Below are 56,509 nucleotides of genomic sequence, written 5' to 3' on the forward strand. Positions count from 1 at the left end.
ACCATGACTTTTACAGCAAATACCCCGACGAAGAAATCCGCACACAAATCAGCAAAGCCCACACCATTTTAACGGAGCTGACCGGAAAGAAACCTACACTTATCCGACTTCCAAACGGCGATTTTGACAAACGGGTTCTCCAAATCGCAAGTGAGATGGGCTATACGGTCATCCAGTGGGATACGGATTCCAAAGACTGGACGAACCCTGGCGTAGACGTCATCGTAAATAACGTACTGTCAAAGGCTCACCCAGGCGACATCGTCCTATTGCACGCCAGCGACACGAGCAAAGAGACCCATCTGGCCTTGCCCAAAATCATCGATAAGCTTCGTGCGGACGGGTACGAATTCGTCACTGTGTCGGATCTCATTGCCGGCTCCCAGGTAAAAAGCCAGGAGGTTAATTGAAAAAGCTGACCAGATCCGGTCAGCTTTTCCTATTTTACCACTCGATGAAGTTGCATGACTTGCCAGACATTGCAGAACAATAAGGGAACCAGCATCGACATCGTGGCATAAAAATTATGCTGTTTGAGAGCTGGAATCCACTCGATGGCAGAAAAAACAAACATAAAGAACAATGTCGGCACCCACGCGCTATGATTCGTCAGCTTCGCCTTTGCATATGCCGTTACAATGGCAATCACGAGCAAGAGAATGGGCTCAACGAAAAATTCCGATATCCCTTTTCCTTCTCCCAGCATCGTATACCGCAAGTAAACCATATCGAAAAACGCGAACAGCACCAGGAAAATCTGTATATTTTTCCACAAGCCTGGGTTCTTGAAAAGTCCTCTGGCAAAGTAACTGATCGTCATATAAGCAAAGAGGCCCATTTGAGCCACAATGCTGATCGTCATCCCATACAGCATTTGCATAAAGGTTCCCATAAAAAAGTTGGCCATTGTGCCTTCCAGCAATTTATCGGAAGCAAAGATAAGACCTACCACAATGCCGCCCAATCCACCAAGCAGCAACGTAGTAAAAAACAGCCAGCCGTACTTGCGCAAGCTCACCGAACGTCCCTCCAATCTGCATCGCTTATGATTGTACCAACCCATGCAAGAAAATACTAGCGTAAGAACAAAACAAAATGCGCACGTTACTCATTAGACAGGGTAAAGGAGGGTAACCGCCTCATGTGGAAGAAAAGTGTTTCTTTGTGGCTGTTGCTGGCGGTCAGCCTGATCATGACAAGCTGCGGCAACGGAGGGCAAGCCCAGGGCCCGGCACAGCCTGATTATAAGAGTGTAAAGGATATGGTGCTCGACATCCTGCAAACGGAAGAGGCCAAAAACTCCGTTGCGAAAATGATGAAGGACGACAAATTTACACAGAACCTCATCATGGACGAGTCAACCGTGAAGACAACGCTGATCCAAAGCATTACCAACCCGGAAAACCGGCATATCAAAGAAGCCTTCAAAGACCCGAAGTTTGCCAGCACCCTGGCTAAGTCGATGAAAAATGAGCATAAAACATTGATGAAAGACCTGATGAAGGATCCCGAGTATCAAAAAATGCTGATCAGCGTAATGAAAGACCCGGAATTTGAAAAAAATCTGATGGAAATGATGAGAAGCTCCGCCTATCGCAAGCAGACCATGCAAATTATGAAGGAATCCCTGCAGAGCCCGCTGTTCCAGGAAGAGCTCATGAAATTGATGACAAAAGCCACCGAAGACATGATGCAGCCGAAAGAAGCGAAAAAAGGACAGAAAAAAGGCGGTCAGGGCGAAGGCGGCGGTGGTGGCGGTGGAAGTGGCGGCGAAAGCGGCGGCGGCGGTCAATCGTAATAAAAAAGGTGAGCTCCAATAAGAGCCCACCTTTTTCCATAGTTGCGTTTATTGATTGACAGTGGCTTCACATTTCTCGGCCACAAGCTTTGCCATATCCATATAAATGCTTCCAATCGCCGAATCCTGCCGGTAAACGGATGGAGAATAGTCAGCCTCGGCTGGATGATTTTCCGGCTGACCGAGCGGAATTTGCGCCAGCAATTCCGTAGCAAGCGTCTCGGCGAGCTTGGCTCCTCCGCCTCTGCCGAATACGTATTCCTTGGAACCGTCTTTCGCCTCATACCATGCCATGTTTTCGACGACACCGAGAATTTCATGCCCCGTCTTCTTCGCCATGGCGCCGGCACGGGCGGCCACGAAGGCAGCGGTAGCATGCGGAGTCGTCACAACGATTTCCTTGCTTTGCGGGATCATGGTATGGACGTCGAGGGCCATATCGCCCGTACCCGGAGGCAAATCAAGCAAGAGATAATCGAGGTCTTCGCCCCAATGGACTTCTGTAAAGAAGTTCCGCAACATTTTGCCCAGCATCGGTCCACGCCAGATGATCGGGGAATTGTCCTCCACGAAGAATCCCATCGACATGACCTTTACCCCAAACTTGTCGACGGGCAGGATCGTCTCGCCAATAACAGTTGGGCGTTGCTCAATGTTCATCATGTCAGGCACGCTGAACCCGTAAATATCGGCGTCAATAATCCCGACTTTTTTGCCTAAACGCGCCAGCGAGACGGCCAGGTTGACGGTGACCGTCGATTTGCCCACTCCCCCTTTTCCGGAGGTGATGGCAATAAACGTGGTCATCGAGTCTTTTGCCAAAATCGGATTGAGAACGGGCGCTTGTCCTGCCGGTGACGGAGATGACGCCTGTCCTCCGCGCAACTGTGCGCTTAACGCTGCACGTTCTTCATCGGTCATGGAACCGAATTGCAGACGGACTTCTTTGGCACCCAACTCTTTGACGGCAGCAATCACGTCTTGTTCGATTTTGGCTTTCAACGGACAGCCGGAAATCGTGAGAACAACGGTCAAACTGACAGTTTCTCCCTCGATCTGGATGTCCCGAATCATATTTAATTCGACCAGGCTGCGGTTGATTTCCGGGTCTTTTACATCACGAAGCGCTTCCAGCACGCTTTCTTTGGTCAACATCGCGTCCACCTCTATCTTATATGATACAAACGTAAACAGAAGCTCTTTAGGGTATGCGCGTCCATTATAGCATATCCGACGGGACCATACACGGCTGCGGGTGTTTCGAAATTGCAACAGTCAGACCGTCAGCAAGGAAACGCTGATCACGGTGCAGTCGGCGGCTTTTCCCCGGCGTAATGCCGCAGTATCCCTTGATAAATCGCATTGGCCATAGCCTTTTGGTAATCAACCGAGCGCAGGCGTTTAGCTTCCGCCTCATTGCTGACAAAACCAACCTCCACCAATACAGCGGGACAATCTACCTCGCGTATCAAAAATACGTCGTCCGTTTTGCTCGGCACCCGGTCCGTATTCTCCAGTACCCGCTTGATCTCATCCTGAATGAGGTAGGAAATTTCCTCGCTCTTTTTGAAAGCAGGATAGTAAAACGTCTGGGCCCCCTTCCACTTTGGCGATGGAATCGAGTTTACATGAACGCTTACCAAAAAGTCAGGGGAATTGTCGTTGACAAACTTGACCCTGTTTCGGATATCCTCTGATTTTCGTTTCCGCAGCCGTTCTGCCTCAGGGGAAGCCAGATCCTTGTCCTCTTCCCGCGTCATAATGACGTGCGCCCCTGACTGCAGGAGAAAATCACGCAAGTACAGACTGATTGCCAATGTCACTTCTTTCTCGATGACACTGCCATCTGACGAAACAGCTCCGCCGTCTTTTCCTCCATGTCCAGGATCGATGGCGATGACTGTCCCTGCCAAGGGCAATGACCAGGTCGTCCAGGAGGAACGATCTGGTGCTTCATAGGTGAGCAACAGCACGAGCAGAAGAAATGATAAGATGTATCCCGTTACTTTTCGAGCCACCTTGCACCGTCCCCTTTGTCCATTCTCGTTTCATCTTATGGACAAAGGGCCGCAAATATGACGGCTTGTTCGAGTTCGCTTACCCAATAAACCAAACCTTGATCCGTCCCTACAATAGATCCGTTGGCGAAAAAACAAAAACCCCCTGCCTTTGCATACACAAAGAACAAGGGGTTTTGCATAAAGCCTCTCTTAGCGCTTGGAGAATTGAGGAGCGCGACGAGCAGCTTTGAGACCGTATTTTTTACGTTCTTAAATGAATGCTTAGGATACGCTAGGACTACCTAGTATTATATAGGAAGTTTCGTGTTTTATATCCGGTATCTTAGGATGTGTTCAGATAAGAATATGGTCAAAATATGGTCACGAAAACCCGGCTCCGTTATTTCATGGTGCCGGGTCTTCTTTACATCATGTCAGCTGCTTCATTACGTCATTGCCCTTTTTCCACTTTTGTACTAAAGAAGCCTAAACCGGTCAATATCACCAATCACTTATGAATTGAGAATATTTCGCTCTAACAAATATTAAATAAGAATGACCGGCTCAAAATCCCATTCTTCATCAGTAAATCCGCTTTCAATTAATAACTCTTTTACTTTTCTGCTTATAAGCATATTCCGCTTTACTCTTTTTTCACTCACTGCTTGAAATTCTAACGAATAATTAAAATCCGCGATAACCTCTGAAACATTTTTACTATAATGATACGGGAAGATCAAATGCCCCCCTGTTCCACAAGCTAGGCACTTCAATTTTCGGGCAATAGGATCATTTTTAATTTCATCGGGTATTTTTTGTGATGGAAGAATATTTGTTGGTATTACTTCATAGGCATTTCGTTTCTTCGCTCTTTCTCCATAATGTTCAACTTGCTCCAGTTGATATCCCGTAAGTTCCCATTCATTAAATAGTGAAGCTATTTTTTCAGATATAACCAACCTCGAATCAACGTATACGAAATTTTGTTTTTCTACATTTGCTGTATTGATTTTCAATGCCCCCACCTTTTCATAGATGGCTCTTCCACATGTATCACAAAAAGGTTTAATTTGATACCTGCCTTTGTTAGTGGTATAACGTTGCTCAATGTTTCCAATAGAAGGTACTCGGAAGAGTGGGGAAGTGGTCAATTCGTGTTCCGTATATTGAAATACTAATCTAAAATCTAGTTCCCCATCTTCTACAAAAGAAAGCTTTGTCATTAGGCTTTCTAAAATAGCAGGTTCATATGGTATACGTAAATCGTAATCAATAACAACATATCCACCCTTGATTATAAACGGCTCTGGCGGAGAATAGGAAATTCCAAAATCTTTTAATACTCTATCCACTCGTGGCTTTAGTTCTAAACTTTCAACTGTAAACTTCATAACGGCTGTTTTCTTCACTCTGTTCCCCCCTATCAAACTTATATAACGAATAACTGACACTTTATATATGAAATACAAAGTGTCAGTTATGCAATCATTTATTATTTATTAATTGTGTGTTGGCGAGTTTGAGCAAATTTCCACAGAAACTCATATACGGTGGCCTCTAGCGGAAACTCAATTGCCTTTCCAAAAGTTTTTAAACAGTGTTGTTTGTCAATACCGGAACAAGAGACCATTTAGTATCATCAGAGAATGTCTTATTATGGGCAATTCCATGTTCAACTAATAACGTGATTACCTTCTTACTAACTAACATGTGCCGAATAACTGTTTCTTCATTGATAGGATAATATTCATAAGTTAAATTAAAATCCTGCATCAATTGACTTACTTTCCTATCATAGCTATAGGGTAACTGTAAATGCTCTACAACACCACATTCAGGACATGTTCGCATCTTGACTTGAGGATCACTACTTAGTTGGCCGATCAAATTTTGTGGTGGCAAGATATTAGTGGGAATAACCTGAAAGGCATTTTGTCCTGTTGTTGATCCTTTATGCCTTACCTCTCGTAATATATATCCTGATAGATTCCACTCACTAAACTTATCCGCAAGATCCTGGGAAATAACCATATGTTCGTCGACAAATATTAGCGGATTTTTTTTAATGACTGATGTATTAAACATTAGTTCGTTTTTTGTAACTTTCTTATTTCTTAAGCAACTTGGGCAAAATGTTATTAATTCATCTTTCGATTTACTGGAGAGATATAATTCCGACTTGTTACCTATTGAGGTGATTCTATATAATTCGGCGTTTCTTCTCTCATCATCAGTATACTCATATATATAGCGAAAATAACGAAAAGTAGATGACATACTTTTACTTCCTAATGATTCCTCATAAATCGAGTTCAGATTCTCTAATATCGTTGTGATTAACTTGATATCGTACGCTACCTCAAATTTATACCGGACATAAACATCATCATTTTTTATATCTGATTCTGGTATTACAAAATCTTGTATTAAAGTATTAAGAATTTGATCAATTTTATACTTGATTTTGAGATCATACACTTGAAACGAAAAATGAACTTTTATCTTCATTAACTCACCTCATTATTTAGATAATAATACTATAACTCCACACCAAAGGTGTGGAGTCAGCCTGTAGACAAAGTTCCGTAAGGAACAGGGTCTGCAGGCTTTTTTGTTGAATATAGAACATGTTACGTTTTCAAAAGTTATTTTTTAGAGGTGGCATTATGCTTAATAAGCAAGAGGCCGAAGGGCGTTATCAGATATCTGCATTCTCGCTAGATGAGTTGGTGCCAGAAGATCATCTCGTAAGAAAAATTGAAAATGCAATCGACTTTTCGTTCATCTATGACTTGGTGGAAAGCCTTTACTGTCATGACAATGGCAGACCCAGTGTTGACCCTGTAGTCTTAGTTAAAATTGCTTTCATCCAATATATTTTTGGAATTCGTTCCATGCGACAAACGATTAAAGAGATCGAAACCAATGTTGCCTATCGGTGGTTTATTGGCTATGATTTCAGTCAGCCCATTCCCCATTTCACGACCCTAGGCAAGAACTATGTTCGCCGTTTTCGGGATACTCAACTCTTCGAGTCGATCTTCCTTCGAATATTGGAGGAGGCGGTTCATCATGGATTCGTGAAGCCTGATGTGCTTTTCATTGATGCTACGCATGTAAAAGCCAGTGCGAATAAGCATAAATACGTGAAAGAAATCGTTGAAGAACAAGCGAAGAAATATCAAGAGCTGCTGGACGAAGAAATCAATCAGGATCGTATTGCACATGGAAAGAAGCCCCTTGAAAAAAAGACAGAAACTTCGAAGAAGGAGGTGAAAGTCAGCACAACTGACCCGGATTGCGGATTGTTTGTAAAAGGGGAAAAGGAACGTGTATTTGCTTATAGTTTTCATACAGCATGTGATCGAAATGGATTTGTGCTTGGTGCCAAGGTAACGCCAGGCAATGTGCATGACAGTCAGGTTTTTGAGGATGTTTTGAATCAAGTGCGAAAGACGTTTGCACAGCCTCAAGCTGTGGCAGTGGACTCGGGATACAAGACGCCTTACATCAGTAAAACACTCCTTGATGACCAGATTCGCCCCGTTATGCCCTACACAAGACCACGCACCAAAGAAGGTTTTTTTAAAAAGCACGAATATGTGTATGATGAATATTTCGACTGCTACATCTGCCCGAACGAGCAAATCTTAACATATGAGACAACAAACAAGGATGGGTACCGTATCTATCGATCAAATTCTCAAGTTTGCCGAAGTTGTCCGTTCTTGAAACAATGCACGGAAAGTAAAGACTACACAAAGAGAGTGAGTCGCCACATCTGGGCTGATTACCTCGAAGAGGTAGACCACCTCCGGCATACCGAGGAAAACAAACAAATCTATAGCAAACGGAAAGAAACGATTGAACGTGTATTCGCTGATATGAAGGAAAAGCATGGCATGCGTTGGACGACCTTACGAGGACTGGAGAAGGTCACGATGCAGGCGATGCTTGTTTTCGCTGCCATGAACTTGAAAAAAATGGCGACCTGGCTATGGAAATCAGGTCGCCAAAAGGTGAACGATCAAAACACCTTCGGTATTTTCATCAAATTATTAAACAAACTCCCTCTGCTGTTCGTTCAGCGAGGGAGTTTGTCTGCAACCTGACTCCACACCAAAGGTGTGGAGTTCTTTAAATCCTTAACGGATACTATGTTGCTTTTCCCTCGCAAATTTATACAAAAATTCGTAAACTTCATCATCAGTTGTCACCGCCGGGATATAATTGACCCAGGTTCGCCGGAAAGAAAATGACCCACCCATAGCGAATATATCCCCTTCGTAATTAACGGCCAAGTTAATCTTCGGAGGGAGACACATGCTAAGGAGTGGGATAGTGATATCGTTACATACCATGAGGGCAGAAGGCAAGAGTATTCGTGAAATTGCCCGTCTAACGGGGCATTCTCGAAATACAGTTCGCCGATATCTCCGGGGTGAATTCTCCCCCGAAAAGGGAACCCGTAAATCTCGTGGTTCCAAGCTTGATCCGTATAAACCGTTCCTGCAGGAACGTCTTCAAGAAGGTATCTATAACTGCGAGGTTTTATTCGATCTTCTACGAGAAAAGGGGTATACCGGGGGACGTACCATCTTGAAAGACTATGTGAAGGACTTCCGTCCTCCCAAACAAGTTCCCGCTGTTCTTCGTTACGAGACGAAACCTGGTGAATATGCACAGGTCGACTGGGGACTGTGTGATTACGTAGATTTGGACGGTACAGTCCGAAAAGTGCCGGTATTTGTCATGGTATTGGGGTACTCTCGTTCCACCTATATAGAGTTCACTAAGCGTTGTGACATTCACAGCTTTCTTCGTTGCTTGATTCATGCTTTTGAATATTTTGGGGGCATCCCAAAGGTAATGCTGACCGACCAGATGAAAACCGTCGTACTGGGCATGGGAGATGATCGAAAACCTCGCTGGCATCCGCTTTTTGCCGACTTTGCTGCAGCGATTGGGCTTGTTCCAAAAGTATGCAAAGTTCGACGCCCCGAAACAAAGGGAAAAGTGGAACGAGGCGTTCAATACGTAAAAAACAACTTTCTTCCTGGCAAACGCTTCGTTGATTTACAGGATCTCAATCAACAAGCCCTACACTGGTGCGAGCGGATTAACCGCCGTATTCATGGAACAACCGGCGAACGTCCCATCGACCGACTCCGTGAGGAAAATCTGTCGCCTATCCCTTCAGCTGAACGATGGGAAAAATACTTGCATGAACCGAGACAGGTCAGCCGAGACGGATTTGTTAGCTACGATGGTGTACGATATGGGGTTCCATGGAGGTACAGTGGACGTGAGGGTACCGTGCGAGAAGTGAATGGGTGGGTGGAAATCTGGGCCGACGGCACATGTATTGCTCGACACCAAAAGGTCTATCGATCCCGTGCAACTGTTTTTTGTGAAAACCAGTATGCAGGTCTTACGACTGCTCAAGGATATGCCTATCCACGTCCGCAAGCCCGACAGATTTCATCGCAGCAAGTGGAAGTGCGTTCGCTGGATGTCTATGAGCAGCTGACGGGGGTGGGAGCATGATTGAACTGGAACAGGCACGGCTACGTCTTGAGGAACTTGGGCTTCAGCAAGCGGCTCTACTCTTGGATGCCCATTTGGAAGCGGCAAGTCATGGACAGCCCACCTATCTGTCCTTTCTCAACATGCTTCTAGATGCAGAGATAGCGGAACGTCAAAAACGGAATATGGAGGTACGCACCAAACTCGCACACTTGCCTTACCGAAAAACGCTGGAGGAGTTCGATTTTGCTTTCCAACCCAGCATTGACGAACGGTTGATTCGAGAGCTGGCCACGATGACTTTTGTAACCCGACACGAGAATGTCTTGTTCTTAGGGCCTCCCGGAGTAGGAAAAAGTCATCTGGCGGTGGCGTTGGCTGTAGAAGCCATCTCGCAAGGGATATCCGTTTACTTTGTCAGTCTCTCGCAACTCATCGAAGATCTGCGAAAAGCTTACACGGAAAACAGGCTGGATAAACGCCTACGCATCTATATTCGACCAAAGCTCCTGATTATTGACGAAATTGGTTACTTACCGTTTGACAGTTTGGCAGCTAACCTCTTTTTCCAGGTAGTAAGTGCAAGATACGAGAGAGGGAGTATTCTGTTGACCAGCAACAAGAGTTTCGGTGAATGGGGGGAACTGATGGGCGATCCGATACTTGCTACGGCTATCCTGGATCGGCTCTTACACCATTCCCACATCGTCAATATTAGGGGGAATAGTTACCGACTTCGTGAGAAGATGAGGACTGGAGCCTACGGCTCCCCCTCTACCACCTAACCAACAAAAAATCGCCGGGTGGGTCAATTCTAAACCGGCGATGGTGGGTCAAAATAAAGTCGGCGTTGACATCAGTGTCTCTCCATAGTTTACGATATACGTCAATATGAGTCTCCAATATTTCAGCGCGAGAATACTGATTATAATCAATGCCGTAGGGAATCTCTTTTCTCATCGCTTTAGTGATTGGATCGTGGTACTCCTTAGGTATTGCAATACAAAACATATCATCTTCATGGGTTCCCAATCTTTTTGCAAAGCGTTTCTCGAATATGTGATGTCTATGCCAACCAGAAGGTATGTGTTTATGGCAGACTAAAAATGTAGGTTATGGCAGTTAATTTATGCAGACCCGTAGGGGCTGCATAAATTAAAAAACCACTTGCCAACATCCCCTTATCAAAATACACTCCTGTTGGGCATTACAGACGACGGGAGGTATAAAGTTAGGAGATGTTAGCAGTGGCAGAAATTAATTATATCAGGCATGAGGCAAACAAAAAAGGGCGAGCTTATAGCAAGATTGCCAAACAAATGAATCGTGATTCAAGGACGGTTCAGAAGTATGCAGAAATGGATGATTTCAATCTACAAGAAAAGCCCAAGCAAATTCGAAAAGCTAGAGTCATGGAGCCCGTTAAACCTATTCTTGATCAATGGATCAAAGAGGACTTGAACAAGAAAAAGAAGTTCCGAAGAACAGCACAACGCTTGTTCACGCAATTAGTGGAGGAATACCAATTTACAGGATCATCTCGCTCTGTCAGACAATATGTTTCCCAACGTAAGCACCAGTTAGCGGAGACAAGTGATGCTGCGGCATTGCCATTGGAAACGAGACCTGGATCAGCTCAAGTTGATTTTGGAGAAGCACCATTCAAATATCAGGGAGAAAGTGTTACCTTGCCATTCCTCGTTCTCTCGTTTCCTTATAGCAACACGTTCTACTTTCAAGTTTTCCAGTCTCAGAATCGAGAATGCTTTCTGGAGGGATTAAAGCGTATCTTTCACTATATAGGTGGAGTTCCAAAGGTCATTCGATTTGATAATTTATCACCAGCGGTGAAAAAGATCATGCCAAATGGTCAGCGTGAACTGACGGAGGAATTTCAAAACTTCGTTTTTCATTATGACTTTGAATACGAGTTTTGCAATCCCGGTAGTGGCAATGAAAAAGGGCACGTAGAGGCGATGGTCAAGTACGTTCGCAACAACTTCCTGCTTCCTGAGTTGCAGATACACAATCTTGATCAGCTAAACGAAACCCTTTGGAAAAAAGCCGAGAAAGATCGGGAGAGACCTCATTATGTGAAAGAAACCATGCTTTCCGAACTATATTTGGCAGACAAGGAACACCTTCTTCAATTACCTGCCAAAGAGTTTGATTGTATCCGATATGAACGAGTAAAAGCGGATAAATACGGATATATCCGAGTCGAAAATAAACTCTACTCAACGTCTCCCCGTTTTGCCAAATGTATGGTTTTGGCAAAGATCTCATTTGACCGAGTCGATATTTTAACTGAAGAATATGAGCTGATCGTACAGCATCCCAGGCTGTATGGCAAAGAGCCAAAATCAGTGATTTGGCAGCCATATTTGATATTGATGGCAAAACGGCCAACTGCTATTAAATACACAAGTTTTTATGAACAATTGCCAATCGAATGGCAAGTCTATCTCTCGAATTGCACGGTCCCAGAGAAGCAAGAAGCTCTCCAGCTACTATCCGTCATTTTAAAAAACGATGATATGAAAATACCCACGCAAGCTTTGCAGCTTGCCTCTGAGAATGGTCACCCAGCCGTTGATTCTATTAAGCAGATCTATTATCAACTCATGAATGGCCGTGGACAAAGGGATACCATCCAACCGAAAGGTTTTGTTCCTGCCGTTCCAACAGCCACTAGAGGATTAGCCCATTACAATGAATTTTTTAAGGGAACGGGAGGTCATCACTAGTGGATGCATTGATAAAAGAATATTCAAAGCGTCTCAAGTTGAGTTGGGTTCGGCAACATTTCCATGAGGTTGAAGCTACTACAAATGAAGAGTACTTACTCAAAATACTAGAAAACGAGATACAACAACGAGAAGTACGGAAAATCAATCTGCTCTTTAAACAATCTTCCTTGCCAAGAATAACAGGAAAGCCATTTGAATGGGGTCATATTCAGATGGGACAAGGTCTCACGCAGGATCATATCCTTCATGGTGGATTTATAGAGGAGAAAGAAAATCTGATCTTTTATGGCGGTGTGGGAACGGGGAAAACGTACTTATCCACTCTGATTGGCTTAAATGCCATTCAGCAGCAAGGGAAAAAGATAAAGTTCTTTACTGTCGCTGGATTAGTCAATCGGCTGCTAGACGCTCACGAGACTGGCTCGTTGAGCCGATTCTTTAACCATATTGAGAAGCTAGATCTGTTAATACTCGACGAACTGGGGTATATTCCTCTGCATAAACAAGGTGCAGAACTGCTATTTCAGATTATCTCCATGTGCTACGAAAGAAAAAGTATTATTATCACGACCAATCTACAGTTTGGCCAATGGAATCATATATTTGGTGATCCAATTTTAACAGAGGCAGTTATTGATCGCTTGATTCATCACTCTCATTTGATCGTCTTCAATGGCGAAAGCCATCGATACAAAGAATCGCTATTACACGGTAAATAATTTAGGGGTTGGCAAGTGGTACATTTTTAATTGCCATTTGCTACATTTCTTACTTGCCAAAAACAAGGTATGTTTTTTAGATTATCGTAGACATCAATCCCAATCTCAAGTGCCTTCTTTAATGTCTTATTGGCTCTAATCATCCGCTCAACGCCAGAAATTGCTGGAACACCCGGAAAGACAACTGACGCACCATCAAATACTACTTTAAATCCATTCCAAAGCGTAGGTTCAGCCCTGTAGTCAGCCAAAGACAACATAAAGTTGCCTACATCAAAAGCTGTTTCAACCCATTGAGGTTTAATTACACCATCTTTTTTATCAGCGGCTAGAGTGGATAGGTTTGATTCGGCAACTTCCTGAAAATCGAATTCATTAGGATCTAAGTCTCTAATTTTTAGTTCTTTTAACTGATAACCTTCGCCCAAGGACTCGAAATCAGATTCATCTAACTCTGTTCCGTTCGTCAAGAACATAGTTGTAGAGATTTGATCCCCTTCAGGTGACTCAAGGATTACTTCCGCAACTCTATCTACGTCAAACTCTGGCTGTGCTACATTTTTGGAATTTGCAGCAAAGGCATAGTTGTTTATCGGACTAACTAGCAATACTACCACGAGGAAAAAAGTGAGTAATCTACTAATCACATTCATACGCATTTGCAACCTCCTAATAAAAATTGGTCGTGAAAATGGTAATGGTGTGATATAAATTGATAATCCTCCAAATCACCTCATTTCCCTAAATATTTACAAATTTATTTGTATATTCCCATGATATATAAAGAAGTTTTGCATTTCTACCAAATTCGATTTACATATTTCGACATTTTTCTCAGATAAATATACAAAGTCCCTTACTTACTGATTTTTACGAAATCCATGCTTCAACGCTTTTGATTTTACCCTTTGGTAGTTTTATGATTTTTACGATCCCCGTCCCGCTTACCCTGCAGGTAAAGCGCTGCAGCAGTTTCTCGGACAGGATCAAACACTACCCCTGTGTATATTGCATAGTAAAAGTGCTTAATTTTGTAGCAATTACTTATGCAGATTAAAGTGACTGGGTTTGACATGGAGAGGTGGGTGTGATAGGCTTGTCAGCCGTTACGAAGCCATTGGCTTCGCCCCTTCGCAATGATTCATACCCATAGAGGTTCCATGTCAAACCTATGCATAAAAGTTACTTCTGCATATTGATAAAAAATCATCGCAGCAAAATTCGGCACTTTTCGATTGCCAAACACACCCCCTGGATTGTTTCTATAATAAGGTCTTTCCCTTTCACCCGGACGTATCGTCTCCGCTATCCATTCCGGCAAATGCCGAATTCCACTGTCTTGACTGTTCTTTTAAATGTCTCAGATTAATCATCTCGTTTTTTACCTGCACGCCAGTATTAAAGAGTCAGATACTGATGTGCTCTGACCCCTTGTCGTTGTTGGCGAAGTAGGAACGCTCTTCAGAATTTTATTGCTGTCGCCTGAATAGTCATTATAAGAATTTGTACGTGGTACGTTTGTCTGGTACGCCTGAAGTTATCTCTTCTCAAAAAAATGCTGTAAAATCAAGAATATCCCTTACCATCTCTATCCCGTTTCGATAAATTGTAGCTTCTATACTAGAAGCCCCTCTCTGATGAGAAGGGCTCTTTCATGTCGGTTCAGTTATTTCCCGTTTAAACAGTCGGGCACATCATTCTTTGGGTATCCCACCATTGTTGATGGATTCGCTCGCAACTGATCAGCATCCTAGTGTGAATGTCAACCAAAATGTTGACCACAGTGCTCATCAAAAAATTGACCACCATGGCAAAAATCAATCCACCCGTCGGGTGGGTAACTTTTTCATGATCACGATCTTTGAATGCTCTGTTTAAAGCGATAACTGTCCCCATTCATTGCAAAGATGTGGGCACGATGGGTAAGCCGATCAACCAGGGCTGACGTCATTTGCTCATCTTTGAAAATCTGTGTCCATTCCGTAAATTCCAGATTACTGGTAATGATCATGCTTCCTTTCTCATAGCGGGCCGCACAAAATTGGAATAATAACTCCGCCCCGGTCCGACTGAGAGGGACAAACCCGACTTCATCCAAAATAATCAAATCTGTTTTCAACCATTGCCTCTCTAGCTGGAGAATTCGCTTTTGGGACTGAGCTTCCATAAGCTCATTGCATATTTTAGCGGCAGTCCAAAACTGGACGGAATAGCCATGATGGCAAGCTTCCTTCCCGAGTGCAATGGAGAGATGAGTTTTGCCAGTGCCAGAGTTTCCGATAAACATGATGTTCTCTGTCTTTTCGATGTACTCACAGCGAGCCAGTTGAAGCAATTTGGGCTTGTTGAGAGACGGAATGGCTGAGAATTCAAATTGATCGATCGTTTTCATAGAAGGGAATTTGGCATGCTTGATGCGACTGGCGATTTGGTTAGCATCCCTTTGCTGAACTTCTTGCTCTAGTAGGGCTAAGAGGAACTCCTCGTAGGGAATTTGCCGTTCAGCAGCATCATGGGCAATTTCCTTATAGACACGTTTAATCGCAGGTAAGCGAAGGCGTTTCGCATAGGTTTCAAGCAAGAAACTCGTACTCAATGAACCACACTCCTTTTCTGTAACAAACGATTGTACTGGCTAAGATCTGGGGCCTTTACCTGAATACGTGGAACAGAGCTATCCTCCACCAACGAGAGTTGGGGTAGACGGTGTTCCGGCAATGTTCGCTGAAACAATAATTGCCTTACGGCATCATATTGGAACATCCCTTTTTGGCAGGCCTCCTCCAGTGCTTCTTCGACAAGAGAAGTATCGAATTCACGGTGCAAAAGCAAGAGTCGAACGAACTCCTTCATCCCTCCTGGTCGGTTGCGGCACTTGTCCAAGAACTTTTGGTAAATGGCGGGTAATCCTGCCTGATGCAATGGTCTAGCATAAAGAACTGCTCCTGGACGAATAAGAAGTAAATCCAGATAATGATCGTATTGCAAAATCTCCTTTCCCTTTTCCAAACACCGCTCATGCGTCGCAATCAGGCTTTTTCCGTGATACACCTCAACTTTTTCAGCAAACACTCGGCAAGTAAGCTGGGTCGATGCATAGGAAACGGGGACGGAATAGGCATTTTTCTCAATGTGGATCATGGATAGCGTATTGCTTTTCACGGGTACAACACGGAAACAATCCAATGGCCGTGGAGGCAATGGAAGCATGATAGGCAACTCTTGAGCAAATGCTTCTCCAACCGTTAGTGAAGACCTTGGAACGGTTGTATTCTCGTAAGAGATACATTTTTCGAGGAGGATTTGATTGAGCTCCTCCAGAGAAGAAACACTGGGTACAGGGGTAAAAAATTGCCTCTGAGCAAACTGTACGAGGTTTTCCACCTGGCCTTTTTGATGCCCTTTTCCGGGATCACAGAAATAGCTTTCAAACAGGTAGTGGGCACGTAGCTGAGTAAATCGCTCTTGTTCCTCGCGATTTTTACCCTCCAATACCTTCTTAACGGCTGTTGTCAGGTTGTCGTATGTGATGACTTGGGGAACAGCACCGAAAAATTCAAAAGCATCTACATGACCTTGGAGAAGAGCCTCTTGCTTCTGATGAGCAAATGTTTTGATAAAAATCTTTCTGCTGTATGTGCAACGCATACAAAAGACTTGAACCTTTACTTGTTTCCCTTGTAAATGAACCGTAACCTCACCCCAGTCAAATTGAGCAAAGCGCCCTGGCGGGAAATCGAGAGGGACAAATGCTTTAGGGGGAGAAACCCGCAACTCTCTGACGTAGCGTCGTACAGTAGATTCACCGCCGGTGAATCCATGTTCGTCAACGAGTCTCTGGTAAATGCGTTTGGCAGTATGACGCTGCTTCGGGGGAGCTTGTTCATCTTGATGCAGCCACTCCAAGATGATGGGCTTGACAGAATCAATGACTGGCTTTGGCTTCGGTTTTGAAAGCTGATACACAGGAATCTCAGAGGATTTCAAAGCCTTTCGTATCACTTGACGGGAATAGCCGGTCTCTCGAGAAATTTGGCGAATCGACTTTCCTAGCAGAATGTGTTGTTTCCTGATAAACTCGTAATTAGCCATCTGAAGCATTTCCTTTCCTCCTATATCTTGTGGTCCGACAACTTCAAGATACAGGAAAGAGGTGCTCAGGTGGTCAACTTTTTTATGAGCAATGTACCACTAGGTGGTCAATTATTAGATTAGCATTCACATCCTAGGGAACAAGAAGGAATTGTAGCTCAGCAGTAATCATATCTTAAATCCAAAACTGAATCCCATTTTTTCAAAAACTTTTATGCCATTCTGTCACCGATTGGATAATTGCAAGTCATATAGCGATCAAAGGTAATAGCAGCAATTAACGGCAGTTGTCACGTATTTTTTTATCGGATGTCGTTCCGGTGGTGACTAGAAAATCAAATGGAGTCTAATCTGGTTCGGATTTAGCACCAAAACCTTCTTCCTATCTGATGAATAACCCGTTTCCATGAAAGATCTCTCGCTCCCCTCAACCACTAGATCATCTGGATGTTGCCGATAGGCTACTCATCATAATTCGAAAGAGACATCAAGAAATGAAAATGCAAATAAAATGTCCTCCGGTATGGAAAACCCTATGTATCTTTAAACTCTCGTAAAGAAAACATTAAATTTCTTCCAAGCTTTTGAACATGGACCCGTTCGGAAAGAGCTAAAGCCTTGTGTAAGATAATGTATGGGTTTGACCAGTCGACTTGTAGTCGTTTTTGTAATTCCTGATACAATTCCGACATCGTCACTGGAGACGACTCTTCCAGAATGCTCTCGACCTCTTGGGAAATCCGAGGATAATCATAATACTGGTATGTCCTCCTTGTTTTCTGTGATTTCTTAGCAAATTTCTTGTTGGAAACTTCTGATTCGATCGGCTTTGTCTCTGTTTTCTCCAATCTGCTTTGGGAACCGTGTAACTCGTGCAACTCGTCCAATTCACGAATACGGTTCAGTACCTCTTTAATCTCCGCTGCAAACTGACTATCCCGTTCCACATAATCACTTCGCCAAGATGCTCTCTGTTCCAAAAGAGCATTCAATGTCTTTTCTAAAGCGACTCGCTCATTGAAAAATCCACCCATTTGACTACTCCTTACTTAGGTTATTTCAAAAAATTATACCCAATTATAGCTGTTCAAAAGAGCATATTACAAAAACTCTCCGATATAAGAGAAAATACAGCGGTAAAATCAACCTACGAATGGATTGCCAAAGTCACTACAACTGGGTATCTCACAATTGAGGTCAAAATGGAAGGCGTAAGTTTACATGCCTCCGAATACATGCCTCCGAATACATGCCTCCGAAGTTCGACAAGGTATGGTATAATTAGCAAGAGTTGACAATCCTTTTAGAAAAGTGGAGGATGAAAACATGGGGAATTATGTTCTTTGCTCTGTTTGTGATCACGATTACACTCATATCATGGGAACAATTCAAGTCAAAGATGATGACAACTATCAAGCAACCGAATTCATTATCAATCATCAATATCGAATCCCCGCAAAGGTAGAATACAAATTCCGTTCACAAGGTAACCTTCACATCATATTCAGGTGTGAATCCGGGCATTTCTTTATCAAAAGCTTTGATGGCCATAAAGGAAACGTGCACATTGATAGCAATCCACTTATGGATGAACTAGCTAATTATTTGAATAAAATCTCACTAGCGTTGCATTAATCTTTTCCCATCATTCAAAATACACATAATCTTTGGTATTTGGTTGTCTAGGGAACAAAAAAATCCTTTACACTGGAAAGGTCAGGTAGTTCCTGTCCAAATCCAACGCAAAGGATAGCTCATGGACAAGAATACCCTATTTTCTTCATTTGGTAAATGGGTTGCACCCATCAATATTATGAAACTTCAACAACGAATTGACGAAACGGATCAAGACAAGTACGTGAAGAAGCTGACGACAAAAGCGTATCTTCTCCTATTTTTACATGCCCAACTTCAGCAACGCGAAGGGCTTCGAGCCATTGCTGACGATGTTCTATCAAAGAAATTTCAGCAAGAATTAGGACTGTCATCGATCAGCCCCGCACAGCTTAGTCGAAAAAACAATCGGGTAGAACCTGCTTTGCTTGAAGAAGTTTTTGTCGACCTTGTCCAGCAAATTCAACGCGTTTCTGGAAAAGCCTGCTCTCTTCGAAAACACATAAAGATCATTGATTCCACTACAATTGGATTATGTTTGCAAAAGTATAAGTGGGCAACCTTTCGCGAAACAAAGGCAGGAATCAAAATTCATCTTCGTCTCGTTTTCGCAAGCCAGGAGGATGTCTATCCTGAAAAGATTTCCCTAACTTGTGCCAAATCCAATGACCGCACCCAAATGGAGTCGCTGATTGATGAGATCGGAGCCATGTACGTCTTTGATCGAGGGTACGTGGATTATGAAAAGTTCGATGAGTATACCGATCAGGGCATCTTTTTTGCTTCACGTCTCAAGGATAACGCGGAAACTCGTCATTTGTATACTTTCAAAGTACCACCAGAAAGCTCCGTTTTATCCGACTCCATGATCCTTCTTGGAACGCCACAAAAACGGGTGGATAATGTGTTACGACTGATTGAAACGCATGATTCGAAAGGAAATCGTATTCGAATCATCACCAATCGGTTCGACTTAGAAGCAGAAGAATTGAGCGACATCTACCGTTGGCGCTGGCAAATAGAACTGTTTTTCAAATGGATGAAACAACACGCAAAGATCAAGACGTTCTATGGAACAAGTGAAAATGCGGTCTGGAATCAAGTTTTTCTCGCTCTCATTGCTTACTGCTTGTTGCTTCTTGTAAAGCTGGAAAGAAACAGTCAGCACAGTCTGCTGCAAATCAGTAGATGGCTCAAAGTGTTTCTCTGGCAGACCTTTGAACAATGGATAGGCAGAATGGATTACCAATCCAAACGAACATCCAGAGGGCGACAGAAAAGGAAGTAAGTGTTGTTTGTTGTTGTCGATGTTGTAATAAATGTATAAAACTACCAAATGGATAGTGGCTACCTTTTGCTTGGCTGTTCTCGTTTTTGGTTGTAAAGTTGAAAATGTCATTCAGAATAATTTGACAATAGATGGATTCATTTTTTATGCAACGCTAATGATAAAATCTACAAAAAACAAAAAGAATCATCGCTTTCGTTTGACTATGAATTACTTGGCAATATTGAAAAATTTATTAAACAGCAAGAATAATTCTCTTTCTTTGAGATTGAATTTTTATAGCAAAAAGCCCTCCCCGGAACAAATCCACAGGAGGGCTTCGCACGTTCTTACACCTTCTTAATTCTTCTGCGTAAATAACGATACATCAACGTCACCAGCCATACCCATGCTATTTTTCCGCCGAATAGTTTAAATCCATATTGGATACGAGCAGCCAGAAATTCATATCGATCGATGAGTTCTTGTTCCTTGGTCAGCACGTACAACTCGAATCCTGAATAGAGGCTCTCGATTTGGGCGATAAACCCGAAGATGCGAGGGAAAAGGTCATCTGCCATAAAGAGCAAAATAAATAGGAGCAAAGCGATCAGCGCGCCCCTCTCCTGCACAAATCCTTTTATTTGATCGACTATCGTTTGCGGACACATCTTTTCAAGAATTTCACTGTTTTTGAAATACCATCCCACTCCACCTGCAAGTCTAGGGCTGCGGCGAGCTCCCGGGCAGGAGCATAGGCAACGCCAGCTTCGATTGTCTCCGTCAGGTCTTGGCTGTTCACTCGAATTTGATTTGTGTCTGTTTGCCGTAGGCGAATACCCGGATGCCACCCACCGGCTTCTTTTTTTTGCGGATCGATGCGACCAGAATCTCCTTGTTTTATTTAATTTGACTCGGTCTAAAAAAAGGCCTCTTAACGAGAACGCAAATTCCCGTCGAAGGAGTGCCTTATTTTGGTTGTTTTAAACTTACTGAACTAAAGTATAAGTTTTTCTTTGTATCTTCTTGAATAGATGGTTTCAATTCCTTAAACCAGTCTTCTTCCAAATCCTCTTCTTTAAGAACATCTGGTCTCCAAAGTATCAAACCTAGTCCCGGAAAAGTAAAACAAGTATCTAATTCCGTATCACTCCTATCATAAGGGGATATTTCATCAATTAGTCGGATCAACTCATCGGCCTTAGTATTGAAAATGTCAATGTTCATAAATAAGCATTGAAAATCATCCTTTAATTCTGAAGGAATTTCTATAAACTCTACCTTTCCTTCCGAATCATATTTGATATTAAATGCAGTTTTAAAGTAATTTTTCATATAATTTGGCTTTTGATACTTAGTTGTATATTTTTCGATACATTCGTTAACTTCATCTTTGGTCATACCAAGCTTTATGTCCCCAATTCCCTTGCCTGATTCAATTAATAACACGTCCATATTATCCCCCTCGTTATATGTAACGGTTTCACCTATAGAATCCATGGAGCAATCGAGTAATCTTAGAAGAGAGATAATACCGATTGCTCCATTATTTTGTTCAATATTTTAGTTGTCCATACCAAAGTATCCCTCATATTGATAAACTGCTTCAACAACTGCACTACGGTACTTGTGAAGTAGACTGCTATAGTACCCCTCTGGATCATTGGTTTTCCTAAATCCTTCAACGTTAAAATCAAGCACTGCTTGATAACGCTGCTCTTTTAAATATTCTTCTTCTTGATCTCTATGACTTTCTCCTCCACCGCCATAACTTGGTGTTTTGTGGTGGTCTCTTGCTAACATCCTAATGCAAGGTGCATAGTTGGAATCGAACCCAGCTCTCCTTAAAGGTGTTGCCGATACAAAATGATGTCTTTGACCACCCAAAGCGTCTAAATCTCTGTACCGGTCTACCTCAAAATTGTAGCGTTGCCACTTCTTATCTTTACCTCCACCACTAAAGTACCAAGATACACCATTATCTATTATCGTCAGCTCGTATTCAAAATAATCCGAAACAGCATTAATATCTTCTGACCACGTAACCAGGGTACCGCTTCGTACATTAGTCTTATTAATTCGTTTTGTGTCATCAAGTACCCACTTAGTTCCACTCGCATTATACTTCATTATTTCACCTTTTACGACGTCAACTGGATCAACCCCTGTTTGTAAATGAACCATAGTTAACTTAGCTCCACTATCAGAAACAAGAAGGTTAAACGCAATTACTCCATCGATTGAGTTAGTTTTTACGTTTCGCTTAACCAAGAGAACTTGACTATCCTCTGTTACAAGGATTTCAGGTTCAGGAATGTTGTATTGCTTTATTATTCTTTCAACCTCTTTTGCCGGAACGCCTTCAATTTCTATCGGGTCATCCGATTTCAGATCGTCCAATTCATAAAGTTCTGATAATTCTTTGTACGATTTCTCTTCTTTGATGTAATCTTCGAAGCCCTCTTCTACGATTTTTTCTTTTACATCAGGATGCTCATCAAGATCTTTAATGTCAATTGTCTCAAATACGAACTCTTCGTTATTTGTCGCGTTAACATTTGAAGAGATTCCAAAAAAACTCGTGATTAATACTAATGACGTCAATATTAGTGAGAGTAGTCGCTTCTTAATCATCTAACCTTCCTCCATTAATTTTTAATTGCTTGGATAGCAGCAACCAAATCCTTATTACTCCCCTCCCTTTTGAACCCCTGTTATTACATATAATCCCAATGTACCCAAGCATAACTAAATATAACATCAGATATTAACTATGTAAATATATCCCTTTATGTAGATATACAAAAGACCGATTCTGACCTACTCCTCCAGTTGCCTTAGCTGCAGGCTACTACCTAGTTACCTCTCGCCTGCTCTAACATTTACGTTGAAAACTCGGGGCCGACTATAATTGGAAGAGGATTTGCCACATTTATTTGATTTTGGTACTCCAAAGAAGAAGGCGGCGGCGTTGGCTACCCGGTGGTAAAAAGCGTTGTGAAGAAATATAGGATCGTTCTTTAGTTTTTTCAAACATGATGCCACTCGTTCTGAAAACGCCTCAGGAAGGCTTACAGAAGCCTTTTGAACAAGATACCACCTAAAGTCGGAATACCGTAGGTGTTTTTTTCTGTAAAAAAAGGAAAGTGCCCACTTTTGAGTGGGGCCTTGGTTCATATACTTCAAATCAGTTGTTTTCACCCGGGCCAGCAATTCAAGATGGAGACTTGAATTGACCGCGCAAGCATGTGTTCATTTAACCTTTCACTTTACCTTTCTTTTCCACTATCATACAACTTGCCTAGAAACAAAAGTAGCCCCTCCAACGGCTTTTTTGCCGTCAGAGGGACATTGTCATTTTCAGACACACCTTTTTGAGAATTTGACGGTTTTTGAAATACCGTCCCACTCCACCTGCAAGTCGAAGGCTGCTGCGAGCTCTCGGGCGGGAGCATATGCCACGCCAACTTCGATTGTCTCTGTCAGGTCTTTGCCATTCACACGGACCTGCTTCGTCTCCAGCACCCATTTGGGCGTAACGCCGATTTCAAAAACATTCGGAGATTCTTTTATTTCCCTGCAGCATAACTTGATTGGCCGCTCTCCTATTCTAGAATCCCATCAATAACCATATATTTACTTTTGTTGCGTATTGTGGTAATATGAGGAATAGTTTAAGGATATAAAGTTTTCTATGGAGCAAAGAATCTGCCAGGAGGAATTTAGTAATTCGTGTATTAGAGGGGGGTTTCTTATGGGGGTAATGGTCCAGCCGTCATTGCGATCAGAGATCGAAAGGAATTTAAGGCTGAAAGGGTTTACAATTAGTAGGCTCAGCGAATTAACCGGCATTAATTCAGGGACTCTCAGCACGATTCTCAATGGTAATCCTCCTCGTCCCATGACAGTATACCAACTGGATCAACTGGCCATCGCGTTTGGCCACGAGCCGGGATGGTTATACGAACTGTATCCGGAAGAGTGTGTAACAGAAGATAAATTTTCGCGTCCACGTGTTATCCCGTATCTGGCTCGCTGTGCTGAAATTGGCCGACAGGATTGTATTAACGAGACTGTCTCAAAGCTGCTGGAGAATCCCAAAAATATAAGAATCCTATTTTCAGTAGCCGAGCAGCTCTTTGAAAATGGGAAACTGAAGGAATCAATGCCTTTTTATCAGTTCGTGGTCGACAACGAAAAGGATAGCTACTCCCATCATTTTATCATGGCTCAATACCGTTTATTTCGGGCGGTGTTGGGGTCAAATTCCGAAGAAAACTGGAAGGCCGTCATACGCTTTGAACCTTATCGGAAAAGGCTCCTAGAACATTATCAATTAGATGCATTGCTTCATTTAGCTAACACCTGTTTCTCTTTACACCAGTGGAGAGACGTGGAGAAGTATGCTGATGAGTTGCGCGAAATGGCTGTAATCTTATACGAGGATGAGCTGCGCAAAAAGAAAACCCAAAAAACTTTTGATCCGATAAACACAGAAAGACATCTTGTTGTATACTATGGACAAGGATACCTGCTAAAAGCAGCAGCTTTAGAAAAACAGGGGCTTTACGAACAGGCCAAACGATATGTCGAAGGGTATGCTGACCTCAGTTGGTTTGAACTTTTAGATGAAGTTGGCCATTATGAAGTTCAGAAGTTTCAGTTATGGGCAAAAGCGAATATGTACACCTTGGAAATTCTCCTGGGGAATGTTGAGGTTTTGCCCGAATATCTCGACTTCCTGAAACATAATCCCCCTGAAATATTACCTGCTCTGATAACTATTATTGAATCGGCTAACAAGCATGGATTTACGGTCGATCGCATTATCGATGACTTCTCTGAGGAGATCAAACTTTTTACTCATTATCGGGATCCACTCAATATAGACCGTAATTTTCGTTTCAGATATGGATTGGCTATTTACCGATTCAATAATGGTCAACATCTAATTGGAATTGACGAAACACTACAGGCTTTGACTTTATCCATAGTCAAGAACAATGAAAAGGATTTCTTACACTGTGTCACAACCTTTGAAGCATATAGAAACTATGCAACAGACGAGCAGAAACAAGAGTATCACCAAATTTTAGAGGAGGTACGAAATGATGAAAAAAGGATTGCTGCTTTCTCTGGCTTTGATCTTGGGACTGTTTAGTAATGTAGTGGCGGCAGAGGCTGGCCAAACAGCCAAAATTAAACCAAAGCCTGGCATTATTCAATATGAGCATGGTGTAGGCGGCTGATAAATTCTCCAAATCAGCAATTAGGGATTTTGAAAGTCGCAAAACAGGGAGGTTTCTTAGCCTCCCTGTTTTTTTGTCTTGAGGTTGGGTAGTAAAACGCAAGCCCCCAGGAGCGCCTTGTAAGCGACTTTTCCCTGGGGGCTCCTCCTTTTATATTCTCGCCTAATACGAAAGTGTCAAATTAATACCTTCCATTCCTGTGTCAACTGCAAATGAAAATTCCCCATTATCTGCACTCGAATTTTCCCCATTATAGGCAATAGGTTTGTCTGAATGATGCCCCCTCTGAGGGGGGCGGGTGGCGACCAAAATTCCGTTTATTCTGTTTTATCTTCGGTTGACTCGGGTCGAAAGAAACCTGCTTTTTTCTTCTCCTTTATGCGATAACTTTCCCCTTTAATGTTGATCGTGTGGGAGTGATGCAATAATCGATCAAGGATGGCTGTAGCAAGTACTGTATCCCCAAATATCTCTCCCCACGAACCATAGGATTTGTTCGAAGTAAGGATAATTGAGCCGGATTCATAACGTTCTGATACAATTTGAAAGAAAAAGTGAGCTGCGGTTTCATCCATTTTGCGATATCTAATTTCATCAATGATGAGTACATTCGGTTTTATAAATGCTCGCATTTTTTGTTTGATGCTATTGTTTTGATGAGCAATCTGGAGCGTCTGAACCAAATCATGAGCAGTTGTAAAGTAAACCGTCAACCCTTGTTTGATAGCTTCGAGAGCCAAAGCAACAGACAAGTGAGTCTTGCCGACCCCTGGCGGACCAAGTAAAATGAGATTCTCTTGTTGTTGTACAAACCGGAGGGTTGCCAAATCACGAATCCGTCTTTCATCAATGGAGGGCTGGAAACTGAAATCGAATTGCTCCAACGTTTTATGGTAGGGTAAATGAGCCAATCGCGTTTTCATGCGGATAAACCGATCCCTCTTGGCCATGATTTCTTCTTGCAAAAGCTTGTCCAAGAACTCCAAATACGATATATTCTGAGCAGCAGCTTCTTCTGCGTGGTGGTGAATAATTTCCGGGATTCGTACCCATCCCATCTGTACAAAGGCTTCTTCTAAACGGGCCTGGAGTATCATTGTACGATTACCTCCTCGTCAGCAAACTGCTCATAGACAGACAAATCACGTTCCACCACTTCGGGGCTTGGATTGGGAACCAAACGCGGCATAGGTTGGGGAGCCTTCGCGCCAATTTGGTTTTGAATCCCCTCGAAGTGTTTTTTATTGGTTATGACTTGCTTGGTACGAGTAGCTTTAGGATGTTCAGCGATGATCATGTTGCCCTGATAGATCCGGATATGGCCATTCTGGAGATCTTGTACTTCTACCGTATGACCTACATAAACATAGGGGACTGAATACCGGCTTCCTCCGTAAGAAACGAGTGAATCATTCGATACTCTTCGAGTATGGCGTTCTACCTCTTCGAATGGGATCGGGTTAAGTGGCTTCAACTGTTCGTGTTTCCATCGATCTACTGGTTTTTCATGCGTGGTGCCGTGTACCCGTACATTAGCCACCGTATCCAACCAATGACGTACTTGCTGATTCAAGTCACGAAGGCTGGTAAACGTCTGCACCCGAGGCCAAAAGTTCTTGCGAACATATCCTACTCCATTTTCCACTTTCCCTTTTGTTCGTGCACGGTAGGGAGCGCAGCGTCGCAGCGTAAGACCGTGATGGCTTGCAAACTGGGAAAATCGTTCATTCCACAATACATGCCCTTGATCGTCGTAACCGACAATGACGGTTTTCATATTGTCATACAAGCATGTTTCCGGTCTGCCGCCAAAGTATTGCATAGCACGCAAGTGGCAGCCGATGAGGGTATCAAGCCGTTCATTCTCTGTAAATTCCACATACAACATTCTCGAGTATCCCAAAACCATGACAAAGGCGTACAGCCGTTTATATCCACCATTCCACTCTACCTTAAAATGTCCCCAGTCTACTTGCGCTTGCTTTCCGGGTGCCGTTTCATAACGGAGCGTTGCCTTGGTCTTAACAACCGGGCGCAATGGTTCCATGAATGAGCGAAGGAGCCGAATTTGCCCTGGATAACCTTGGGCTTTGATCTCATCAAACAAAACGACAGGATTGAAGCAGCCTTCTTCCATTCTCGCTTTGATATAGGGTTTAAATGGATCGAGAATGCTTGTTTTTTTAACAGATCGTTGGTATTTCGAAGGCTCATCCTTTTTCAGCCACTTACGAATTGTTTTTCGATCCCTCCCTAATGAATCAGCAATTTGTGTGATATTCATTCCTCTTTGTCTCATGTCTTTGATCAAGTAAAACTCCCCATTCTTAAGCATATTTTCTCTCCTCCAGGGAGAGATTTTCTGCCGAAAGTGGGGAATTTTCAAGTGCCGTTATTGAGGATTTTAACAGTGCCGTTCACACCTGCATTAATATTATCTTCTTATGCTCACGGATTCAAAATATAAGTGTCTTATTTTGTCCTCTTGATTTTCTGGACTCAGCTTTTTAAACGAGTCTTCGAGCATATACTCCTCTTTGAATATATCTGATCTCCATAAAGATAGCCCTAATGACGGGAAAAAATACGTGTAGCCATCAGATTGATTTCGATCATATTCTGCAATTTTATCAATTTTCTCTATAAGATCTTCAGCTTTCGTGTTGAATACATCAATGCCTAGCAATAAGCAGTTAAATGTTTCCTTTAGAACCTCAGGAATTTCTATAAAGTCAACCTTACCTTCAGAATCATATTCCACCATGAAGAAGCCCTTGAAATAGTCCTGAATATGATATTCCTTCTGATGTACTTTTCAGTATATTTCTGAATGCATTTTTCAACTTCATCTTTGTTCATGCCAAGTTTTATTAAACCGATGCCCTTCCCAGGTTCGATGATTAAATTACCCATTTTTTATCTCCTGTACAAAATGTTTTTTTTACAATTTTTATTATGGACTTACAATGAAGTCCAGCATGTAGACAATGTTCCGTAAGGAACAGGGTCTGCATGCTAAAAGCTCTTTAGAGCTTCAGATACAAGACCTACATCTTTTAGCAAAATAGTAAACAAGTAAATACTGCCTACTATTACGACTGTATTCAATATCCCTCTCAGAAATCATGAAGTTTGTAATTACAATGGAGAAGGCAGAATTTTGAAATTAAATGAGCAGTAGTCATCCAAGATGATCATATATACAAATCCAGTTCCTCGATCTCCTCCGTATAGTCTTTACTTTATGATTAGTTATTCGACAAGCGGAAGGGTTCTGATCCAGTTCCTTTAATTCCTTCAGTAGGGGCATCCGCTACGAACTCAATCATTATCTTGCTTGGCTCTAAGGTTAGGGGGTGGTGCATCTAATCCTGATAGACAACAGCAAGCCATTTTGTCCCTGCTTTCGACAAAAGTACTCGTCTGATACTTTGGATGGGATTGGCGAATCGAATATGAGTTGTACCAGGCAAGGAACGGGGGAGTGCCCAGTATTGAGGATTAAATAGCGAGAATTTAATAATGTTAAATTTGTGTGTCTTACAAATTACGACAACTTTCTCATTTTTTTTGCATTATGGTTAATATGAATTAATATAGAAAAGGAAGGATAAAACAATGAAACTTTTTAAGAAGCTTCTAGTTCCCTTACTATCACTTTCTTTGCTTTTACCCACATCATACTTATCTTCAACTATTTTAGCAGAAGAAAATATTGACTTCGAGAATTTACCTATTCAGCTTGCTGAGGGAGTGAGTTTGGAAGATCTTGCCGAAGTGCTTAATGAACCTCGTATACTGCAGAGTAAAAATGTAACGGTTATCGATAACGAGGAATTAAGCAGTTTGGCTATTAATAGTGGGGAGAGAAAAAAGGTTTTTGGTGCTAAATCGGAACCAGATGAAACTCCTTTTGATTTTGTAGCAACCACCGCAACAACATCTGATAAAAGAACCATGGGGCAACTACCGGAATTTGCCGCTATTGCTTTTGACCACTATATGACTAGCGATTATCCAAACGGCGAGGTAACTTCAAATGTCCGGGTTTCAGCTGTTTTAGGTAGTATAACTTCGGTTGCGTTCAGACACGAAATCACTAGATCAGTGTACGAAAGAGGGAGTTATCGATACGAAAACTATAAAACTGCAAGAATTCCCTACCCACGGGTAGGTCGGACGGAATATGTATCAGCAAACGCTGATACATTTTGGTGGTCTGGTGATATGTCTGGAACGGCTACCACAGCACAAGGAGGAGTCGTTCCAATTAATAAGATTAATGGGCCCGAAAAAATTTTAACAAATCGTTTAGGAGAGATATATCCTGATTATGTTGATCCTCAATCGAATATAGAACTAATTAAGCCGGATGCAAACTTGGTTAAACTAACGAGAGACAGGAGTTCCAATTATAGAAAAAATTTCGAGAAACATTACGAGTCTTACTACGGAAAGCCCCAATATTTTGATTGGGATGACGTTGAAATTCATCATATGATTCCATTAGAATACTACGGTACAAATGATGTAGATAACTTAATTCCTTTACTAAAAAAAGATAGAAAGAATAAGTACATTTTGTATCATCATGAAATCACAGATTGGTGGAATAATTATTAAATATGTAAAAAAGGGCTATCAAAAGTGATAGTCCTTACAATTGACTAGAGGGGGATACTATGGAACATAAATTTGAAGAAATAATTAACTTAATAAAAGGCGTAAGAGAAGAACATGAAGAAATGCTATTAATAAAATGTGGCGACATTGAATTTTTGTTTAATAAGTCATTTAATCCTAGACAAATTGACGAAACATTAAATAGGTTTGAGTTACCTATCGATTATAGAGCCTTCCTAGAAAATTACTCCAGCGCAAGGTTATTTAAGGACTCCTATTACGGAGGGGGTTACGAAATTTTAAGTCCTCAAAATGTAATAGAGTACTGGAAAGCTTATAGTATTGATCATCCGTATTATCCTATTGCATGGAGTAGTCACTCTCTTGGGTGTATATGTGTAGATCAAGATAGGATTAATTCCGGAAACGGGTATCTTACCTGGATTCAGTCAATGGATCCGGAAAACCCTATCGATATTAATTTGTCCTTTTCGGAGTGGCTTAAGGAGGTAATTGAAAAAAATGGGGTTGAGTTTTGGATTTAGATAGTTTGACCCGAATATATTTTATGAGGGAGATGGTACTTGGGAGGAACTTTGTTGCCGCATCATTAAATTTTTTAACTGTTGCTTTTGCATAGAATGTTGTTGAAGTGCAAAATTTCAATTTTGTATTAAACATGTAAAGGTAATAAGCGTAAAGTCGAAACAAAAAACAATGTCTGAAAATGGTAGGCCCTTCGCATATCGTCGTTGCCTACGTGAACGAACGTCCCTTCTTCCTTGGCTGCCTGTAAATGCTTTTCCGGTGGTCAGCTTAGAGGAGGTCAAATCGTGAAAAAGGGGTGGCGAGAGAAATCATTTTCTGGTCCAAATCATATAGAACTGGACCAGAGAGGAGACAAACTCCCTCTGCTGTTAGTTCAGCCAGGGAGTTTGTCTCCTCTCTGGGACTTCATTACAATGAAGTCTATCTTCTTTACGATCCCCATTATTGGATACAGTATCCAGGTGCTTCCCTATGCAGCATTTCCCGATTTCCTGTTTTTGACGGAATATCCTATAGTAATATATGTCCTTATATTACTATAGGGGGCTGATCATTGTAGATACGGGAAAAAGAAATGGCAATCCATCTTCGGGCCTGTCAACGCCGGAATTAATTTGACCCACGAGCGCCGGTATAATTTTGACCCACCTGTGCGCCTGGTGTCGAATAGATTCCGGTTTTTAGTTTTTCTTTGAGCCGGTAGCTGTTCCCCCGGATGTTCACGACGTGGGAGTGATGCAATAAGCGGTCGAGAACAGCTGTAGCAAGAACGGGATCGCCCATGAGTTCGCCCCATTCGCCAAAGCTCTTGTTGCTAGTCAGAATCATGCTTCCTTTCTCGTAGCGTGCACAAACCAACTGAAAAAACAGGTTTGCAGCGAGCGGATCGAGGGGGAGGTAGCCCACCTCGTCCACGATGAGGATGCGTGGCCTGAGATATACCCTCATTCGTTTGTCCAGGTGATTCTCTTCATAAGCTTTTCGTAAATCGCCCACGAGCTGCGCGAGAGAGACGAAATACACAGGCAATCCTTGTCCAATGGCCTCCATAGCGATAGCAACGGCTAAATGCGTTTTCCCCACGCCGGGAGGCCCGAGAAACAACACGTTTTCTTGCCTCCCAACGAACGTCAGCGCAGCCAGTTCACGAATCAGTCGTTCATCAATCCCCGGTTGAAACGAGAAGTCGAATTCGTTGAGCGTACGCCGATAAGGGAGGTGAGACAGCTTCATGCGGACCTCTACATTTCGGCGCTGGCGATCCTGAATCTCAGCGTCCAGTAGATCATTGAGGAAAGAGAGATACGTGCTTTGGCTCCGGCTGGCAGCTTCCAGCTTGGCATCAAGCGATTGGGCGGCTTGACCCAAACCAAGTTCCTCCAGACGCTGGCGGGCTTGTTCGAGCTCAATCATGCGCCCACCTCCACAAGACGTTCATACACGTCCAACGGACGCACTTCCACGTCTTGTACAGGAATCTGAACGCCTTGCGGCTTTGGATAAGCATATCCCTGAGCTGTACTCAAATTCGTGTATTGGTCCTCACACATCACTAGCCTTCGGGATTGGTACTGCTTCTCGTGCCGGGCGATGAGCTGCTTCTCGCAGTATATTTCGACGAATCTGTTTACCTCTCGTACCTTTACTTCACGTCCGCTATACCGCCATGGAACGCCATAACGAACGCCGTCGTAGCTCACAAATCCGTCACGGCTTACTTTCCTCGGTTCAAACCGGTACTTTGCCCATCGTTCCGGAGACGGAAGCATACCGAGCTTCTCTTGTGCCAAGCGATCGATCGGTCTTTCCCCAGTTGTACCGTGGATACGACGGTTTTGCTCATCGCACCAGTGTCTGGCTTGGCGATTTAGGTCACCAAGATCGGTGAATGATCGCCCTGGCATGAAGTTCTGCTCGATGAACTGAACGCTTCTCTCGACCTTTCCTTTCGTTTGGGGACGTCGTACGCGGCAAACTTTGGGGATCAAGCCGATAGCCGCAGCAAAATCTTCAAACAACGGATGCCATCTCGGCTTTCGATCATCGCCCATGCCAAGAATAACGGTCTTCATTTGGTTGGTTAGCATGGTCTTTGGAACACCGCCGAAGTATTCCAAACCGTTCATCAAGCAGCGTAAGAAACTGTGGATGTCACAGCGCTTTGTAAATTCGATGTACATCGCTCGGGAGTAACCCAACACCATCGTAAAAACGGGGATTTTACGCACTTCACCGTTTAAATCGATGTACTCGCAAATCTTCCAGTCCACTTGGGCTTGGTGTCCGGCTTTTGTCTTGTGTTTTGCAAGTAGAAAATGCTCAGCTTTGCAGCCAAAATTGCCTAAGCACTTGCCAGCCGTTTGAAACTACAAAGGAATCCTATCCATTGCCTGTTTGAAGCGGAAACTCTCACCTGTGAATGAGAGGATATGAGCGTGGTGTACCAGACGATCAACGAGCGCCGACGTGAGCTTCGTGTCTCCAAACACCGATGTCCATTGGCCAAACTCCAGGTTAGATGTAACGATCACACTCTGTTGCTCATAGCAATCCGCAATCACGTTAAACAATAACTCAGAACCGGTTTGGCTGAACGGCACGTAGCCGACTTCATCGAGAATAAGTAAATCTATCTTTTTCAATTTCTCGCGAAATCGGCTGAGTGTTCCCGCCACAAATTTTTCCTGAAGTACAGAAACCAAATCGGAAGCCCGGTAGAACTGTACCGCCTTGCCCCGGCGGCAAGCCTCCACGCCCAGTGCCGTTGCCATATGGGTTTTCCCTGTGCCGACGGCACCCATTAAGAGTAAATTTTCTTTGCGTTCGATGTGAATGTCAATCAAAATGTTGACCACCGTGCTCATCAAAAAATTGACCACCATGGCAAAAATCAATCCACCCGTCGGGTGGGTAACTTTTTCATGATCACGATCTTTGAATGCTCTGCTTAAAGCGATAGCTGTCTCCATTCATTGCAAAGATATGGGCACGATGGGTAAGCCGATCAACCAGGGCTGACGTCATTTGCTCATCTTTGAAAATCTGTGTCCATTCCGTAAATTCCAGATTACTGGTAATGATCATGCTTCCTTTCTCATAGCGGGCCGCACAAAATTGGAATAATAACTCCGCCCCGGTCCGACTCAGAGGGACAAACCCGACTTCATCCAAAATAATCAAATCTGTTTTCAACCATTGCCTCTCTAGCTGGAGGATTCGCTTTTGGGACTGAGCTTCCATAAGCTCGTTACATATTTTAGCGGCAGTCCAAAACTGAACGGAATAGCCATGATGGCAAGCTTCCTTCCCGAGTGCAATGGAGAGATGAGTTTTGCCAGTGCCAGAGTTTCCGATAAACATGATGTTCTCTGCCTTTTCGATGTACTCACAACGAGCCAGTTGAAGCAATTTGGGCTTATTGAGGGACGGAATCGCCGAGAATTCAAATTGATCGAGCGTTTTCATAGAAGGGAATTTGGCGTGCTTGATGCGACTCGCGATTTGGTTAGCATCCCTTTGCTGAACTTCTTGCTCTAGTAGGGCTAAGAGGAACTCCTCGTAGGGAATTTGCCGTTCAGCAGCATCATGGGCGATTTCCTTATAGACACGTTTAATCGCAGGTAAGCGAAGGCGTTTCGCGTAGGTTTCAAGCAGGAAACTCGTACTCAATGAACCACACTCCTTTTCTGTAACAAACGATTGTACTGGCTAAGATCTGGGGCCTTTACCTGAATACGTGGAACAGAGCTATCCTCCGCCAACGAGAGTTGGGGCAAACGGTGTTCCGGCAATGTTCGCTGAAACAATAATTGCCTTACGGCATCATACTGGAACATCCCTTTTTGGCAGGCCTCCCCCAGTGCTTCTTCGACGAGAGAAGTATCGAATTCACGGTGCAAAAGCAAGAGTCGAACGAACTCCTTCATCCCTCCTGGTCGGTTACGGCACTTGTCCAAGAACTTTTGGTAAATGGCGGGTAATCCTGCCTGATGCAATGGTCTAGCATAAAGAACTGCTCCTGGGCGAATAAGAAGTAAATCCAGATAATGATCGTATTGCAAAATCTCCTTTCCTTTTTCCAAGCACCGCTCATGCGTCGCAATCAGGCTTTTTCCGTGATACACCTCAATTTTTTCAGCAAATACTCGGCAAATAAGTTGGGTCGATGCATAGGAAACCGGGACGGAATAGGCATTTTTTTCAATGTGGATCATGGATAGCGTATTGCTTTTCACGGGTACAACACGGAAACAATCCAATGGCCGTGGAGGCAATGGAAGCATGATGGGCAACTCTTGAACAAATGCTTCTCCAACCGTTAGGGAAGACCGGGGAACGGTTGTATTCTCGTAAGAGATACATTTTTCGAGGAGGATTTGATTTAGCTCCTCCAGAGAAGAAACACTAGGAACAGGTGCAAAAAATTGCCTCTGGGCAAACTGTACGAGGTTTTCCACTTGGCCTTTTTGATGCCCTTTTCCCGGATCACAGAAATAGCTTTCAAACAGGTAGTGGGCACGTAGCTGAATAAATCGCTCTTGTTCCTCGCGATTTTTGCCTTCCAATACCTTCTTAACGGCTGTTGTCAGGTTGTCGTATGTGATGACTTGGGGAACAGCACCGAAAAATTCAAAAGCATCTACATGTGTATATCGCATAATAAAAGTACAGAAAATCGCAGCGTAAAAATGCAGAGCTAGCCTGCGTTTTACAAGGCGGAAAAATAAATAGGCACTTGCCAACATCACTCTATTAAGTCTACCTTGGTCTTTGTCCAGAAGAACCAGGGAGATGTGAGAGGAATGTTGAAAGTGCCACAGCAACAGTATATCAAATTTTTGTACGAGAATGAGGATTATTCAATCTCGGAGATTGCGAGAGCCATGGGAGTCAATTGGAGGACAGCCAAGAAATACGCCACAAAGGACGATTGGAATGAACCCGTTTGTCGGCGCAAGAGACGATATCCCGTTCTCGGTCCGTATCTTGACATCATTGATACTTGGTTAACGGAGGAGCAGGCGTTGCCCCGCAAACAGCGTTATACCGCGAAGCGAATCTTTGATCGTCTGCGTGATGAATACAGGTTTGAGGGCGGACGACGCACTGTTGAAGAATATGTAGCCAAACGCCGAAAAGAACTCAAGCTGGAACGTGCCGAAAGCTATGAACGACTCGAACACCCCGGCGGCGAGGCACAGGTTGATTTTGGTACAGCCTATGTTGGGCAACCAGGTCAACTCGTGGAGCGCAAAGTGCTGATTATGTCCTTCCCGTTTAGCAATGCGGCCTTCGCCTTTCCGGTTCGAAAGGAGAACACAGAGTGTTTTCTGGAGGCAATGAAGCGCATCTTTGAACGGATGGGAGGCGTTCCGAGGAAAATCTGGTTCGACAACTTGTCGGCGGCGGTGGTCTCGATTGGCCGTGATGGAAAGCGGTCATGCACCGATCAGTTCCTGCGGTTTGCTACCCACTACCGGTTCGACCCAGAATTCTGTAATCCCTATCGTGGTCACGAAAAGGGGCATGTGGAGAACAAGGTGGGGTACAGTCGGCGTAATTGGCTCGTACCACCACCGATTTGCGAAACGGATGCTGACCTTGAGACATACTTGGCCCAGGCAGCAGAGGCAGACATGGATCGTCCACACTATGCCAAGAAAGAGCGTATCGTCGACTTGTGGGAGCAAGAACGGAAGAAGCTTTTGGCTATGCCAACCGTTGCGTTTGAGGTTTTCAGGCTTGAACCGGCCCGCTTGAACAAATATAGGGAACTCCGGTTTGAAACAACCACATATCCACTACCGCAGTGCCGTGCGCTAGATCCCGTATTGCTCAAGGTGAAATGGGACGAGATCGAGGTTTTGTCGGGCGACGGAGAGTACCGACACCTGGGGACGTTGCCTCGCCCGTACACGGAAAAGGCAATCCCGATTGAGTGGACAGATGTGTTTGAGGGTTACCTGAGAAAGCCAAGGATGGTGATGTACTCCGATCTGGCGAGGTTCATGCCTGCTTCCGTCCGCAGATTCGTGCAAGTGGAGGATATCGATCTGAGGAAATCTCGTGTGGCTCTGATTCGTCGATTGTTAGATACACACCAGATGTCCGACATGGGTGCTGCACTCGATACACTGGCTGGGCATTTCGATCCTGACACAGTCCTTGAGCATGCGCTATATGCGATGAAACATCCTGAGTTTCACCCTAAGCCGTTTGCGGAGGCTCATACACCGATGGAGATTCACGGGCACACACCGGACCTCAGGCAATATGACGCCATTCTGGGGGTGAGCAGAGCATGAAACACGAATTGGTTACTGCATGCAAGAACCTCCACTTGGGGTATGTGATGGAAGCGTACGAGGCGATTGCGTTCAATGACCGCTCGCAATACCTGCTTGAAGTCCTCCAAGTGGAACTGCGGGGCCGAGAGATATCCAGGATTCGCAGACTCATGAAGAAAGCCCGGTTTCCACAGATGAAGACACTAGAGGATTATGATTTCGGAGCAGTCACCTTCCCAGCGCATTGCAGTCGTGAGCTCCTAACGGATCTGGCATTTCTCGAGCGGAAAGAGAACGTGATGATGCTGGGCAAAGTGGGAACAGGCAAGACCCACCTGGCAACGGCACTAGGCGTGGAGGCTTGCCGACGAGGGTACGAGGTACGATTCTTTCGGGTGCATGACCTTGTGGCCGCGTTACAGGACAAGTACCAATCCGGGACGCTTAGCCGTTTTCAGCGGGAGTTGCAGAAGGCTGAGTTACTCATCCTCGACGAAATGGGGTTTGTGCCCTTTCACAAAGACGGAGCTGAACTACTGTTTAACGTCATCTCCGAATGCTATGAGCAAAGGAGTGTGATTGTCACCTCTAACCTTGAGTTTGGCCAGTGGAACACGGTGTTTGGAGATGCCAGACTGACAGCAGCGCTCGTGGACCGACTCGTTCACCACGCACACGTCCTGGCTTTCACCGGCGAGAGCTACCGGCTACGAAATGCGCTATCCGGAGTGAGATCGTCATAATCTTCAGCGTTGGCCGTGCCTATGCACAAATCCGCAGCGATTCTCTGTATTTTTGACTTGCGAAAAACAACATGACCTTGGAGAAGAGCCTCTTGCTTCTGATGAGCAAATGTCTTGATGAAAATCTTTCTGCTGTATGTGCAACGCATACAAAAGACTTGAACCTTCACTTGTTTCCCTTGTAAATGAACCGTAACCTCACCCCAGTCAAATTGGGCAAATCGCCCTGGCGGGAAATCAAGAGGGACAAATGCTTTAGGAGGAGAAACCCGCAACTCTCTGACGTAGCGTCGTACAGTAGATTCACCGCCGGTGAATCCATGTTCGTCAACGAGTCTCTGGTAAATACGTTTGGCAGTATGACGCTGCTTCGGGGGAGCCTGTTCATCTTGACGCAGCCATTCCAAGATGATGGGCTTGACAAAATCAATGACTGGCTTCGGCTTCGGTTTTGAAAGCTGGTATACAGGGATTTCCGTTGATGTCAAGGCTTTTCGTATCACTTGACGCGAGTAGCCAGTTTCGCGAGAAATTTGACGAATCGACTTCCCTAGCAGAAAGTGTTGTTTCCTGATAAACTCATAATTAGCCATCTGAAGCATTTCCTTTCCTCCTATATCTTGTTGTCTAGACAACTACAAGATACAGGAAAGAGGTGCTCAGGTGGTCAACTTTTTTATGAGCGATGTACCACTAGGTGGTCAATTATTAGATTAGCATTCACAGTTCGAGCCAATCCAATTCCTGGAGCAGCTCCGGACTACTGCCACTAGGGAAAGAGATATGGTCATACACATACCCCTCGAAAGTCTTAATATGCGGGAACCCCGCCTGCTGAACAAGCTTACCTAACTTGGCACGGCGGCGGCCGTCCAGTTCCGCAACAAGGATTTGCTCCACAATGCTACGAATCTGCTCATTCTGTTGAACGGATACGTAGTCCACGACATGCGCCAATCGGAGTTGTCGGCACAAATCTCCCAATGCCGTCGGCATCTCAGCTCACCCCCACAAGTTGATCATAGCGTTGGAGAGAACCTTCTACGCGAGTTCCCGGAGGGGACAACGTCTCCTCCCACGTGACAGGGAGGTCACGACTGCCATATTTTACGCCTAGCACGGCCGTGATGCGCGTAATCGGTGTGTCTTGGCCTAGTAGAGCAATTACCTCTTGAATCTGTTCGATGGTGTAAATATCACACCAGTGCGACATTGCCTGAAGACGATCTTTTCGCTCTGTTAGATCCTTCACGGTTACATACCCTTGCAAGATCTCCGGTAGCATACGGAGAAACTGCGAGTGCGTTACACTACGTGGTTTTTTCAGCCATCCAGCGCATACTTGTGACCACGGAATGTCTACATTTCGTCCCGTATAAGGTCTGGGTACTTCCCGAATTAGCTGGTGTTGGCCGTTTAGAATGACAAGGCGATCCCAAAACGTTTGGATCAGTACCTCACTGCCTGGCGTTGCCATCCCCAGCAACGGAACCGTCAATTCATCCTTCCGAATCTCTCCATACTTATTCACCACTGCAGCACCCAAGCGAAAAGCCTCAAATCCATGCTCCGGCAAGGTAAGCAATTTACGGCGATCATCCTCCCATAGATCTGCGATGCAACGATTTAGGGCATAATGCTGACGACCACGATCACGGCTAGCTTGCTCGGCGAAGTAGGCAACTAACTGTTCATGGCTTTCATAGATGGGAATCGGCACTGCCCAATTGCGCTTGGAGTACCCGCATTTGTTCTCCACGTGCCCCTTCTCATGACCACTGTATGGGTTGCAAAAGACAGCTTCAAACCGGTAGTGAGCGCAGAATCGCTGGAAGCCATCCGTTAATTGCCGTTCGCCCTGCTTCTCGATATGAACGACGGCAGCGGAGAGATTGTCAAACCAGATTCGCTGAGGAACACCTCCCATTTGTTCAAAGCACAGCTTCATCGCCTCCAAAAAGCATTCCTGATTCTCCGCTGGTGTCGGATAGACGAAAGCGGCATTGCTGTACGGAAAAGACATTACCAGCAGTTTGTATGTGACCAATCGATGATCTCGGCATACCTCAATGGTTGTAAAGTCCACTTGTGCCTCACCCGGTGGATGTTCAAGCCGTTCGTACGTTTTGGCACGGTCCAGTTCCATTTCACTTTTTCGTCTCTGCACATAGGCCAATACTGTACGTTGTCCACCTGTAAACTGATGCTCATCGCGCAAACGTTGGAAAATGCGCACACCTGTGTGTCGCTGCTTACGGGGGACCAAACGGTCCTCCTCTAACCAGGTATCGACGATCTCCATAAATGGACCCATGACAGGACTTCTGCCCTTTCGTTTTGTCATCGAGGCATTCCAATCGGTTTTATCGGCATATTTTTTGGCAGTCCGCCAGTGAACACCTACGCGTCCTGCAATCTCGTTTACCGAGCATCCTTCTACTTCGCGTAAAAACCTGATATAGTGTTGTTGAGGCATTTTCAGCATCCTTTCCATTCTCCTTCGCTAAGTTGTCCCAAACCTAACGGTAGGAGGAATTATTGATGCTGACAAGTGCCTTTTTTGTATTTGTTTTGAGCATTTTTACGCTGCAATATTAGGCATTTCTATTGTGCAATAAACAGCCCTTCCCAGGTTCGATGATTAGATCGTCCATTTTTTTATCTCCCGCACAAAAAATTTTTATAACTTTGTTTATGGGGCTTCATTGCAATGAAGTCCATATTTTTTGCGCAATACCCCTTATTGGTATAGTATCCTGATGATCTCCTATGCAATATTTCCCAACTACTTGTTTTTGGCAGAATATTATATGGTAATATATGCTCTTATATTACAGAAATAGGGAGTTGATCATAGTAGATACGGGAAAAAGAAAAGGCGATCCATCTTCGGGCCTGACAGACGATAATCGAAATAAAGAAGACTTGTCGGAAACCATCGAGGAAATGCGGGAAAAATTAGTGAAACTGGTCCAAGAAAAGGGTATTTCCGACAGTGAAGTTGTAGTGTTAAGCCAGCGCCTGGACGAATATCTTGTCCAGTTTCAAATCAGAATGAGTGAGAAATTTAGCAAATGAGTTATATACTTAATATAGTATGTAGAGGAATTGGGCATGCCTGAGTGCGGCCAGGTCTTTTTTCTTTTGGAGACAAATACAAAACCGCTCTGGAATGCGCTCGGGCGATTTTACACTCTCATCCCTTATTATATCCTATGCCATCCCCTTCACACCCGCTTTATCTTTATAGGGTAATCAAAGTCGATACACCATACATCATTATTGTTTTATTTTAGAGTTTTGATAATCCCCAGCTTCTTCAAAAAACCGTTCAGATAGTTGGCTCCCCGAAACGCCAAAAGGCCTGCTGCTGTTGTCGCTATGTAACCACCTGGCCCGGTTAGGTTGAAAGCGAAAGCCAATAAAACGCCTACGAAAATGGATGTGACATAGGTAGCCTTGTCGCGGATCTGATCCGGAAACATGGCCTTGAAAACCTCAGTTCCCCTTTCCATCTCCTAATTTATACCGGCGGGCGTAAGGGGGAGATTTTAGCGCTGCGCTGGAAAGACATTGACTTTAAAACGAAAACCATTTGCTTAAACAAAACTTTGTTTTATGAAAATGGTCAACATATCCCTCTGACCTCCAAAACGGCCGCTTCTAGGCGTTTTATTAGTGTAGACGACAAAAACATGTGAACGGCACTGTTAAAATCCTCAATAACGGCACTTGAAAATTCCCCACTTTTGGCAGAAAACCTCTCCCTGGAGGAGAGAAATATGCTAAAGAATGGGGAGTTTTACTCGATTAAGGACATGAGAGGAAAAGGAATGAGTATCACACAAATTGCTGATTCATTAGGGAGGGATCGAAAAACAATTCGTAAGTGGTTGGATAAGAATGAACCTTTAAAATACCAACGATCCGTTACGAAAACAAGCATTCTCGATCCGTATAAACCCTATATTGTCAAAATCGGTTGTAAAATCCCCAATATCAGCGGTTTAAAATTCCCCAGAAAAAGCCGACATACTCTCCGGGAGGAGAGTAAATATGGTGAAAAATGGGGAGTTTTTTGTGATCAAAGAAATGCGTCTGAAAGGTATGAGTATTACCCAAATTGCTGAAGAGATGGGACGGGATCGAAAAACGGTTCGAAAATGGCTCCTGAAAGATACGCCAGAGAGCTTTCCTACTCGCAAACCACGTCCCAGCAAGTTGGATCCTTTTAAGGATTTCATCTGTACTCGTATGGCGGAGGGCTGTCAAAATGCCCGCATCATCTTCGAAGAAATAAAAGCCCGTGGCTATACCGGAAAGGACACCATCTTACGAGACTTCATGAAGCCGCTGCGTCCCCACTTTCGTTCAAAAGTAACCGTACGATACGAAACGAAACCTGGACAACAAGCGCAAGTAGACTGGGGACATTTTCGAGCAAATGTCAACGGAAAACAAAAGCGTCTTTACGCTTTCGTCATGGTGCTGGGTTATTCACGCATGATGTATGTAGAATTTACCGAGGACGAAAAGCTGGAAACTCTCATCGGATGTCATCTTCGGGCTTGGCAGTACTTTGGGGGTGTCCCTCAAAGTTGTTTGTACGACAACATGAAAACAGTTGTTTCTGGTCGAGATGACAATGGTAGGGTGATCTGGAACGAGCGTTTCGCCCGCTTTGCCAGCCACTATGGGTGCAAGCTGCTGAGCTGCAAGCCCTATCGGGCTCGAACGAAGGGAAAAGTGGAGAATGGGGTGGGTTATCTCAGAAAGAACTTTTGGCCTCGCATCGGCACTTTTACCGGGCTACAAGATCTCAATCAACAAGTACGCTATTGGCTGGACACCGTTGCAAATTGTCGCCTTCACGGAACCACCCATCAAATGCCGAATGAACGATGGAAAGTAGAAGACCTCCAACCTTTGAACCACGTGCCTTTTGCTGTTGTGGACCGGCATTACCGGAAGGTGATGAGTGATGCTTATGTTTCTTTTGAAGCCAATCGTTACTCTGTTCCATGGGAGCACATCGGTCGAGTAGTAGAAATTCAAGATGAGAAAAATGGAGTCTTGCGATTTTATTGCAATGGCCATCTAATCGCTGAACACTCCAAACAGTGGGGGCGTCATCAGACCGTAAGCATAAAAAAACACTTCGAAGGAATTCGCACATCTACGAGCAAACCGGTTCCCCAACCTACACCTCGTTATATGGCGAATTCAACACCCGAAGTGTTGGAACGCTCTCTTACGGCGTATGAAGAACTGGCGGAAGAAGAGGTGACGCTGCAATGATCTTGCAAGAACGCCTGTTGGAAGCGTCCCGTCATTTTGGATGGATACGCATCCCCGAGATCCTCCACGATCACGCCGAAGAAGCATCCAAACACAACATATCGTATTTGGAGTTTTTGGACAAGCTTCTGCAGGAGGAATTAGCGGCTAAATACGAACGATTTTTGCATACAAGAACTCGATTAGCACGGCTTCCGTTCAAAAAAACACTAGACGAATTTGATTTCTCTTTCCAACCTTCCATTGATGAAAGACGAATTCGTGAATTGGCAACCCTTCGGTTTGTACAACAACAGGAGAATCTCATTTTGCTAGGTCCCCCAGGCGTTGGTAAGAATCACTTATCTGTCGCTTTGGCTCTGGAGGCCATTAAACAAGGTTTGACAGTTTACTTTACAACCGCTCATGACTTGGTTCAGACCCTTCAGATTGCCCATCAAAACAACAGTATTAAGCAAAAAATGCGGGCATTTATTAAGCCGAATGTGCTTATTATTGATGAAATCGGCTACCGCAAGATGGATGAAACGGCAGCTCATTTTTTCTTTCAAATTGTATCGAACGTTATGAATCTGGTTCGATCATTCTCACTTCGAACAAGTCCTATGGTTCGTGGGGAGAGATATTTGGCGATGCGGTACTTGCTACCGCTATCCTTGATCGATTATTGCATCATTCCCATACCATCAACATTAAGGGGGAAAGTTTTCGTATCAAAGAAAAGAAAAAAGCTGGTTTCTTTCGGACAGAGTCAATTGAAGATAAAACCGAATAAATGGAGTTTTCCCGTTACCTGCCCCCTTCGGGGGGCAATATTCAAACAAATGAACTGCTTATAATGGGGAAAATTCGAGTGCAGATAATGAGAAATTTTCATTTGCAGTTGACAAACATTAGGCTTACTAAAAAAAATCCGTACAGGGCAATTTGGGCGGTCATTGGTACATATCCATGCAAAAGTAAACGATCTGTTGTTTACCCGCGAAGATGGATCTCCCCTGTGCCTTGCTTACCCAAACGATAAATTAAGTGAGATTTTCAAATCCCATGATCTACACCCTATCACTGCTCACGGTTTACGCCATATGCACGCTTCTCTCTTATTTGAAGCTGGCCAGAATCAAGAAGGTGCAGGAACGTTTAGGACACTCTGATATAAAGATGACGATGAACATTTACACCCATGTGACCAGAACAGTCAAAGAGGAAACCGCAACTCGATTTGAAAAATTCATAGAGAAATGACCACACAAATATGGTCAAAATATGATCACGATGTTCTGGAGAAAAAATTAAAGCCCCTGACCAATGAAGGCCAAGGGCAATAATCCTTGATATAGCAGGCTCTTAGCGCTTGGAGAATTGAGGAGCGCGACGAGCAGCTTTGAGACCGTATTTTTTACGCTCTTTCATACGAGGGTCGCGAGTCAGGAAGCCAGCGCGTTTCAGAGCGCCACGCAGTTCCGGATCTGCCTTCAGGAGAGCGCGGGATACGCCATGACGGATCGCACCAGCTTGACCAGTGGTACCGCCACCTTTTACGTTAACCAATACGTCGTAACGACCCAGTGTTTCAGTCAGTACGAGTGGTTGTTTTACGATCAGTTTCAGTGTTTCCAGACCAAAATAAGTGTCCATATCACGCTTGTTGATCACGATGCGACCTTCACCTGGAACCAGGCGAACGCGTGCGACGGAGTGCTTACGACGACCTGTGCCGTAGTATTGTACTTGTGCCACGTGTCTTTCCTCCCTTTACCTTAACCGCGGATTTGCCATACTTCTGGTTTTTGAGCTGCGTGTGGATGGTCAGTACCAGCGTACACTTTCAGCTTGGAGAACATTTGACGTCCCAGGCTGTTTTTAGGCAGCATGCCCTTAACAGCGATTTCAAACATGCGGGCTGGCTTGTTTTTCAACATTTCACCTGCAGAGGTTACTTTCAGACCACCCGGATAGAGGGAGTGGGAGTAGTATTTCTTGTCTTGCAGCTTGTTGCCGGAAAGCTTGACTTTGTCAGCGTTGATTACGATTACGAAATCACCAGCATCAACGTGCGGAGTGAATTCCGGTTTCAATTTGCCGCGCAGAATGGAAGCAACTTCGCTAGCCAGACGGCCAAGCGTTTGACCTTCTGCGTCAACGATGTACCATTTACGCTCGACTTCGAGCGGTTTCGCCATATATGTGGTACGCATGTTTGTCCCTCCTAAATATCTTACACATCCATTTACAATCATGGAAAATCAGTTTGGAAAAGCTGTCTTGTAACGGAGAGCAACTTCTCCAGGTGTTTCAAAAAAAAAACGAACTTGTTTTTCAATCCCGGGGCTAGAGTGGGGCTAGGCGGGTATGAAAATACCAAGGAATATCGTACTACATAGAAGTTCTTGAGTCAAGTGCCCTCATGCATGTTAAACATTGGCACGGCTGTTTTTTTGCGGGATCATCATCCGCAAAAAAGACCATTATTCCTCGTAGGAAACCTCCCACATGGTAAGACCCTTGGCCGGGGCTGTTTTCCCCGCAAGCTCGCGATTCCGCCCGAGCAAAATGGTCCGCAGCTCATCTGGATGGCGCTTTCCTTGGCCTACCTCTACCAAGGTTCCGACGATAATGCGCACCATGTTGTACAGAAAGCCGTTCCCCCTGCAAATCACCCAGATCACCTGTCCTTCAGACTCGACCCTCACATCGTACACCGTTCGCACCTTGTCTTCCACAACGGTCTTGGCTGAGCAGAAGGAAGTAAAGTCGTGCCTGCCGACAAGATGCCGGGCAGCCTGGCGCATCGCTTCCACATCCAGGGGAGAGCGGATATGATCGGCATAGCGGTGGCGAAATACATCCGGGACAGCACCGTTGTCGATGCAGTAACGGTACTCCTTGACCTTGACATCAAAGCGGGCATGGAACTCCGATGATACTTCTTCGACGGATCGTATCACTATGGAATCCGGAAGCTGATTGTTCAGAACAAACCGCCATTTGTCCAGCGGAATGCCGCTTTTTGTATCAAAGTGAAAAACTTGGCCGCGGGCATGGACGCCAGCATCTGTCCGGCCGGAACCGGAAATCTGGATCGTCTCCCCCGTAAGCCGGTGCAGGGCAGCCTCGATTTCCCCCTGGATCGTGACCTGATCCGGCTGTACCTGAAAGCCGCTGAAATCTGTACCGTCATAAGCGACCACACACTTTAACCGCCTCATGTACGCCACCATCCGATCACGAGCAGCAAGACGCATGCAGCGAGGGCGATCGAGCCGTCTCGCCAGCTCATCGTCAACGTCCGCAGTCTCGTTCGTCCAACACCGCCGCGATACCCCCGCGCCTCCATGGCCAAAGCCAGCTCCTCGGCACGCCTGAAAGCGCTGATAAACAAAGGAATCACGATCGGTATCAAATTTTGTGCACGCCGGATCAAATTGCCGCTGGTGAAATTTGCGCCGCGTGCTGTCTGCGCCTTGATGATCTTGTCCGTCTCTTCCATAAGCGTGGGAATAAACCTCAGTGCAATAGACATCATAAGTGCAATTTCGTGAACCGGCACGCCTATTCGTCCAAACGGGCCAAGCAAGCGCTCCAGCCCTTCCGTCAGATCGATCGGCGAGGTCGTCAGCGTCAACAACGAACTTACCAGCACCAACAGGCTGACCCGAAGCGAGATAAAGATCGCTTGGGTGACGCCCTTCTCCTCAATGGAAAACCAGCCCCACTGAAAGTAGACCTCTCCGCCTTTGGTAATCAACACGTGAAGAATGACGGTAAACAAGACCAGGATCCAAACAGGCCGCAAACTTTTCAAAATATAGGCAAGCGACAAGCGTGAGAGCATTACAGTCATGACCGTAAAGGCAATCAAGATCGCGTAGGTGATCACGTTGTTGGCCAGAAAGACCAGGATGGCAAACAGAATGATAAACAGCATCTTGCTCCGCGGATCAGCCCGATGGAGAAATGAGGTTCCCGGAACGTATTGCCCGATCGCAATATTTTGCAGCATCTGTCACCGCTCCCCTCGGTCCGAAATCCGTGCCAGCAGATGACTGATCAGTTCTTCTTCCCGGTAAACCGAAGATGGAAGGCGCTGTTCTTCCGGCAGCTTCCTGTTCAACTGTGAAATCAGGGAGACCGTTTCCGGCACATCCAAAGCGAGCTCGCGAAGAGTATCCGCCTGCGCAAATACCTCATCAGGCTTTCCCTCCAGCATTACCTTGCCTCCTGCCATGACGATCAGCCGATCGGCATAACGAGCGGCTTCCTCCATACTGTGCGTCACCAGCAAGGTCGTCAGCGACTGCTCGCGGTGAATGCGATAAATGGCCTCCAAAATCGCTTTTCTCCCCGCCGGGTCGAGTCCTGCTGTCGGCTCGTCCAATATCAACACTTTGGGCTGCATCGCCAGGACACCGGCTATAGCTACACGCCGCATTTGACCGCCGCTCAAGAGAAACGGGGAACGATCCTTCATCTCCTGGTAATCCAGTCCGACAATCTCCAAAGCTTCACGTACCCGCAGCTCTGCCATCTCTGGAGGCATGTCAAAGTTCAGCGGCCCGAAAGCCACGTCTTTGGCGACAGTCTCCTCAAACAACTGATGCTCGGGGTACTGAAAAACAAGTCCTATGTTGCGTCTGCTTTCGTGCGGCAGCTTTCGAGTCGGTGTCACCGTAACGTCGCCCAGCCTGATTGTTCCTTTCGTCGGCTGAAGCAAACCGTTGACATGCTGAATCAACGTGGATTTTCCCGAGCCAGTCTGTCCGATGATCCCCACAAAAGAGCCGGATGGAATGTTTATGGAAACATCCTGCAGCGCGAGGCGTTCAAATGGTGTGCCCACCCCGTACACATGACTTACCTCTTCAAAAGTAATTTGCATAAGTGCTCCACCAGCTCCTCTTGGTGCAGGATGAACGGCAGGGATACACCTTCCGCGGCCAATGCATGACGAACACGAACGGCAAACGGGACATCGAGCCCCAACGCCTGCAACCGGTCCGGATCAGCAAATACCTCGGCTGCAGTACCATCCCATTCCACCTGACCGGCCCGCATGACGATAACCCGATCGGAGAAGACTGCTTCCTCCGGAAAATGAGTGATGTTCACAACCGTTATTCCCTCTTCCCGATTGAGACGGCGGGCCAGATTCAACACCTCTCGTCTCCCCATTGGGTCAAGCATCGCTGTCGCTTCATCCAGAATAAGAACAGAGGGCCGCATCGCCATGATGCCGGCTATCGCGACACGCTGCTTTTGCCCCCCGGACAAGCGATGCGGCTGGTCATACAGATGCGCTTCCATGCCGACCGCTTGCAGCGACTCCCGAATGCGTGTACGCATCTCGGCAGGGTCTGTTCCCATGTTTTCCAAACCGAACGCCACATCGTCCTCAACCGTTGCTCCAACGATTTGGTTGTCCGGATTTTGAAAAACCATGCCGACATGCCGGCGAACCTCCCAAATCAGCTCGCCGTCACGCGTATCAATACCGGTAACGAGAACAGTTCCCTCTTTCGGCAGCAATAGTGCGTTCATCAGCTTGGCCAGCGTCGACTTCCCTGAACCGTTATGCCCGAGAACGGATACAAAGGCCCCTTTGTGAATATCAAGGTTGATGCGATTCAGCACCGTTTCTTTTTGGCCTCCTTCGCCTTCGTAGGCAAATGAGACTTCTTGCAATGCCAGTAGGCGTTCCTCCGTCATCAGGTGTCCACATCCTCCCAGCTAAAACAGGGGATTTACAAACAAATAAAGAAAAAGGGCACGAATCAGAGTCCAGTCCCAAGACCAGAGTCTGCCCCCACCCTTTTTCAGGTTGTCTAAAAAGATAGCCTTTTTACACAACCCGGATTTGATCAGATATATTACACCAATTCGATGTAAGCCATCGGAGCAGCATCCCCACGACGAGGACCTGTCTTCAGGACACGAGTGTATCCACCATTGCGCTCTTTGTAACGAGGAGCGATGTCATCAAACAGCTTTTGAACCGCATCGCGGCCTTCTTCTGTAGCTACTTCTTTACGAACGAAAGCAGCTACCTGACGGCGTGCATGCAGGTCACCGCGTTTTGCCAGCGTGATCATTTGATCAGCGATGGAACGCAGTTCTTTCGCTTTCATCTCAGTCGTCTCGATGCGCTCGTTGATGATCAGGTCAGTTACCAGATCACGGAACAGCGCTTTGCGAGCAGAGCTGCGACGACCCAATTTACGGTATGCCATGTTCTTACCTCCTTCTTACTCGCGAGCACTACGTCGATTTGCTGCTTAGGTCGAGCGAGATCTGCAGTGCCCTCGGGTGCTTCTTACTCGCGAGCACTACGTCGATTTGCTGCTTAGGTCGAGCGAGATCTGCAGTGCCCACTGGGTGCCTCTTGCCAGACATGCTGCAGGTGCCCTAGTCGTCGCTGCGAAGAGAGAGGCCGAGTTCTGCCAGCTTCTCTTGCACCTCTTCCAAGGATTTGCGACCGAGGTTGCGCACTTTCATCATGTCCTCTTCGGTCTTCTGCGTCAGCTCTTGCACGGTGTTGATACCGGCACGCTTCAAGCAGTTGTAGGAACGGACAGAGAGATCGAGCTCTTCGATTGTCATCTCGAGCACTTTCTCTTTCTTGTCCTCTTCCTTCTCTACCATGATCTCGGCATCCTTCGCCTCGTCAGTCAAGCCAACGAACAGGTTGAGGTGCTCGGTCATGATTTTTGCGCCTAGACTAACGGCTTCTTCCGGACTAATACTGCCGTTCGTCCACACTTCAAGAGTCAACTTGTCATAGTTGGTCATTTGACCAACGCGGGTATTCTCCACTTGATAGTTGACACGCTTGATGGGCGTATAGATCGAATCAATCGGAATCACGCCAATCGGCAGATCCTCCGACTTGTTTCCATCTGCTTGTACGTATCCACGTCCACGTCCAGCTGTCATACGAATGTGCAGACGACCGCCGTTTGCCAACGTTGCAATATGAAGATCAGGGTTCAAGATCTCCACATCACTGTCTGCGCGGATATCTCCCGCCTTGACTACGCCTTCGCCCTCAGCGTCAATCTCGATGACTTTTTCTTCATCGGAATGGATCTTAAGTGCCAGGCCTTTGATGTTGAGAATAATCTCTGTTACATCTTCCACGACGCCTTCAATCGTAGAGAACTCGTGAAGGACCCCGTCAATCTGAACGGTGCGTACCGCCGCGCCTGGCAAGGACGAGAGGAGAATCCGTCTCAATGAGTTGCCAAGAGTGGTGCCGTATCCGCGCTCAAGAGGTTCTACAACGAACTTCCCGTACGAGTTGTCGTCGCTTACTTCCACAACCTCGATTTTCGGTTTTTCTATTTCTATCATTAAACAAACCCTCCTTCAAAACGTCGAAATTCTTGGGTGGGCAAGCGTTCCGCCCACTCATGAATTTCCCCGGCGGTTTACCGTTTGCGTGCATGACAAGCTAAAATCAGAATTTACCATTCTAGTATGGACATGTTCTGAACGTTATAAACCCGTTACACGCGGCGACGTTTTGGTGGACGGCAACCGTTGTGCGGAATCGGCGTCACGTCTTTAATCATGTTAACTTCCAGACCTGCTGCTTGCAGGGAACGGATCGCTGCTTCACGACCTGCACCCGGACCTTTTACCAGCACTTCCAGAGAGCGCATGCCGTGTTCCATTGCTACGCGGGCAGCAGATTCTGCAGCCATTTGCGCAGCAAACGGTGTGCTCTTGCGGGAGCCTCTGAAGCCGAGGGCACCGGCACTGGACCAAGAGATCGCGTTGCCGTGCGGATCAGTGATAGTCACGATCGTGTTGTTAAACGTAGAACGGATATGTGCTACGCCGACTTCAACGTTTTTACGGTCACGACGACGGGTACGAGTAGCCGTCGCTTGTTTTCTTTTCGCCATGTCCCATTACCCTCCTTTACTTCTTCTTGTTTGCTACAGTACGGCGAGGACCTTTGCGCGTACGTGCATTTGTTTTCGAACGTTGGCCGCGAACAGGCAGGCCACGACGATGACGGATTCCGCGGAAGCAACCGATTTCCATCAGGCGCTTGATGTTCAGAGAGATCTCACGACGAAGATCGCCTTCCACCTTGATGTTCTTATCGATGAACTCACGCAGTTTTGCCACTTCTTCTTCTGTCAGATCACGAACGCGAGTATCCGCGTTAACACCGGTAGCGGACAGGATTTTTTGGGACGTGGGACGGCCGATACCGAAAATGTAGGTAAGAGCGATTTCCACGCGTTTTTCGCGAGGCAAGTCAACGCCTGCAATACGTGCCATGTGTCAAAAGCACCTCCTTGTTTACTTATCCTTGTTTTTGCTTATGCTTTGGGTTTTCACAAATAACCATTACGTTACCTTTGCGACGGATAACCTTGCATTTTTCGCAAATCGGTTTAACCGACGGTCTCACTTTCATGGTTCTTGCCTCCCTCTTTAGGGTAGTGAAAAACGTCGAGACGTTTTTCATAAAACTATAATCAGACCGCGCTGCGGTTACAAAACGCTGGGAAGCATTTTGTTATTTATAGCGGTACGTAATGCGTCCGCGAGTCAAATCGTAAGGCGACAGTTCAACGGTTACCTTGTCCCCTGGCAGAATGCGGATAAAATGCATGCGGATTTTTCCCGAAACGTGAGCGAGCACTTTGTGCCCATTCTCTAATTCTACCCGAAACATCGCGTTGGGCAAAGGTTCGATTACCGTACCCTCCACTTCAATTACATCGTCTTTCGCCATCGTACACTCTCCTTTCTTCTGCAGCTTCAGTCAGACCATGAGTTTTTGGTATATGAAATACGGAACGAACTTATCGTCGACACGTTGGACGACAATCCTGAAGCGACCGTTGTGCCTCAGCTACGCTCTTGTAAAAATCTCATAGCCATCTTCCGTAATCGCGATGGTGTGTTCAAAGTGAGCACATCTTTTTCGATCCACTGTTACAACCGTCCAATTGTCCTCCAAAGTGCGGACATAACGTTCGCCGGCATTGACCATTGGTTCGATTGCCAACACCATTCCCGGTTTCAACCGAGGACCTCGATCAGGCGGCCCGTAGTTGGGAACCTGAGGATCTTCGTGCAGGTTTTGCCCGATCCCATGCCCCACATACTCGCGAACGAGAGTGAAGCCAGCAGCTTCTGCGTGGATCTGAATCGCGTGGGAAATATCGGACAGCCGCGCACCAGGTAGTGCCTTTTCCAGGCCCTTGTACAACGACTCTTCCGTCACTCGCAGCAAACGTTGATCTTCTTCTGCAATATTGCCGACCGGGTACGTCCAAGCAGAGTCACCATGAAAGCCCTGATACTGAGCTCCAATATCGATGCTGATGATGTCCCCTTCTTGCAGCACCCGTTTTCCTGGGATCCCGTGTACGAGTTCTTCATTGACTGAAGCACAGATACTTCCTGGAAAGCCTCCGTAGCCTTTAAACGATGGAATCGCTCCCTTGCTGCGGATAAAGGTTTCGGCGAGTTCGTCCAGTTGCTTTGTCGTTACGCCAGGCTTGATCGCCTTAGCCAGTTCTTGATGGGTGAGTGCGACGATCCGACCAGCTTCGCGCATAACCTCAAGTTCTGCTTTCGACTTTAGGATGATCATTCACTTACCCTCGCAACAAAGACTTAATCTCCTCAAACACAACCTGGATATCCTGCTCGCCGTCAATGCTACGCAGAAGGCCTTGCTCCGTGTAGTAATCGATCAGCAGCTGTGTTTGGGCAATATTGACATCGAGGCGTTGAGAAACAACTTCCAGCTTGTCGTCATCGCGTTGATAGAGCTTGCCGCCATCCTTGTCGCAAATTCCTGCCTCTTTCGGAGGATTGAACATGGTGTGGTAGCTCGCCCCGCACACTGGACAAATCCAGCGGCCGGTCAGACGATCAATCAGAAGCTCACGGCGAACATTGATGTTGATGACGTGATCAATCTCACGTCCCAGCTCCTTCACTGTCGCCGTCAATGCCTCAGCCTGAGGAACAGTACGCGGGAATCCATCGAGGAGGAAACCCTTCTCGCAATCTTCCATTGCCAGGCGTTCCCGCACAATTCCGATGACGACCTCATCAGGAACAAGCTGCCCCTGGTCCATATAGGACTTGGCTTTCAGTCCGAGCGGCGTTTCGTTTTTGACCGCTGCCCGGAACATGTCACCGGTTGAAATATGCGGGATGTCAAACTCTTTTACGATTCGTTCTGCCTGTGTGCCTTTACCGGCACCAGGCAGTCCCATCAAGATTATATTCACGTTCATTCCTCCGTCCCATCCGAAAAGCTTCTCACGCACCCTGAATCGGAGCCGTATCCCCGACCAGAAAGCTTTTCAACTACCTCGGTTACTTAATGAACCCTTGGTAATGGCGCTTGATCATCTGGCTTTCGATCTGCTTCATCGTGTCGAGAGCGACACCGATCACGATCAGCAGAGAAGTTCCGCCGATGTAGATCTGTTGAGGCAGGTTGGCCAGCTTACTGAAGAAGAATGGCAATATGGAAATTGTCATCAGGAACAAGGCGCCAGCCAATGTAAGACGGTTCAACGTACGGGTAATGTACACCTCGGTGTTTTTACCGGGTCGGATACCAGGAATGTAACCGCCATTTTTCCTCATATTCTCCGCCAGTTGTACAGGGTTGATCTGTACAAAAGTGTAGAAATACGTGAAACCGATAATCAAGATTGCGTATAGCGTCATCCCAAGCGCTGCGCTAGGTTGGAAATGTGTGTAGATCCAGTTGGCGATACCCGTTCCGGAACCATCTACCCAGAACTGCGCGATTGTTGAAGGGAAGATTACGAGCGAGATTGCAAAGATAACGGGAATTACACCAGCAGAGTTGATTTTGAGCGGAATGTGGGTGGATTGACCACCGTACATTTTGCGACCAACTACACGCTTTGCATATTGCACCGGAATCTTGCGCACACCTTGCTGCATAAAGATGACCCCAACAATAATAGCGATGATCACCAAAAGGACAATCAGCAATTTTACGATTGAAAAGAACAGATTCTGAGAAGCGTCGCCAAATTGCGTCGTGTAAATTGTCGTAATCCCACTAGGAATATTGGCAACGATACCAGCAACGATGATAATCGAAATCCCGTTTCCGATACCCTTCTCTGTAATTTGTTCACCCATCCACATCAGAAACGAGGTTCCTGCTGTCAGAGTGAGTGCGATCAATGCGTAACTGCCAATCGACGTATCGTTAAGCAGTCCTGGAGCCATGTTGTTAAACCCGATCGTCATCCCCACAGATTGGATCAAAGCAAGCACAATGGTGAAGTAGCGCGTGACGGTCGCGATTTTGCGGCGTCCCACTTCTCCTTCACGAGCCCATTGCGTAAACTTAGGCACAACATCCATGGACAGAAGCTGCATGATAATCGATGCCGTAATGTACGGCATGATTCCCATTGCAAAAATCGAGTAGTTTTGCAGTGCGCCACCGGAGAAGGTATTCAACAATCCCAGCAAGTGGTTCGTATTCTGCTGAAACAACTCGACATTCACGTTAGGGGCAGGGACGAAACTCCCGATTCGGAAGACGACCAGCATCATCAGCGTAAAGAATATCTTACGACGCAGGTCGCCTATCTTAAAAATGTTAGTTAATGAGCCTAACATTAGATCACCTCGGTTGTTCCACCGACTTGAGCGATCTTCTCAGCAGCTGCATTGGAGAACTTGTGAGCTTTCACAGTCAGCTTCACAGTCAGTTCACCGTTTGCAAGAACTTTTACACCGTCGCGCATAGCGCTGATTACACCAGTTTCTTTCAACAGTTCAGGTGTAACCACAGTGCCTTCTTCAAAACGATTCAGCGCATCCAAGCTAACAACCGCGTATTCCTTACGGTTAATGTTAGTGAAACCGCGCTTAGGCAGTCGACGGAACAGTGGGTTTTGACCACCCTCGAATCCAGGACGAACACCGCCGCCGGAACGAGCGTTTTGACCTTTATGACCTTTACCAGCTGTTTTACCAGTACCGCTACCGATACCGCGACCAAGGCGCTTGCGAGTATGGCGGGACCCTTCTGCAGGTTTCAGTTCATGCAATTTCATTCCTTGCACCTCCTAACCGTGTAAAATCAACGTTTACGCTTCTACTTCTTTCACTTCTACCAGATGCTTCACTTTGAAGATCATGCCGCGGATTGCAGCGTTATCTTCTTTCACCACAGTGTGGTTGATTTTGCGAAGACCCAGAGCTTTTACTGTATCTTTTTGATCGACTGTGCGGCCGATCACGCTGCGCTTGAGGGTAATTTGCAATTTTGCCATGTCCATTCCCTCCTTATTAACCCAACAACTCGTCAACAGTCTTACCGCGCAGTTTCGCGACGTCTTCCGCTGTTTTCAGACGGCCGAGGCCTTCCAGCGTAGCGTTGACCATGTTGATGGGGTTGTTGGAACCGAGAGACTTGCTCAAAACGTCACCTACACCAGCAAGCTCCAGAACCGCGCGGACAGGTCCGCCAGCAATAACACCGGTACCTTCGGAAGCAGGTTTAATCAGCACTTTACCGGAACCGAAGTGGCACAGTACTTCGTGCGGAATGGTCGTTCCTTTCATCGGTACACGGATCAATTTTTTCTTTGCATCGTCAATCGCTTTACGAATCGCGTCCGGCACTTCTTGGGCTTTACCCATACCAGCGCCTACGTGACCGTTGCGGTCGCCGACTACCACAAGAGCGCTGAAGCTCATGCGACGTCCACCTTTAACCGTTTTCGCAACACGGTTAACGGCGACTACTTTTTCTTCCAGCTCCAATTTGCTAGAGTCGATACGCATTCCTTTCCCTCCTTGTTGTTAGAATTGCAGGCCAGCTTCACGAGCTGCTTCTGCGAGTGCTTTAATGCGTCCATGATAAATATATCCACCACGGTCGAAAATTACGTCATTCAGACCTTTTTCTTGTGCACGCTTAGCAATCAGTGTACCCACAGCAGTCGCTGCTTCTACATTCGCACCGTTTTTCAGGCCAAGCTCTTTATCCAGAGAGGATGCTTGTGCCAAAGTAGTGCCTGTAGCATCATCGATCAGTTGAGCATAGATGTGCTTGGAAGAACGGAATACGTTCAGACGCGGACGTACAGCAGAGCCGACCAGACGCTTGCGAATGCGCAGATGGCGTTTTTTCCGAGCTTTGTTTTTATCAGCTTTCGTAAACATTACGCGGCCTCCCTTCTCATAAAACTACGAAGCTTATTTACCTTTTTTACCCTCTTTGCGGCGAACAACTTCGTCGCTGTACTTAATCCCTTTGCCTTTGTATGGCTCAGGCTTACGGAGGGAGCGAATTTCAGACGCGATTTGGCCTACGCGCTCTTTGTCGATACCTTTAACCACCAGAGTGGTTTGGTTTGGTACATCGATTTCAATACCCTCTTCAGGAGTTACCTCAACTGGGTGAGAGAAACCGAGAGAAAGAGTTACGCCTTTTCCTGCTTTCGCAGCGCGGTAACCTACACCTACAAGCTCTAGTGTACGAGTAAAGCCTTCGGATACGCCTTTTACCATGTTGGCAACCAGCGCACGAGTCGTACCATGGAGAGAGCGGTGAAGCTTGTTATCGCTAGGACGCTCAACGACTACTTCGTTATCGTTGATATTGATTTTGATATCCGGATGGAAGTTACGAACGAGTTGACCCTTAGGGCCCTTTACCGTCAGCTCAGTACCGTTCAGAGTGAGGGTAACGCCTGCAGGGACCACGATCGGTTTTCTACCGACACGAGACATGTGGTGCACCTCCTGTGCTTTTCAAATCTGTGATTACCAAACGTAAGCGAGAACTTCTCCACCTACATGAGCTTGGCGAGCTTGCTTGTCGGTCATTACGCCAGCAGACGTAGAGATCAGGGCTACACCCAGACCGCCAAGAACTTTAGGGATCTCTGTGTTTTTCGCATATACGCGCAGACCTGGCTTGGAGATACGCTTCAGTCCGGTGATTACGCGCT

The 56,509-nt window shown here is 45.4% G+C and carries 60 protein-coding genes and 4 pseudogenes (2 of these 64 running past the window's edge); 17 read left to right on the forward strand and 47 right to left on the reverse strand.

From position 1 onward, the window contains the following. Positions 1-410: the 3' portion of a polysaccharide deacetylase family sporulation protein PdaB gene (pdaB, locus tag V5G20_RS26330; protein ID WP_003391897.1), read on the forward strand. It extends 355 nt beyond the left edge of the window; 410 of the gene's 765 nt are visible here — the last part of the coding sequence; the start codon falls outside the window, past its left edge; it ends in the stop codon at positions 408-410. A 29-nt stretch (positions 411-439) separates the two neighbouring features. Here the strand turns inward: pdaB and V5G20_RS26335 are convergent, their stop codons facing one another. Beyond that, complete coding sequence (locus V5G20_RS26335; RefSeq protein WP_024985077.1) at positions 440-1,018, reverse strand: KinB-signaling pathway activation protein; 579 nt, start codon at positions 1,016-1,018, stop codon at positions 440-442. Between the two features lie 123 nt (positions 1,019-1,141). On the opposite strand from V5G20_RS26335, the gene gerD reads away from it, so the two are divergent. Continuing rightward, positions 1,142-1,798 carry a spore germination lipoprotein GerD gene (gerD, locus tag V5G20_RS26340; RefSeq protein WP_003391903.1) on the forward strand — a complete coding sequence of 219 codons (657 nt, stop codon included), beginning with the start codon at positions 1,142-1,144 and terminating at the stop codon, positions 1,796-1,798. A gap of 48 nt (positions 1,799-1,846) precedes the next feature. Here the strand turns inward: gerD and V5G20_RS26345 are convergent, their stop codons facing one another. The 5 genes and pseudogenes from V5G20_RS26345 to V5G20_RS26365 all read right to left on the reverse strand — a co-directional run bounded on the left by V5G20_RS26345 (position 1,847) and on the right by V5G20_RS26365 (position 6,306). Then, positions 1,847-2,953 carry a P-loop NTPase gene (locus tag V5G20_RS26345; protein WP_003391906.1) on the reverse strand — a complete coding sequence of 369 codons (1,107 nt, stop codon included), beginning with the start codon at positions 2,951-2,953 and terminating at the stop codon, positions 1,847-1,849. A gap of 146 nt (positions 2,954-3,099) precedes the next feature. Further along, positions 3,100-3,816, reverse strand: coding sequence for an N-acetylmuramoyl-L-alanine amidase CwlD (cwlD, locus tag V5G20_RS26350; RefSeq protein WP_003391909.1), 717 nt, complete (start codon positions 3,814-3,816; stop codon positions 3,100-3,102). A gap of 192 nt (positions 3,817-4,008) precedes the next feature. Continuing rightward, a pseudogene (gene rpsI, locus V5G20_RS26355) lies at positions 4,009-4,068 on the reverse strand (30S ribosomal protein S9); the annotation flags it as partial. A gap of 275 nt (positions 4,069-4,343) precedes the next feature. Further along, complete coding sequence (locus V5G20_RS26360; RefSeq protein ID WP_172920206.1) at positions 4,344-5,207, reverse strand: hypothetical protein; 864 nt, start codon at positions 5,205-5,207, stop codon at positions 4,344-4,346. A gap of 181 nt (positions 5,208-5,388) precedes the next feature. Further along, entirely contained in the window at positions 5,389-6,306 is a 918-nt protein-coding gene (locus V5G20_RS26365) for a hypothetical protein (protein WP_251247576.1), read from the reverse strand. A 158-nt stretch (positions 6,307-6,464) separates the two neighbouring features. Between V5G20_RS26365 and V5G20_RS26370 the strand changes: the two genes are divergently transcribed. The 5 genes from V5G20_RS26370 to istB (V5G20_RS26390) all read left to right on the forward strand — a co-directional run bounded on the left by V5G20_RS26370 (position 6,465) and on the right by istB (V5G20_RS26390) (position 12,793). Then, on the forward strand, positions 6,465-7,910 hold the full coding sequence (locus V5G20_RS26370) for an IS1182 family transposase (RefSeq protein WP_024985259.1): 1,446 nt from the start codon (positions 6,465-6,467) through the stop codon (positions 7,908-7,910). 211 nt (positions 7,911-8,121) lie between these two features. Then, positions 8,122-9,345 (forward strand): IS21 family transposase, encoded by a 1,224-nt coding sequence (gene istA, locus V5G20_RS26375; RefSeq protein WP_008409807.1) that lies wholly within the window; start codon positions 8,122-8,124, stop codon positions 9,343-9,345. After that, a complete protein-coding gene (gene istB / locus V5G20_RS26380; RefSeq protein WP_008409491.1) occupies positions 9,342-10,109 on the forward strand; it encodes an IS21-like element helper ATPase IstB in 768 nt (255 codons plus the stop codon). The genes istA (V5G20_RS26375) and istB (V5G20_RS26380) overlap by 4 nt, the downstream gene beginning before the upstream one ends. A 453-nt stretch (positions 10,110-10,562) precedes the next feature. Further along, positions 10,563-12,071 carry an IS21 family transposase gene (gene istA, locus V5G20_RS26385; RefSeq protein WP_024985313.1) on the forward strand — a complete coding sequence of 503 codons (1,509 nt, stop codon included), beginning with the start codon at positions 10,563-10,565 and terminating at the stop codon, positions 12,069-12,071. Continuing rightward, positions 12,071-12,793 carry an IS21-like element helper ATPase IstB gene (gene istB / locus V5G20_RS26390; RefSeq protein WP_122915621.1) on the forward strand — a complete coding sequence of 241 codons (723 nt, stop codon included), beginning with the start codon at positions 12,071-12,073 and terminating at the stop codon, positions 12,791-12,793. Before istA (V5G20_RS26385) ends, istB (V5G20_RS26390) begins: the two co-directional genes overlap by 1 nt. A gap of 26 nt (positions 12,794-12,819) precedes the next feature. Here istB (V5G20_RS26390) and V5G20_RS26395 read toward each other — a convergent pair whose 3' ends face one another. The 4 genes from V5G20_RS26395 to V5G20_RS26410 form a co-directional block, all read right to left on the reverse strand. Then, the gene (locus tag V5G20_RS26395; RefSeq protein WP_338462836.1) at positions 12,820-13,452 is read right to left on the reverse strand and encodes a hypothetical protein; all 633 of its coding nucleotides are present in this window, start codon (positions 13,450-13,452) and stop codon (positions 12,820-12,822) included. Positions 13,453-14,645: 1,193 nt separating this feature from the next. Beyond that, positions 14,646-15,389, reverse strand: coding sequence for an IS21-like element helper ATPase IstB (gene istB, locus V5G20_RS26400; protein ID WP_227278642.1), 744 nt, complete (start codon positions 15,387-15,389; stop codon positions 14,646-14,648). Further along, on the reverse strand, positions 15,386-16,894 hold the full coding sequence (gene istA, locus V5G20_RS26405; protein WP_024985261.1) for an IS21 family transposase: 1,509 nt from the start codon (positions 16,892-16,894) through the stop codon (positions 15,386-15,388). Before istA (V5G20_RS26405) ends, istB (V5G20_RS26400) begins: the two co-directional genes overlap by 4 nt. Before the next feature lie 524 nt (positions 16,895-17,418). Next, entirely contained in the window at positions 17,419-17,919 is a 501-nt protein-coding gene (locus V5G20_RS26410) for a hypothetical protein (RefSeq protein WP_172920279.1), read from the reverse strand. 292 nt (positions 17,920-18,211) lie between these two features. Between V5G20_RS26410 and V5G20_RS26415 the strand changes: the two genes are divergently transcribed. Further along, a complete protein-coding gene (locus V5G20_RS26415) occupies positions 18,212-18,520 on the forward strand; it encodes a hypothetical protein (RefSeq protein WP_338462838.1) in 309 nt (102 codons plus the stop codon). Positions 18,521-18,641: 121 nt separating this feature from the next. Beyond that, positions 18,642-19,787 carry an IS4 family transposase gene (locus V5G20_RS26420; RefSeq protein WP_025845287.1) on the forward strand — a complete coding sequence of 382 codons (1,146 nt, stop codon included), beginning with the start codon at positions 18,642-18,644 and terminating at the stop codon, positions 19,785-19,787. Between the two features lie 329 nt (positions 19,788-20,116). On the opposite strand, the gene V5G20_RS26425 is transcribed toward V5G20_RS26420, so the two are convergent. The 3 genes from V5G20_RS26425 to V5G20_RS26435 all read right to left on the reverse strand — a co-directional run bounded on the left by V5G20_RS26425 (position 20,117) and on the right by V5G20_RS26435 (position 22,400). Next, positions 20,117-20,476 (reverse strand): hypothetical protein, encoded by a 360-nt coding sequence (locus V5G20_RS26425; RefSeq protein ID WP_251247596.1) that lies wholly within the window; start codon positions 20,474-20,476, stop codon positions 20,117-20,119. 259 nt (positions 20,477-20,735) lie between these two features. Beyond that, positions 20,736-21,221, reverse strand: a complete 486-nt coding sequence (locus tag V5G20_RS26430; protein ID WP_172920277.1) for a hypothetical protein — start codon at positions 21,219-21,221, stop codon at positions 20,736-20,738. 108 nt (positions 21,222-21,329) lie between these two features. Continuing rightward, positions 21,330-22,400 (reverse strand): hypothetical protein, encoded by a 1,071-nt coding sequence (locus V5G20_RS26435; RefSeq protein ID WP_172920276.1) that lies wholly within the window; start codon positions 22,398-22,400, stop codon positions 21,330-21,332. A gap of 1,120 nt (positions 22,401-23,520) precedes the next feature. Between V5G20_RS26435 and V5G20_RS26440 the strand changes: the two genes are divergently transcribed. Then, the gene (locus tag V5G20_RS26440) at positions 23,521-24,927 is read left to right on the forward strand and encodes a helix-turn-helix domain-containing protein (protein ID WP_228006686.1); all 1,407 of its coding nucleotides are present in this window, start codon (positions 23,521-23,523) and stop codon (positions 24,925-24,927) included. A 405-nt stretch (positions 24,928-25,332) separates the two neighbouring features. On the opposite strand, the gene istB (V5G20_RS26445) is transcribed toward V5G20_RS26440, so the two are convergent. The 3 genes from istB (V5G20_RS26445) to V5G20_RS26455 all read right to left on the reverse strand — a co-directional run bounded on the left by istB (V5G20_RS26445) (position 25,333) and on the right by V5G20_RS26455 (position 27,779). Next, positions 25,333-26,112 (reverse strand): IS21-like element helper ATPase IstB, encoded by a 780-nt coding sequence (istB, locus tag V5G20_RS26445; RefSeq protein ID WP_338462842.1) that lies wholly within the window; start codon positions 26,110-26,112, stop codon positions 25,333-25,335. Next, on the reverse strand, positions 26,109-27,350 hold the full coding sequence (gene istA, locus V5G20_RS26450; protein ID WP_338462844.1) for an IS21 family transposase: 1,242 nt from the start codon (positions 27,348-27,350) through the stop codon (positions 26,109-26,111). The genes istB (V5G20_RS26445) and istA (V5G20_RS26450) overlap by 4 nt, the downstream gene beginning before the upstream one ends. A gap of 99 nt (positions 27,351-27,449) precedes the next feature. Then, positions 27,450-27,779 carry a hypothetical protein gene (locus tag V5G20_RS26455; RefSeq protein WP_228006697.1) on the reverse strand — a complete coding sequence of 110 codons (330 nt, stop codon included), beginning with the start codon at positions 27,777-27,779 and terminating at the stop codon, positions 27,450-27,452. A gap of 854 nt (positions 27,780-28,633) precedes the next feature. Here V5G20_RS26455 and V5G20_RS26460 point away from each other — a divergent pair. Beyond that, complete coding sequence (locus V5G20_RS26460) at positions 28,634-29,638, forward strand: HNH endonuclease (protein ID WP_171506479.1); 1,005 nt, start codon at positions 28,634-28,636, stop codon at positions 29,636-29,638. A 59-nt stretch (positions 29,639-29,697) separates the two neighbouring features. After that, positions 29,698-30,183, forward strand: a complete 486-nt coding sequence (locus V5G20_RS26465) for an SMI1/KNR4 family protein (protein WP_171506478.1) — start codon at positions 29,698-29,700, stop codon at positions 30,181-30,183. 613 nt (positions 30,184-30,796) lie between these two features. Here V5G20_RS26465 and istB (V5G20_RS26470) read toward each other — a convergent pair. The 6 genes and pseudogenes from istB (V5G20_RS26470) to V5G20_RS26490 all read right to left on the reverse strand — a co-directional run bounded on the left by istB (V5G20_RS26470) (position 30,797) and on the right by V5G20_RS26490 (position 34,932). Continuing rightward, positions 30,797-31,600, reverse strand: a complete 804-nt coding sequence (gene istB, locus V5G20_RS26470; RefSeq protein WP_338462848.1) for an IS21-like element helper ATPase IstB — start codon at positions 31,598-31,600, stop codon at positions 30,797-30,799. Beyond that, positions 31,597-31,956, reverse strand: coding sequence for a Mu transposase domain-containing protein (locus V5G20_RS27190; protein ID WP_422388009.1), 360 nt, complete (start codon positions 31,954-31,956; stop codon positions 31,597-31,599). Before V5G20_RS27190 ends, istB (V5G20_RS26470) begins: the two co-directional genes overlap by 4 nt. Continuing rightward, a pseudogene (gene istA / locus V5G20_RS27195) lies at positions 31,954-32,472 on the reverse strand (IS21 family transposase); the annotation flags it as partial. The gene V5G20_RS27190 and the pseudogene istA (V5G20_RS27195), both read right to left, overlap by 3 nt. Before the next feature lie 81 nt (positions 32,473-32,553). Further along, positions 32,554-33,015: pseudogene (istB, locus tag V5G20_RS26480) on the reverse strand (IS21-like element helper ATPase IstB); the annotation flags it as partial. A 97-nt stretch (positions 33,016-33,112) separates the two neighbouring features. After that, positions 33,113-33,856, reverse strand: coding sequence for an IS21-like element helper ATPase IstB (gene istB / locus V5G20_RS26485; protein ID WP_025846873.1), 744 nt, complete (start codon positions 33,854-33,856; stop codon positions 33,113-33,115). Beyond that, positions 33,853-34,932 carry a Mu transposase domain-containing protein gene (locus V5G20_RS26490; protein WP_422388010.1) on the reverse strand — a complete coding sequence of 360 codons (1,080 nt, stop codon included), beginning with the start codon at positions 34,930-34,932 and terminating at the stop codon, positions 33,853-33,855. Before V5G20_RS26490 ends, istB (V5G20_RS26485) begins: the two co-directional genes overlap by 4 nt. A 57-nt stretch (positions 34,933-34,989) precedes the next feature. Here V5G20_RS26490 and istA (V5G20_RS26495) point away from each other — a divergent pair, with 57 nt between their 5' ends. Next, positions 34,990-36,492, forward strand: a complete 1,503-nt coding sequence (istA, locus tag V5G20_RS26495; RefSeq protein WP_122906950.1) for an IS21 family transposase — start codon at positions 34,990-34,992, stop codon at positions 36,490-36,492. Further along, on the forward strand, positions 36,489-37,217 hold the full coding sequence (gene istB / locus V5G20_RS26500; protein ID WP_122906949.1) for an IS21-like element helper ATPase IstB: 729 nt from the start codon (positions 36,489-36,491) through the stop codon (positions 37,215-37,217). The genes istA (V5G20_RS26495) and istB (V5G20_RS26500) overlap by 4 nt, the downstream gene beginning before the upstream one ends. Here istB (V5G20_RS26500) and V5G20_RS26505 read toward each other — a convergent pair. From V5G20_RS26505 to istA (V5G20_RS26515), 3 genes are all read right to left on the reverse strand, one after another. Beyond that, entirely contained in the window at positions 37,175-37,819 is a 645-nt protein-coding gene (locus V5G20_RS26505) for a hypothetical protein (protein ID WP_338462852.1), read from the reverse strand. The two genes, istB (V5G20_RS26500) and V5G20_RS26505, sit on opposite strands and share 43 nt — an antisense overlap. 118 nt (positions 37,820-37,937) lie before the next feature. Continuing rightward, entirely contained in the window at positions 37,938-38,213 is a 276-nt protein-coding gene (locus V5G20_RS26510; protein ID WP_338462854.1) for a hypothetical protein, read from the reverse strand. Between the two features lies 1 nt (position 38,214). After that, the gene (gene istA / locus V5G20_RS26515) at positions 38,215-39,702 is read right to left on the reverse strand and encodes an IS21 family transposase (protein WP_227278712.1); all 1,488 of its coding nucleotides are present in this window, start codon (positions 39,700-39,702) and stop codon (positions 38,215-38,217) included. Positions 39,703-40,064: 362 nt separating this feature from the next. On the opposite strand from istA (V5G20_RS26515), the gene V5G20_RS26520 reads away from it, so the two are divergent. Continuing rightward, positions 40,065-40,295: an aspartyl-phosphate phosphatase Spo0E family protein gene (locus tag V5G20_RS26520; protein WP_231504312.1), complete on the forward strand. Its 231-nt coding sequence runs from the start codon at positions 40,065-40,067 to the stop codon at positions 40,293-40,295. Between the two features lie 209 nt (positions 40,296-40,504). Here the strand turns inward: V5G20_RS26520 and V5G20_RS26525 are convergent, their stop codons facing one another. Beyond that, positions 40,505-40,702 (reverse strand): hypothetical protein, encoded by a 198-nt coding sequence (locus tag V5G20_RS26525; protein WP_024984050.1) that lies wholly within the window; start codon positions 40,700-40,702, stop codon positions 40,505-40,507. Positions 40,703-41,273: 571 nt separating this feature from the next. On the opposite strand from V5G20_RS26525, the gene istA (V5G20_RS26530) reads away from it, so the two are divergent. After that, positions 41,274-42,515 carry an IS21 family transposase gene (istA, locus tag V5G20_RS26530; RefSeq protein ID WP_024985197.1) on the forward strand — a complete coding sequence of 414 codons (1,242 nt, stop codon included), beginning with the start codon at positions 41,274-41,276 and terminating at the stop codon, positions 42,513-42,515. Beyond that, positions 42,512-43,290, forward strand: a pseudogene (gene istB / locus V5G20_RS26535) (IS21-like element helper ATPase IstB). The gene istA (V5G20_RS26530) and the pseudogene istB (V5G20_RS26535) overlap by 4 nt, the downstream one beginning before the upstream one ends. A gap of 572 nt (positions 43,291-43,862) precedes the next feature. Here istB (V5G20_RS26535) and rpsI (V5G20_RS26545) read toward each other — a convergent pair. The 21 genes from rpsI (V5G20_RS26545) to rpsH all read right to left on the reverse strand — a co-directional run. Beyond that, the gene (gene rpsI, locus V5G20_RS26545) at positions 43,863-44,255 is read right to left on the reverse strand and encodes a 30S ribosomal protein S9 (RefSeq protein ID WP_003391912.1); all 393 of its coding nucleotides are present in this window, start codon (positions 44,253-44,255) and stop codon (positions 43,863-43,865) included. A gap of 20 nt (positions 44,256-44,275) precedes the next feature. Continuing rightward, positions 44,276-44,713 (reverse strand): 50S ribosomal protein L13, encoded by a 438-nt coding sequence (rplM, locus tag V5G20_RS26550; protein ID WP_003391915.1) that lies wholly within the window; start codon positions 44,711-44,713, stop codon positions 44,276-44,278. Between the two features lie 270 nt (positions 44,714-44,983). Beyond that, positions 44,984-45,724: a tRNA pseudouridine(38-40) synthase TruA gene (gene truA, locus V5G20_RS26555; RefSeq protein ID WP_031932700.1), complete on the reverse strand. Its 741-nt coding sequence runs from the start codon at positions 45,722-45,724 to the stop codon at positions 44,984-44,986. Continuing rightward, positions 45,721-46,518, reverse strand: coding sequence for an energy-coupling factor transporter transmembrane component T family protein (locus V5G20_RS26560; RefSeq protein WP_003391919.1), 798 nt, complete (start codon positions 46,516-46,518; stop codon positions 45,721-45,723). The genes truA and V5G20_RS26560 overlap by 4 nt, the downstream gene beginning before the upstream one ends. A 3-nt stretch (positions 46,519-46,521) precedes the next feature. Continuing rightward, positions 46,522-47,394, reverse strand: a complete 873-nt coding sequence (locus tag V5G20_RS26565; RefSeq protein WP_024984054.1) for an energy-coupling factor transporter ATPase — start codon at positions 47,392-47,394, stop codon at positions 46,522-46,524. Further along, the gene (locus tag V5G20_RS26570; RefSeq protein WP_003391923.1) at positions 47,370-48,221 is read right to left on the reverse strand and encodes an energy-coupling factor transporter ATPase; all 852 of its coding nucleotides are present in this window, start codon (positions 48,219-48,221) and stop codon (positions 47,370-47,372) included. The genes V5G20_RS26565 and V5G20_RS26570 overlap by 25 nt, the downstream gene beginning before the upstream one ends. Before the next feature lie 161 nt (positions 48,222-48,382). Beyond that, positions 48,383-48,742, reverse strand: a complete 360-nt coding sequence (rplQ, locus tag V5G20_RS26575; protein ID WP_003391928.1) for a 50S ribosomal protein L17 — start codon at positions 48,740-48,742, stop codon at positions 48,383-48,385. 175 nt (positions 48,743-48,917) lie between these two features. Next, a complete protein-coding gene (locus V5G20_RS26580; protein WP_003391931.1) occupies positions 48,918-49,862 on the reverse strand; it encodes a DNA-directed RNA polymerase subunit alpha in 945 nt (314 codons plus the stop codon). A 155-nt stretch (positions 49,863-50,017) separates the two neighbouring features. Then, positions 50,018-50,419, reverse strand: coding sequence for a 30S ribosomal protein S11 (rpsK, locus tag V5G20_RS26585; RefSeq protein ID WP_003391933.1), 402 nt, complete (start codon positions 50,417-50,419; stop codon positions 50,018-50,020). 16 nt (positions 50,420-50,435) lie between these two features. Then, on the reverse strand, positions 50,436-50,804 hold the full coding sequence (gene rpsM, locus V5G20_RS26590) for a 30S ribosomal protein S13 (RefSeq protein WP_003391935.1): 369 nt from the start codon (positions 50,802-50,804) through the stop codon (positions 50,436-50,438). A 25-nt stretch (positions 50,805-50,829) separates the two neighbouring features. Beyond that, the gene (gene rpmJ, locus V5G20_RS26595; RefSeq protein ID WP_003333770.1) at positions 50,830-50,943 is read right to left on the reverse strand and encodes a 50S ribosomal protein L36; all 114 of its coding nucleotides are present in this window, start codon (positions 50,941-50,943) and stop codon (positions 50,830-50,832) included. A gap of 102 nt (positions 50,944-51,045) precedes the next feature. Further along, positions 51,046-51,264, reverse strand: coding sequence for a translation initiation factor IF-1 (infA, locus tag V5G20_RS26600; protein WP_003333772.1), 219 nt, complete (start codon positions 51,262-51,264; stop codon positions 51,046-51,048). Between the two features lie 120 nt (positions 51,265-51,384). Continuing rightward, positions 51,385-52,131 (reverse strand): type I methionyl aminopeptidase, encoded by a 747-nt coding sequence (gene map / locus V5G20_RS26605; RefSeq protein ID WP_003391937.1) that lies wholly within the window; start codon positions 52,129-52,131, stop codon positions 51,385-51,387. A 4-nt stretch (positions 52,132-52,135) separates the two neighbouring features. Continuing rightward, positions 52,136-52,780, reverse strand: a complete 645-nt coding sequence (locus V5G20_RS26610) for an adenylate kinase (RefSeq protein WP_003391939.1) — start codon at positions 52,778-52,780, stop codon at positions 52,136-52,138. Positions 52,781-52,868: 88 nt separating this feature from the next. Then, positions 52,869-54,164, reverse strand: a complete 1,296-nt coding sequence (secY, locus tag V5G20_RS26615; RefSeq protein ID WP_003391941.1) for a preprotein translocase subunit SecY — start codon at positions 54,162-54,164, stop codon at positions 52,869-52,871. After that, complete coding sequence (rplO, locus tag V5G20_RS26620) at positions 54,164-54,604, reverse strand: 50S ribosomal protein L15 (protein ID WP_003391943.1); 441 nt, start codon at positions 54,602-54,604, stop codon at positions 54,164-54,166. The genes secY and rplO overlap by 1 nt, the downstream gene beginning before the upstream one ends. 33 nt (positions 54,605-54,637) lie before the next feature. Then, positions 54,638-54,823 carry a 50S ribosomal protein L30 gene (gene rpmD, locus V5G20_RS26625; RefSeq protein ID WP_003391945.1) on the reverse strand — a complete coding sequence of 62 codons (186 nt, stop codon included), beginning with the start codon at positions 54,821-54,823 and terminating at the stop codon, positions 54,638-54,640. A gap of 16 nt (positions 54,824-54,839) precedes the next feature. After that, positions 54,840-55,337 (reverse strand): 30S ribosomal protein S5, encoded by a 498-nt coding sequence (gene rpsE / locus V5G20_RS26630; RefSeq protein ID WP_003391947.1) that lies wholly within the window; start codon positions 55,335-55,337, stop codon positions 54,840-54,842. 18 nt (positions 55,338-55,355) lie between these two features. Continuing rightward, positions 55,356-55,718 carry a 50S ribosomal protein L18 gene (gene rplR / locus V5G20_RS26635; RefSeq protein WP_003391949.1) on the reverse strand — a complete coding sequence of 121 codons (363 nt, stop codon included), beginning with the start codon at positions 55,716-55,718 and terminating at the stop codon, positions 55,356-55,358. Positions 55,719-55,751: 33 nt separating this feature from the next. Next, a complete protein-coding gene (gene rplF / locus V5G20_RS26640) occupies positions 55,752-56,288 on the reverse strand; it encodes a 50S ribosomal protein L6 (RefSeq protein ID WP_003391950.1) in 537 nt (178 codons plus the stop codon). Between the two features lie 33 nt (positions 56,289-56,321). Continuing rightward, positions 56,322-56,509, reverse strand: the final stretch of a protein-coding gene (gene rpsH, locus V5G20_RS26645; RefSeq protein WP_003391953.1) for a 30S ribosomal protein S8. 211 nt of this gene lie beyond the right edge of the window; the window shows 188 of its 399 coding nt (coding positions 212-399); the start codon falls outside the window, past its right edge; the stop codon is at positions 56,322-56,324.

Origin of the sequence: Brevibacillus borstelensis (assembly GCF_036700025.1) — a bacterium.
GTDB lineage: Bacteria > Bacillota > Bacilli > Brevibacillales > Brevibacillaceae > Brevibacillus > Brevibacillus borstelensis.

What these genes read in the sequence shown, in the direction of transcription:
- V5G20_RS26395 (WP_338462836.1), bottom strand. Translation starts at nt 13,452, where the DNA reads ATGCGTATGAATGTGATTAGTAGATTACTCACTTTTTTCCTCGTGGTA.
- truA (WP_031932700.1), bottom strand. Translation starts at nt 45,724, where the DNA reads ATGAGGCGGTTAAAGTGTGTGGTCGCTTATGACGGTACAGATTTCAGC.
- secY (WP_003391941.1), bottom strand. Translation starts at nt 54,164, where the DNA reads ATGTTAGGCTCATTAACTAACATTTTTAAGATAGGCGACCTGCGTCGT.
- rpsM (WP_003391935.1), bottom strand. Translation starts at nt 50,804, where the DNA reads ATGGCACGTATTGCAGGCGTTGACTTGCCTCGCGAAAAACGCGTGGAA.
- V5G20_RS26570 (WP_003391923.1), bottom strand. Translation starts at nt 48,221, where the DNA reads ATGACGGAGGAACGCCTACTGGCATTGCAAGAAGTCTCATTTGCCTAC.
- V5G20_RS26525 (WP_024984050.1), bottom strand. Translation starts at nt 40,702, where the DNA reads ATGTTTCCGGATCAGATCCGCGACAAGGCTACCTATGTCACATCCATT.
- V5G20_RS26455 (WP_228006697.1), bottom strand. Translation starts at nt 27,779, where the DNA reads ATGGTGGAATATGATTCTGAAGGTAAGGTTGACTTTATAGAAATTCCT.
- rpmJ (WP_003333770.1), bottom strand. Translation starts at nt 50,943, where the DNA reads ATGAAAGTGAGACCGTCGGTTAAACCGATTTGCGAAAAATGCAAGGTT.
- V5G20_RS26410 (WP_172920279.1), bottom strand. Translation starts at nt 17,919, where the DNA reads ATGGGTGGATTTTTCAATGAGCGAGTCGCTTTAGAAAAGACATTGAAT.
- istB (WP_338462842.1), bottom strand. Translation starts at nt 26,112, where the DNA reads ATGATACTCCAGGCCCGTTTAGAAGAAGCCTTTGTACAGATGGGATGG.
- rplF (WP_003391950.1), bottom strand. Translation starts at nt 56,288, where the DNA reads ATGTCTCGTGTCGGTAGAAAACCGATCGTGGTCCCTGCAGGCGTTACC.
- rplM (WP_003391915.1), bottom strand. Translation starts at nt 44,713, where the DNA reads ATGCGTACCACATATATGGCGAAACCGCTCGAAGTCGAGCGTAAATGG.
- rpsE (WP_003391947.1), bottom strand. Translation starts at nt 55,337, where the DNA reads ATGCGTATCGACTCTAGCAAATTGGAGCTGGAAGAAAAAGTAGTCGCC.
- V5G20_RS26465 (WP_171506478.1), top strand. Translation starts at nt 29,698, where the DNA reads ATGGAACATAAATTTGAAGAAATAATTAACTTAATAAAAGGCGTAAGA.
- gerD (WP_003391903.1), top strand. Translation starts at nt 1,142, where the DNA reads ATGTGGAAGAAAAGTGTTTCTTTGTGGCTGTTGCTGGCGGTCAGCCTG.
- V5G20_RS26370 (WP_024985259.1), top strand. Translation starts at nt 6,465, where the DNA reads ATGCTTAATAAGCAAGAGGCCGAAGGGCGTTATCAGATATCTGCATTC.
- V5G20_RS26440 (WP_228006686.1), top strand. Translation starts at nt 23,521, where the DNA reads ATGGGGGTAATGGTCCAGCCGTCATTGCGATCAGAGATCGAAAGGAAT.
- V5G20_RS26420 (WP_025845287.1), top strand. Translation starts at nt 18,642, where the DNA reads ATGGACAAGAATACCCTATTTTCTTCATTTGGTAAATGGGTTGCACCC.
- V5G20_RS26365 (WP_251247576.1), bottom strand. Translation starts at nt 6,306, where the DNA reads ATGAAGATAAAAGTTCATTTTTCGTTTCAAGTGTATGATCTCAAAATC.
- istA (WP_227278712.1), bottom strand. Translation starts at nt 39,702, where the DNA reads ATGCTGAAAATGCCTCAACAACACTATATCAGGTTTTTACGCGAAGTA.
- rplO (WP_003391943.1), bottom strand. Translation starts at nt 54,604, where the DNA reads ATGAAATTGCATGAACTGAAACCTGCAGAAGGGTCCCGCCATACTCGC.
- V5G20_RS26560 (WP_003391919.1), bottom strand. Translation starts at nt 46,518, where the DNA reads ATGCTGCAAAATATTGCGATCGGGCAATACGTTCCGGGAACCTCATTT.
- istB (WP_008409491.1), top strand. Translation starts at nt 9,342, where the DNA reads ATGATTGAACTGGAACAGGCACGGCTACGTCTTGAGGAACTTGGGCTT.
- V5G20_RS26345 (WP_003391906.1), bottom strand. Translation starts at nt 2,953, where the DNA reads ATGTTGACCAAAGAAAGCGTGCTGGAAGCGCTTCGTGATGTAAAAGAC.
- V5G20_RS26580 (WP_003391931.1), bottom strand. Translation starts at nt 49,862, where the DNA reads ATGATAGAAATAGAAAAACCGAAAATCGAGGTTGTGGAAGTAAGCGAC.
- V5G20_RS26510 (WP_338462854.1), bottom strand. Translation starts at nt 38,213, where the DNA reads ATGCCGACGGCATTGGGAGATTTGTGCCGACAACTCCGATTGGCGCAT.
- istA (WP_024985313.1), top strand. Translation starts at nt 10,563, where the DNA reads ATGTTAGCAGTGGCAGAAATTAATTATATCAGGCATGAGGCAAACAAA.
- V5G20_RS26430 (WP_172920277.1), bottom strand. Translation starts at nt 21,221, where the DNA reads ATGGACGTGTTATTAATTGAATCAGGCAAGGGAATTGGGGACATAAAG.
- istA (WP_338462844.1), bottom strand. Translation starts at nt 27,350, where the DNA reads ATGCTTAAGAATGGGGAGTTTTACTTGATCAAAGACATGAGACAAAGA.
- rpsK (WP_003391933.1), bottom strand. Translation starts at nt 50,419, where the DNA reads ATGGCGAAAAGAAAACAAGCGACGGCTACTCGTACCCGTCGTCGTGAC.
- rpmD (WP_003391945.1), bottom strand. Translation starts at nt 54,823, where the DNA reads ATGGCAAAATTGCAAATTACCCTCAAGCGCAGCGTGATCGGCCGCACA.
- istA (WP_024985197.1), top strand. Translation starts at nt 41,274, where the DNA reads ATGGTGAAAAATGGGGAGTTTTTTGTGATCAAAGAAATGCGTCTGAAA.
- V5G20_RS26435 (WP_172920276.1), bottom strand. Translation starts at nt 22,400, where the DNA reads ATGATTAAGAAGCGACTACTCTCACTAATATTGACGTCATTAGTATTA.
- V5G20_RS26565 (WP_024984054.1), bottom strand. Translation starts at nt 47,394, where the DNA reads ATGCAAATTACTTTTGAAGAGGTAAGTCATGTGTACGGGGTGGGCACA.
- infA (WP_003333772.1), bottom strand. Translation starts at nt 51,264, where the DNA reads ATGGCGAAAGACGATGTAATTGAAGTGGAGGGTACGGTAATCGAACCT.
- map (WP_003391937.1), bottom strand. Translation starts at nt 52,131, where the DNA reads ATGATCATCCTAAAGTCGAAAGCAGAACTTGAGGTTATGCGCGAAGCT.
- V5G20_RS26490 (WP_422388010.1), bottom strand. Translation starts at nt 34,932, where the DNA reads ATGTTGGCAAGTGCCTATTTATTTTTCCGCCTTGTAAAACGCAGGCTA.
- istB (WP_338462848.1), bottom strand. Translation starts at nt 31,600, where the DNA reads ATGATTGAGCTCGAACAAGCCCGCCAGCGTCTGGAGGAACTTGGTTTG.
- rplR (WP_003391949.1), bottom strand. Translation starts at nt 55,718, where the DNA reads ATGTTTACGAAAGCTGATAAAAACAAAGCTCGGAAAAAACGCCATCTG.
- istA (WP_122906950.1), top strand. Translation starts at nt 34,990, where the DNA reads ATGTTGAAAGTGCCACAGCAACAGTATATCAAATTTTTGTACGAGAAT.
- rplQ (WP_003391928.1), bottom strand. Translation starts at nt 48,742, where the DNA reads ATGGCATACCGTAAATTGGGTCGTCGCAGCTCTGCTCGCAAAGCGCTG.
- istA (WP_008409807.1), top strand. Translation starts at nt 8,122, where the DNA reads ATGCTAAGGAGTGGGATAGTGATATCGTTACATACCATGAGGGCAGAA.
- V5G20_RS26460 (WP_171506479.1), top strand. Translation starts at nt 28,634, where the DNA reads ATGAAACTTTTTAAGAAGCTTCTAGTTCCCTTACTATCACTTTCTTTG.
- V5G20_RS26415 (WP_338462838.1), top strand. Translation starts at nt 18,212, where the DNA reads ATGGGGAATTATGTTCTTTGCTCTGTTTGTGATCACGATTACACTCAT.
- V5G20_RS26505 (WP_338462852.1), bottom strand. Translation starts at nt 37,819, where the DNA reads ATGCTTCAGATGGCTAATTATGAGTTTATCAGGAAACAACACTTTCTG.
- V5G20_RS27190 (WP_422388009.1), bottom strand. Translation starts at nt 31,956, where the DNA reads ATGCTTCCGTCTCCGGAACGATGGGCAAAGTACCGGTTTGAACCGAGG.
- istA (WP_024985261.1), bottom strand. Translation starts at nt 16,894, where the DNA reads ATGCTTCAGATGGCTAATTACGAGTTTATCAGGAAACAACACATTCTG.
- istB (WP_122906949.1), top strand. Translation starts at nt 36,489, where the DNA reads ATGAAACACGAATTGGTTACTGCATGCAAGAACCTCCACTTGGGGTAT.